The organism is Streptomyces sp. NPDC107765 (assembly GCF_055657085.1).
The window spans coordinates 57,672-114,529 of record NZ_JBVKBL010000022.1 but is presented as its reverse complement, the minus strand read 5'-3'; the positions used below and the strand labels follow the sequence as shown (position 1 = coordinate 114,529).

The 56,858-nt window shown below is 72.4% G+C and carries 49 protein-coding genes and 1 pseudogene (2 of these 50 cut by a window edge); 33 read left to right on the top strand and 17 right to left on the bottom strand.

Annotation, left to right across the window (positions count from 1 at the left end; translation table 11 throughout):
- The 3 genes from ACZ7MX_RS36330 to ACZ7MX_RS36320 all read left to right on the top strand — a co-directional run.
- On the top strand, positions 1 to 658 hold the 3' portion of the coding sequence (locus ACZ7MX_RS36330) for an AraC family transcriptional regulator (RefSeq protein WP_472138538.1). It extends 227 nt beyond the left edge of the window; the window shows 658 of its 885 coding nt (coding positions 228-885); its start codon lies beyond the left edge, outside the window; the stop codon is at positions 656 to 658.
- Between the two features lie 72 nt (positions 659 to 730).
- On the top strand, positions 731 to 1,537 hold the full coding sequence (locus tag ACZ7MX_RS36325; RefSeq protein ID WP_472138536.1) for an AzlC family ABC transporter permease: 807 nt from the start codon (positions 731 to 733) through the stop codon (positions 1,535 to 1,537).
- Positions 1,534 to 1,842, top strand: coding sequence for an AzlD domain-containing protein (locus ACZ7MX_RS36320; protein ID WP_201809792.1), 309 nt, complete (start codon positions 1,534 to 1,536; stop codon positions 1,840 to 1,842). Before ACZ7MX_RS36325 ends, ACZ7MX_RS36320 begins: the two co-directional genes overlap by 4 nt.
- 190 nt (positions 1,843 to 2,032) lie before the next feature.
- Here the strand turns inward: ACZ7MX_RS36320 and ACZ7MX_RS36315 are convergent, their stop codons facing one another.
- Positions 2,033 to 2,956 (bottom strand): hypothetical protein, encoded by a 924-nt coding sequence (locus ACZ7MX_RS36315; protein WP_472138534.1) that lies wholly within the window; start codon positions 2,954 to 2,956, stop codon positions 2,033 to 2,035.
- 78 nt (positions 2,957 to 3,034) lie between these two features.
- Between ACZ7MX_RS36315 and ACZ7MX_RS36310 the strand changes: the two genes are divergently transcribed.
- The 4 genes from ACZ7MX_RS36310 (at position 3,035) to recX (ending at position 6,579) form a co-directional block, all read left to right on the top strand.
- The gene (locus ACZ7MX_RS36310) at positions 3,035 to 3,229 is read left to right on the top strand and encodes a DUF3046 domain-containing protein (protein WP_472138532.1); all 195 of its coding nucleotides are present in this window, start codon (positions 3,035 to 3,037) and stop codon (positions 3,227 to 3,229) included.
- Positions 3,230 to 3,304: 75 nt separating this feature from the next.
- Positions 3,305 to 4,570, top strand: a complete 1,266-nt coding sequence (locus ACZ7MX_RS36305; RefSeq protein WP_472138574.1) for an AI-2E family transporter — start codon at positions 3,305 to 3,307, stop codon at positions 4,568 to 4,570.
- Between the two features lie 200 nt (positions 4,571 to 4,770).
- Positions 4,771 to 5,892, top strand: a complete 1,122-nt coding sequence (gene recA, locus ACZ7MX_RS36300; RefSeq protein ID WP_030809425.1) for a recombinase RecA — start codon at positions 4,771 to 4,773, stop codon at positions 5,890 to 5,892.
- Positions 5,893 to 5,898: 6 nt separating this feature from the next.
- The gene (gene recX / locus ACZ7MX_RS36295) at positions 5,899 to 6,579 is read left to right on the top strand and encodes a recombination regulator RecX (protein ID WP_472138530.1); all 681 of its coding nucleotides are present in this window, start codon (positions 5,899 to 5,901) and stop codon (positions 6,577 to 6,579) included.
- 658 nt (positions 6,580 to 7,237) lie between these two features.
- On the opposite strand, the gene ACZ7MX_RS36290 is transcribed toward recX, so the two are convergent.
- From ACZ7MX_RS36290 to ACZ7MX_RS36255, 8 genes and pseudogenes are all read right to left on the bottom strand, one after another.
- On the bottom strand, positions 7,238 to 7,630 hold the full coding sequence (locus tag ACZ7MX_RS36290) for a rhodanese-like domain-containing protein (protein ID WP_472138528.1): 393 nt from the start codon (positions 7,628 to 7,630) through the stop codon (positions 7,238 to 7,240).
- A complete protein-coding gene (locus tag ACZ7MX_RS36285) occupies positions 7,627 to 8,199 on the bottom strand; it encodes a cupin domain-containing protein (RefSeq protein WP_472138526.1) in 573 nt (190 codons plus the stop codon). Before ACZ7MX_RS36285 ends, ACZ7MX_RS36290 begins: the two co-directional genes overlap by 4 nt.
- A 78-nt stretch (positions 8,200 to 8,277) precedes the next feature.
- A complete protein-coding gene (locus ACZ7MX_RS36280; protein ID WP_311044721.1) occupies positions 8,278 to 8,364 on the bottom strand; it encodes a putative leader peptide in 87 nt (28 codons plus the stop codon).
- A gap of 794 nt (positions 8,365 to 9,158) precedes the next feature.
- Positions 9,159 to 10,898 (bottom strand): annotated as a pseudogene (locus tag ACZ7MX_RS36275) (FAD-dependent monooxygenase); the annotation flags it as partial.
- Between the two features lie 182 nt (positions 10,899 to 11,080).
- Positions 11,081 to 12,013, bottom strand: coding sequence for an amino acid ABC transporter permease (locus ACZ7MX_RS36270; protein WP_472138524.1), 933 nt, complete (start codon positions 12,011 to 12,013; stop codon positions 11,081 to 11,083).
- A 100-nt stretch (positions 12,014 to 12,113) separates the two neighbouring features.
- Positions 12,114 to 12,761, bottom strand: a complete 648-nt coding sequence (locus ACZ7MX_RS36265; protein ID WP_030416928.1) for an amino acid ABC transporter permease — start codon at positions 12,759 to 12,761, stop codon at positions 12,114 to 12,116.
- A gap of 130 nt (positions 12,762 to 12,891) precedes the next feature.
- Positions 12,892 to 13,803 carry a glutamate ABC transporter substrate-binding protein gene (locus ACZ7MX_RS36260; RefSeq protein WP_472138522.1) on the bottom strand — a complete coding sequence of 304 codons (912 nt, stop codon included), beginning with the start codon at positions 13,801 to 13,803 and terminating at the stop codon, positions 12,892 to 12,894.
- 56 nt (positions 13,804 to 13,859) lie between these two features.
- A complete protein-coding gene (locus tag ACZ7MX_RS36255; protein ID WP_030416926.1) occupies positions 13,860 to 14,645 on the bottom strand; it encodes an amino acid ABC transporter ATP-binding protein in 786 nt (261 codons plus the stop codon).
- Between the two features lie 310 nt (positions 14,646 to 14,955).
- On the opposite strand from ACZ7MX_RS36255, the gene ACZ7MX_RS36250 reads away from it, so the two are divergent.
- The 3 genes from ACZ7MX_RS36250 to ACZ7MX_RS36240 all read left to right on the top strand — a co-directional run bounded on the left by ACZ7MX_RS36250 (position 14,956) and on the right by ACZ7MX_RS36240 (position 17,529).
- A complete protein-coding gene (locus ACZ7MX_RS36250) occupies positions 14,956 to 15,687 on the top strand; it encodes a response regulator transcription factor (protein ID WP_472138520.1) in 732 nt (243 codons plus the stop codon).
- 16 nt (positions 15,688 to 15,703) lie between these two features.
- On the top strand, positions 15,704 to 17,119 hold the full coding sequence (locus tag ACZ7MX_RS36245; RefSeq protein ID WP_472138519.1) for a sensor histidine kinase: 1,416 nt from the start codon (positions 15,704 to 15,706) through the stop codon (positions 17,117 to 17,119).
- Positions 17,120 to 17,325: 206 nt separating this feature from the next.
- Positions 17,326 to 17,529 (top strand): cold-shock protein, encoded by a 204-nt coding sequence (locus ACZ7MX_RS36240; RefSeq protein ID WP_472138517.1) that lies wholly within the window; start codon positions 17,326 to 17,328, stop codon positions 17,527 to 17,529.
- Positions 17,530 to 17,629: 100 nt separating this feature from the next.
- Here the strand turns inward: ACZ7MX_RS36240 and ACZ7MX_RS36235 are convergent, their stop codons facing one another.
- Entirely contained in the window at positions 17,630 to 18,625 is a 996-nt protein-coding gene (locus ACZ7MX_RS36235) for a TAXI family TRAP transporter solute-binding subunit (RefSeq protein WP_472138515.1), read from the bottom strand.
- A gap of 139 nt (positions 18,626 to 18,764) precedes the next feature.
- Here ACZ7MX_RS36235 and miaB point away from each other — a divergent pair, with 139 nt between their 5' ends.
- Complete coding sequence (miaB, locus tag ACZ7MX_RS36230) at positions 18,765 to 20,282, top strand: tRNA (N6-isopentenyl adenosine(37)-C2)-methylthiotransferase MiaB (RefSeq protein WP_472138513.1); 1,518 nt, start codon at positions 18,765 to 18,767, stop codon at positions 20,280 to 20,282.
- A 39-nt stretch (positions 20,283 to 20,321) separates the two neighbouring features.
- Positions 20,322 to 21,032 carry a class III extradiol dioxygenase subunit B-like domain-containing protein gene (locus tag ACZ7MX_RS36225; protein WP_472138511.1) on the top strand — a complete coding sequence of 237 codons (711 nt, stop codon included), beginning with the start codon at positions 20,322 to 20,324 and terminating at the stop codon, positions 21,030 to 21,032.
- A gap of 98 nt (positions 21,033 to 21,130) precedes the next feature.
- On the opposite strand, the gene ACZ7MX_RS36220 is transcribed toward ACZ7MX_RS36225, so the two are convergent.
- Positions 21,131 to 21,619, bottom strand: coding sequence for a hypothetical protein (locus ACZ7MX_RS36220; protein WP_472138509.1), 489 nt, complete (start codon positions 21,617 to 21,619; stop codon positions 21,131 to 21,133).
- A 182-nt stretch (positions 21,620 to 21,801) separates the two neighbouring features.
- Here ACZ7MX_RS36220 and miaA point away from each other — a divergent pair, with 182 nt between their 5' ends.
- From miaA to hflX, 6 genes are all read left to right on the top strand, one after another.
- Positions 21,802 to 22,740 (top strand): tRNA (adenosine(37)-N6)-dimethylallyltransferase MiaA, encoded by a 939-nt coding sequence (gene miaA / locus ACZ7MX_RS36215; protein ID WP_472138507.1) that lies wholly within the window; start codon positions 21,802 to 21,804, stop codon positions 22,738 to 22,740.
- Between the two features lie 474 nt (positions 22,741 to 23,214).
- On the top strand, positions 23,215 to 23,640 hold the full coding sequence (locus ACZ7MX_RS36210; RefSeq protein ID WP_472138572.1) for a hypothetical protein: 426 nt from the start codon (positions 23,215 to 23,217) through the stop codon (positions 23,638 to 23,640).
- A gap of 322 nt (positions 23,641 to 23,962) precedes the next feature.
- The gene (gene dapF, locus ACZ7MX_RS36205; protein WP_472138505.1) at positions 23,963 to 24,838 is read left to right on the top strand and encodes a diaminopimelate epimerase; all 876 of its coding nucleotides are present in this window, start codon (positions 23,963 to 23,965) and stop codon (positions 24,836 to 24,838) included.
- A gap of 209 nt (positions 24,839 to 25,047) precedes the next feature.
- Positions 25,048 to 27,252, top strand: coding sequence for a RelA/SpoT family protein (locus tag ACZ7MX_RS36200; RefSeq protein ID WP_472138503.1), 2,205 nt, complete (start codon positions 25,048 to 25,050; stop codon positions 27,250 to 27,252).
- Between the two features lie 152 nt (positions 27,253 to 27,404).
- A complete protein-coding gene (locus ACZ7MX_RS36195; RefSeq protein ID WP_472138501.1) occupies positions 27,405 to 29,042 on the top strand; it encodes a M1 family metallopeptidase in 1,638 nt (545 codons plus the stop codon).
- A 147-nt stretch (positions 29,043 to 29,189) separates the two neighbouring features.
- On the top strand, positions 29,190 to 30,677 hold the full coding sequence (gene hflX / locus ACZ7MX_RS36190; protein WP_472138499.1) for a GTPase HflX: 1,488 nt from the start codon (positions 29,190 to 29,192) through the stop codon (positions 30,675 to 30,677).
- 130 nt (positions 30,678 to 30,807) lie between these two features.
- On the opposite strand, the gene ACZ7MX_RS36185 is transcribed toward hflX, so the two are convergent.
- Positions 30,808 to 32,046 (bottom strand): trypsin-like serine peptidase, encoded by a 1,239-nt coding sequence (locus ACZ7MX_RS36185; RefSeq protein ID WP_472138497.1) that lies wholly within the window; start codon positions 32,044 to 32,046, stop codon positions 30,808 to 30,810.
- A gap of 273 nt (positions 32,047 to 32,319) precedes the next feature.
- Between ACZ7MX_RS36185 and ACZ7MX_RS36180 the strand changes: the two genes are divergently transcribed.
- From ACZ7MX_RS36180 to ACZ7MX_RS36160, 5 genes are all read left to right on the top strand, one after another.
- Positions 32,320 to 33,699, top strand: coding sequence for a diaminobutyrate--2-oxoglutarate transaminase family protein (locus tag ACZ7MX_RS36180; protein ID WP_472138570.1), 1,380 nt, complete (start codon positions 32,320 to 32,322; stop codon positions 33,697 to 33,699).
- A gap of 11 nt (positions 33,700 to 33,710) precedes the next feature.
- Positions 33,711 to 35,735, top strand: coding sequence for an IucA/IucC family protein (locus ACZ7MX_RS36175; protein ID WP_472138496.1), 2,025 nt, complete (start codon positions 33,711 to 33,713; stop codon positions 35,733 to 35,735).
- A 105-nt stretch (positions 35,736 to 35,840) separates the two neighbouring features.
- Positions 35,841 to 36,530, top strand: a complete 690-nt coding sequence (locus ACZ7MX_RS36170) for a GNAT family N-acetyltransferase (protein WP_472138495.1) — start codon at positions 35,841 to 35,843, stop codon at positions 36,528 to 36,530.
- Between the two features lie 105 nt (positions 36,531 to 36,635).
- Entirely contained in the window at positions 36,636 to 38,402 is a 1,767-nt protein-coding gene (locus ACZ7MX_RS36165; protein ID WP_472138493.1) for an IucA/IucC family protein, read from the top strand.
- Between the two features lie 41 nt (positions 38,403 to 38,443).
- Positions 38,444 to 40,426, top strand: a complete 1,983-nt coding sequence (locus ACZ7MX_RS36160; RefSeq protein WP_472138491.1) for an ATP-dependent DNA helicase — start codon at positions 38,444 to 38,446, stop codon at positions 40,424 to 40,426.
- Positions 40,427 to 40,574: 148 nt separating this feature from the next.
- Here the strand turns inward: ACZ7MX_RS36160 and lexA are convergent, their stop codons facing one another.
- The gene (gene lexA / locus ACZ7MX_RS36155; RefSeq protein ID WP_265360798.1) at positions 40,575 to 41,378 is read right to left on the bottom strand and encodes a transcriptional repressor LexA; all 804 of its coding nucleotides are present in this window, start codon (positions 41,376 to 41,378) and stop codon (positions 40,575 to 40,577) included.
- 479 nt (positions 41,379 to 41,857) lie between these two features.
- On the opposite strand from lexA, the gene nrdR reads away from it, so the two are divergent.
- Together nrdR and ACZ7MX_RS36145 are read left to right on the top strand one after the other, a co-directional pair.
- Complete coding sequence (gene nrdR / locus ACZ7MX_RS36150) at positions 41,858 to 42,385, top strand: transcriptional regulator NrdR (protein WP_472138489.1); 528 nt, start codon at positions 41,858 to 41,860, stop codon at positions 42,383 to 42,385.
- A 123-nt stretch (positions 42,386 to 42,508) separates the two neighbouring features.
- Positions 42,509 to 45,388: a vitamin B12-dependent ribonucleotide reductase gene (locus ACZ7MX_RS36145; RefSeq protein ID WP_472138487.1), complete on the top strand. Its 2,880-nt coding sequence runs from the start codon at positions 42,509 to 42,511 to the stop codon at positions 45,386 to 45,388.
- Between the two features lie 70 nt (positions 45,389 to 45,458).
- On the opposite strand, the gene ACZ7MX_RS36140 is transcribed toward ACZ7MX_RS36145, so the two are convergent.
- On the bottom strand, positions 45,459 to 46,727 hold the full coding sequence (locus ACZ7MX_RS36140) for an MFS transporter (RefSeq protein ID WP_472138486.1): 1,269 nt from the start codon (positions 46,725 to 46,727) through the stop codon (positions 45,459 to 45,461).
- A 115-nt stretch (positions 46,728 to 46,842) separates the two neighbouring features.
- Here ACZ7MX_RS36140 and ACZ7MX_RS36135 point away from each other — a divergent pair, with 115 nt between their 5' ends.
- Positions 46,843 to 47,430 (top strand): CGNR zinc finger domain-containing protein, encoded by a 588-nt coding sequence (locus ACZ7MX_RS36135; protein ID WP_472138484.1) that lies wholly within the window; start codon positions 46,843 to 46,845, stop codon positions 47,428 to 47,430.
- Between the two features lie 66 nt (positions 47,431 to 47,496).
- Here ACZ7MX_RS36135 and ACZ7MX_RS36130 read toward each other — a convergent pair whose 3' ends face one another.
- Positions 47,497 to 48,105, bottom strand: coding sequence for a TerD family protein (locus ACZ7MX_RS36130; protein ID WP_472138482.1), 609 nt, complete (start codon positions 48,103 to 48,105; stop codon positions 47,497 to 47,499).
- A gap of 119 nt (positions 48,106 to 48,224) precedes the next feature.
- On the bottom strand, positions 48,225 to 48,812 hold the full coding sequence (locus ACZ7MX_RS36125; protein ID WP_472138480.1) for a TetR/AcrR family transcriptional regulator: 588 nt from the start codon (positions 48,810 to 48,812) through the stop codon (positions 48,225 to 48,227).
- Positions 48,813 to 48,953: 141 nt separating this feature from the next.
- Between ACZ7MX_RS36125 and ACZ7MX_RS36120 the strand changes: the two genes are divergently transcribed.
- Both ACZ7MX_RS36120 and ACZ7MX_RS36115 read left to right on the top strand, forming a co-directional pair.
- The gene (locus ACZ7MX_RS36120; protein ID WP_472138479.1) at positions 48,954 to 50,366 is read left to right on the top strand and encodes an amidase; all 1,413 of its coding nucleotides are present in this window, start codon (positions 48,954 to 48,956) and stop codon (positions 50,364 to 50,366) included.
- 60 nt (positions 50,367 to 50,426) lie between these two features.
- On the top strand, positions 50,427 to 51,032 hold the full coding sequence (locus ACZ7MX_RS36115) for a YdbC family protein (RefSeq protein WP_472138478.1): 606 nt from the start codon (positions 50,427 to 50,429) through the stop codon (positions 51,030 to 51,032).
- 28 nt (positions 51,033 to 51,060) lie between these two features.
- On the opposite strand, the gene ACZ7MX_RS36110 is transcribed toward ACZ7MX_RS36115, so the two are convergent.
- Positions 51,061 to 51,741, bottom strand: a complete 681-nt coding sequence (locus ACZ7MX_RS36110; protein ID WP_472138476.1) for a TetR-like C-terminal domain-containing protein — start codon at positions 51,739 to 51,741, stop codon at positions 51,061 to 51,063.
- Positions 51,742 to 51,825: 84 nt separating this feature from the next.
- On the opposite strand from ACZ7MX_RS36110, the gene ACZ7MX_RS36105 reads away from it, so the two are divergent.
- The 5 genes from ACZ7MX_RS36105 to ACZ7MX_RS36085 form a co-directional block, all read left to right on the top strand.
- Positions 51,826 to 53,445, top strand: a complete 1,620-nt coding sequence (locus ACZ7MX_RS36105; RefSeq protein ID WP_472138475.1) for an ABC-F family ATP-binding cassette domain-containing protein — start codon at positions 51,826 to 51,828, stop codon at positions 53,443 to 53,445.
- 243 nt (positions 53,446 to 53,688) lie between these two features.
- Positions 53,689 to 54,348: a histidine phosphatase family protein gene (locus tag ACZ7MX_RS36100; protein ID WP_472138473.1), complete on the top strand. Its 660-nt coding sequence runs from the start codon at positions 53,689 to 53,691 to the stop codon at positions 54,346 to 54,348.
- 11 nt (positions 54,349 to 54,359) lie between these two features.
- Positions 54,360 to 55,268: an ADP-ribosylglycohydrolase family protein gene (locus ACZ7MX_RS36095; RefSeq protein ID WP_472138471.1), complete on the top strand. Its 909-nt coding sequence runs from the start codon at positions 54,360 to 54,362 to the stop codon at positions 55,266 to 55,268.
- A 319-nt stretch (positions 55,269 to 55,587) separates the two neighbouring features.
- Entirely contained in the window at positions 55,588 to 56,289 is a 702-nt protein-coding gene (locus ACZ7MX_RS36090) for a ribonuclease HII (RefSeq protein ID WP_030412890.1), read from the top strand.
- A gap of 66 nt (positions 56,290 to 56,355) precedes the next feature.
- Positions 56,356 to 56,858, top strand: the 5' portion of a protein-coding gene (locus ACZ7MX_RS36085) for a hypothetical protein (RefSeq protein ID WP_472138470.1). The gene runs 145 nt beyond the window's last position; 503 of the gene's 648 nt are visible here — the first part of the coding sequence; its start codon is at positions 56,356 to 56,358; its stop codon lies beyond the right edge, outside the window.

Here is a 56,858-nt window from a genome sequence, read left to right as displayed (position 1 = left end):
CACCGTCCGGGCCGGCCACGGCGGCATCATCATGATCAACCCCGAGGTCGCCCACACCGCGCGGGCCGGCGCCCCCGAAGGCTGGACCTACGCCACCCTCTACCCGTCGTCCGGCATCGTCGCCGAGATAGCCGACGAGACCGCGGCCCTGCGCGGCACCGCCGGCTTCACCGAAACCGTCGCCGAGGACCCCCGGCTCGCCCGCATGATCACCGACGTCCACCGGGCCGCCGAGGCGGGCAACGCGCTCGCCGCCGACAGCCTGCTGCGCCTCACCGTCGCCCGGCTGCTGCGCCGCTACGGAGGCCCCCTCCCGGCACGCACCCCACGCAGCGCGGGCGCGCGCAACGCGGCCCGCGCCCGTGCCGTACTGGAGGACCGGATCGCCGACCCGCCCTCCCTGGAACAGCTGGCACACGACCTCGGCACCAGCCCGTTCGCCCTGCTGCGGGCCTTCAAGGCCGCCTACGGGATGCCCCCGCACGCCTGGCTCACCGACGCCCGGGTCCGCCGGGCCCGCGCCCTCCTGGAGGCCGGCCACCCGCCCGCCGCCACCGCCGTCGCGGTCGGCTTCACCGACCAGCCGCACCTGAACCGCCACTTCACCCGGATCGTCGGGGTACCGCCCGGCGCGTACCGCAAGGAACGCGCCCTGTGAGCGGCCCGCGCCCGGCAGGAGGCGCAAGAACGTACAAGACCACCGGGAGCGCCCCCGCCTAAGGTCCCGGACGTGGCAGAACAGACAGACATACGCCCCACCGGAAAGGCCGCGCTGCCGGAACCGGCACGGCCCGCCAAACCCGACTCCGCCGTCGTCCGGGACGCCCTCGGCGTCGGCATCGCCGTCGGCCTCTCCGGCTTCGCCTTCGGCGTGACCTCGGCCGGCGCCGGCCTCACCCTGCTCCAGACCTGTGCGCTGAGCCTGCTCGTGTTCACCGGCGCCTCACAGTTCGCCCTGGTCGGCGCGCTCGCCGCGGGCGGCAACCCGCTCACCGCCGCAGCCGGGGCCTTCTTCCTCGGCGTGCGCAACGCCTTCTACGGACTGCGGCTCTCCGCCGTCCTCGGCCACCGGGCGGCGGTCCGCCCCTTCGCCGCCCACTGGGTCATCGACGAAACCACCGCCGTCACCCTGGCCCAGCCCGACCGACGCAGCGCCCGGCTCGGCTTCACCGTCACCGGCCTGAGCCTCTACGTCCTGTGGAACCTCACCACCCTCATCGGCGCCCTCGGGGCCGAGGCGCTCGGCGACACCGACGCCTGGGGCCTGGACGCGGCCAGCCCCGCGGTCTTCCTGGCGCTGCTCGCACCGATGCTGCGGAGCACCGTCGAGCGGGTGGCGGCCGGCCTCGCCGTCGTCCTGGTCATGACCACGCTGCCGCTGCTGCCCACCGGGGTACCGGTCCTGCTCTCGGCGCTCGCCGCCCCCGCCGTCCTCGTCGTACAGGGCCGCCGCGCACGGGCGAAGGGCGCCGGGAGCGACACGACCCCCACGGGCGACGCGCAGGGCCGCCCCGCCACCGAGGAGAAGCGGGCATGAACGTCTGGATCGCCATCGCCGCCACCGCCGTCGGCTGCTACCTGGTCAAGTACCTCGGCCTGTCGGCGCCCGCCGGGGTCCTGGAACGCCCGCTCGTCAAGCGGCTGGCCGCGCTGCTCCCGGTGGCCCTGCTGGCCGCGCTCACCGCACAGCAGACCTTCAGCGACGGCCACCACCTGATGCTCGACGCCAAGGCCGCAGGCGTGGCCGCCGCGGCCGTCGCGCTCGTCCTGCGCGCGCCGTTCCTGCTGGTCGTCGGCGTCGCCGTGGCCGTCACGGCAGGCGTACGGGCGCTGGGCGGCTGATGCCCCGCGGCGCCGCGGCCGCGGCCGTACCGCACTTCACCGCGGCCGGCGCGCGGGCGGCCGGCGGACGCGCCCTCCCCCCCCGGGAGGCGGGCGAACGCAGCAGCGGGCGGCCCCCGGGGGAGGGGCCACCCGCATGCTCACCCAAGAGGTCCGGGCCCGGCGGGGACGACCGGCCCGGACCGGTCGCTCAGTCCAGCTGCCGCCCGTACGCCCGCAAGGTCCGCAGCGCCTTCAGCGTCACCATCGGGCGGCTCTCCAGCGCCGTCCCCGGCGCCCAGATCCGCCAGTTCACCGGCCAGCCGCCGTCCTCCTCCTGGAGCGCCAGAAGGTGGTCCAGGGCCCGGTCCATCTCCTCGTCGGAGAACCAGCCGCGGGCCAGGGAACCGGGTGACGGCGCATAGTCGTACGCGAAGTGATGCTCCCCGGGGGCGTACCCCGGCGCCACCGGGACATCGGCCGCCCGCCCCGGATCCAGCAGCACCAGGCCCTCTTCCCTGACCAGCCGCCCCAGCCGCTCGGCCGCCGCGGCGGCCCGCGGCCGGTCCGGCGCACCGTCCAGGAATGCCAGCGCCGCCTCCACCTCGTACGGATGGGTCCCCTTCAGCGACTCCACCGCCGCCCAGCAGTAGTCCGTGGCCCGGAAGAGCCAGGCGTGCCACACCTCGTTGCGGTGCAGCGTGCCCACCACCGGGCCGGTGGCCAGGAGCGCGCTCGGCGGATCGTCGACCACCGGGATCCACGGGGCGGCCGGGTAACCGCGCTGGGAGGGGTGCAGCGCGGGCAGCGCTCCCTCGGGAGTCGAGATCTTCGTCAGATAGCGGCAGATCCGCTCCACCTGACGGCCGTCACAGCGCCCGATCAGATCCAGGACCTTCAGGGCGTGCGCGGTGTGCAGCGGCTGGCTCACGGGTCCGCGCAGATCGGGCTCCAGGGCGTGGCCGAAGCCGTCGTCGTCGTTGCGGTACGCGGCGAGCGCGGTCTCCACCGGGTCCGCCCCGCCGCCGAGGAAGTCGTACTCGAAGAGCCGCTGTTCGAGCACCCGGGCGGTCAGCCAGATGAATCGCTCCGCACGCGCCAGAGGGGTCGGAGGAGGGCTTGCGTTTTCGGCCATGGCGCGACCGTAGGGCCGAAATCCTCCGGCGGCACCGGCTCGGGCACCCCTGCCAGCCCAGGGCGGGATACTGGAGGCATGCGGTTGACGGTCTTCTGGCAGCGGATGGCGGATCATTTCGGCGCGTCGTACGCCGACTCCTTCGCGCGCGATCACGTGATGTCCGGCCTCGGCGGCCGGACCGTCCACGAAGCACTGGACGCCGGGTGGAGCGCCAAAGAGGTGTGGCGGGTGGTCTGCGCCGCCATGGACGTGCCGCCCGAGAAGCGCTGAAGCGGCTGAACCCGAACCCGGCCGGAGCAGTCGGCGCGGTGCGCGACACTTGGCTTCGTGCCTGTGTCTGATGAGATCACCAGCAACGACCTCACCCGCCCCGAGGACCGGCCGGACGCCCGGTCCGACGCCCGGATGCCGCGCTGGCTGCCGCGCGCCATGGTGCTCGCGCTCGCCCTCGTGGCCTGCTTCCAGCTCGCCACCTGGGGATTCCACCAGCTCATCTCGCTGCTGCTGAACGTGCTGATCGCGTTCTTCCTGGCGCTCGCCGTCGAACCGGCCGTCTCCTGGATGGCGGCCCGCGGCATGCGGCGCGGCCTGGCGACCGGCCTGGTCTTCCTCAGCATCCTCGTCGCCGCGGCCGGCTTCTTCGCGCTGCTGGGCTCGATGCTCGCCGGCCAGATAGCCACCATGGTCGAGGAATTCCCGCAGTACCTCGACTCCGTCATCAGCTGGATCAACAACACCCTGCACACCCACCTCTCCCGGGTCCAGGTGCAGAACAACCTGCTCCGGTCCGACTGGCTGCAGAAGTACGTCCAGGACAGCGCCAACAACGTCCTCGCCGTCTCCGCGACCGTGCTGGGCAGCCTGTTCAACCTCCTGACCGTCGCCCTCTTCTCGTTCTACTTCGCCGCCGACGGCCCCCGGCTGCGCCGCGCGCTGTGCTCCGTCCTCCCGCCCCGCCGCCAGGAGGAGGTGCTGCGCGCCTGGGAGATCGCCGTCGCCAAGACCGGCGGATACCTCTACTCGCGGGGCCTGATGGCCCTCATCTCCGGCCTTGCGCACTACGTCCTGCTGGAGCTGATGGGCGTGCCGTACGCCCCGGCGCTGGGCATGTGGGTGGGCCTGGTCTCCCAGTTCATCCCGACCATCGGCACGTACCTCGCTGGCGCGCTGCCGATCCTGATCGCCTTCACCGTCGACCCCTGGCACGCCCTGTGGGTCTTCGGCTTCGTGGTGATCTACCAGCAGTTCGAGAACTACCTCCTCCAGCCGCGGATCACCGCCAAGACGGTGGACATCCATCCCGCCGTCGCCTTCGGGTCGGTCGTCGCCGGGACGGCCCTCATGGGCGCGGTGGGCGCGCTGATCGCCATCCCGGCCACGGCCACCCTGCAGGCGTTCCTCGGCGCGTACGTCAAGCGCTACGCCGTGCCCGACGACCTTCGGGTCCACGGCAAGGCCCGCCGCCGGCGCGCCGCCGACCTCCTGGCCCGCGTGCGCCACGCGGCCGAGCGCAACGAGGACCGGCCCGACGGGAAGGAGCCGGCGGACCAGGACAAGGACCCGGCCGGCCGGGACGCCGCCGCACAGCAGGGCACGCCCGACGCGGGCTGAACCGCGGACCGCGGGCACACGGCGCGGTGCGGTGCTTGACACAAAAATCGAACAGCTATTCTCATGAGAGATCCGGCCCGTGATTCCGGGATATCCGCGAAGTTATCCACAGGCCGGAGCCGGGTCCGGGCGCATTGTCAGTGGCAGGCGTTAGCGTCATGGACGTGAAGCGATCGACTCAAGCAAATCGGGTGGAACCCATGGCAGGCACTGACCGCGAGAAGGCGCTGGACGCCGCGCTCGCACAGATTGAACGGCAATTCGGCAAGGGCGCAGTGATGCGCATGGGGGAGCGGTCGAAGGAGCCCATCGAGGTCATCCCCACCGGATCCACCGCCCTCGACGTCGCCCTGGGCGTCGGCGGCCTCCCCCGAGGCCGCGTCATCGAGGTCTACGGCCCGGAATCCTCCGGTAAGACGACCCTGACCCTGCACGCGGTCGCGAACGCCCAGCGGGCCGGCGGCTCCGTCGCGTTCATCGACGCCGAGCACGCCCTCGACCCCGAGTACGCCAAGAAGCTCGGTGTGGACACCGACGCCCTGATCCTGTCCCAGCCGGACAACGGCGAGCAGGCCCTGGAAATCGTGGACATGCTGGTCCGCTCCGGTGCGCTCGACCTCATCGTGATCGACTCCGTTGCCGCCCTGGTGCCGCGGGCCGAGATCGAGGGCGAGATGGGCGACTCCCACGTCGGCCTCCAGGCCCGGCTGATGAGCCAGGCCCTGCGCAAGATCACCAGCGCGCTCAACCAGTCCAAGACCACGGCGATCTTCATCAACCAGCTCCGCGAGAAGATCGGCGTGATGTTCGGCTCGCCGGAGACCACGACCGGTGGCCGGGCCCTGAAGTTCTACGCCTCGGTCCGCCTGGACATCCGCCGCATCGAAACCCTCAAGGACGGCACCGAAGCCGTGGGCAACCGCACCCGCGTCAAGGTCGTCAAGAACAAGGTCTCGCCGCCCTTCAAGCAGGCCGAGTTCGACATCCTCTACGGCCAGGGCATCAGCCGCGAAGGCGGCCTGATCGACATGGGCGTGGAGCACGGCTTCATCCGCAAGTCCGGCGCCTGGTACACGTACGAGGGCGACCAGCTCGGACAGGGCAAGGAGAACGCCCGCAACTTCCTCAAGGACAACCCTGATCTCGCCAACGAGATCGAGAAGAAGATCAAGGAGAAGCTCGGCATCGGCGTCAAGCCGCAGGACCCGGCGGCGGAGCCCGGCGCGGACGCCGCGGGCGCGGCGACCGACGCGGCCCCGGCGGCTCCGGCCGCGGCGACGAAGAGCGCCAAGGGTTCCAAGGCCGCCGCGGCCAAGAGCTAGCCCGCCATGACACGGCGAACGGAATGGCCGGACAGCGCGGACGGGATCCACAGCGCTGCCGGTGACGCCGAGACCCGTAGCGGCCGCAGGGGCGGCCGCGGCCGTGAGAACGGCGGTGGTTCCGCTCTCGCCTTCGGCGAGGGCGAACCCGCCTCGTCGAGGGCCGAGGCGGGACCACCGCGTACGCCCGAGGAGCAGGCGCGGGCCATCTGCCTGCGCCTGCTCACCGGGAGTCCGCGTACCCGGAAACAGCTCGAGGATGCCTTGCGCCGGCGCGGCATCCCCGATGAGGCCGCGCAGGACGTGCTGTCCCGCTTCGAGGACGTCGGACTGATCAACGACGCGGCCTTCGCCGACGCCTGGGTGGAGTCCCGCCACCACGGGCGCGGCCTGGCCCGGCGGGCGCTGGCCCGGGAGCTGCGTACGAAGGGCGTGGACTCCGCAGTGATCGATGAGGCGGTCGGCCGCCTCGATTCCGAGCAGGAGGAGTCCACCGCCCGCGAACTGGTCGACCGCAAGCTGCGCACGACCAGGGGCCTGGACCGCGAGAAACGCCTGCGCCGCCTGGCGGGAATGCTGGCCCGCAAGGGCTACCCGGAGGGCTTGGCTCTCCGCGTGGTCAGACAGGCCCTGGAGGAAGAGGGCGAGGACCCGGACCTCCTGGAAGAGCATCTGCGGGAGGACTGAATCCGGAGCGGAGCGGATCGGTGTGGGGCGGGCCGGAGCGGAGCGGCGCGGGCCGGAGCGGGCCGGGGCGGAGCGGGCCGGAGCGGGCTGGGGCGGAGCGGGCCGGAGCGGGCTGGGGCGGGTCAAGTCGGGTCGGAGTGCGGCTTACTCCTGGCCTGGTCTGGCCTGGCGTCTCCTGTCCTGACCTGGAGTGTTGTGGCCTTGAGGCGAGGTGGGGGTTCGGGACGGTGGGGCTCTGGATGTGGCAGCGCTAGGGGATGGTCGCGGGATCCGGATGTGATCGGCGCTGAGGGATGGCGTGGGATCCGGTAGCGGCTATGGCCGGTCTTCCGGGACGGGCGGCCGCCGGCAGCGCCAGCGTGCCGCGTCGGTCAGGGCTGCGCGGAAGTGGGCAGGGGAGCGGGGTGGGGGTGGGTGGGGGCGGGGCGGGGGCCCGGGGAGAGGAGAAGGCCCGCACCAGTGGAGGGCGGCCCGCAGGCCCAGGCTCTGAGCCCCGCGTGCCCGCCACACCCGCAGGCCCCAGGTCCCAGGTGTCCGCCCCCTCCCTGACTGCGCAGCTGCCCACCCCGTCCGGAGTTCCGCCCACACCCCTACCGAAGCCCCCGCCCCCTCTCAGCTACCCCGCATCACGGCTTGCGGGGCCCTCTGCCGGCCCCCATCACCTCGAGCCCTCACGCTCGACCGGCAAGCCGGCTGCGCGCCAGGCTTGGAAGCCGCCGGTGAGGTCGGTGGCTCGGTGGAGGCCGATGTGGCGGAGGGAGAGGGCGGCGAGGCTGGAGGCGTAGCCCTCGTTGCAGATCACCACGACGGGCAGATCATGGTGGGTCGCTTCCGGCGCGCGGTGTGCGCTGGTGGGGTCCAGGCGCCACTCCAGTTCGTTGCGTTCCACGATCAGGGCACCGGGGATGGTGCCGTCGCGGTCGCGTAGTTCCGCATATCGGATGTCGACGAGCAGGCCGCCCGCCTGCTGGACGGCGGCCGCCTCCTCCGGGTCGATACGTCGGCCCAGTTGGCGGCGGGCGTCGGCGAGAAGGGCGTCGATGGCGCTCACGTCCACTCCTCCGGGCGCTCGACCTCTTCCAGGCGGAGTACCTGGCCGGTGCGGCTGTAGCGACGCATCAGCGGCAGTGGTGGGTAGTAGGCGTGCACGGAGACCGCGTGGGTGTCGGGCGAGGTGTTGAGGACCTGGTGGACGTGGTGCGGGCCGAAGGCCCGGCCGCGGCCGCCGCCGAGGGTGCGTTCCCGGTCGACGCCGTCGGCGAGTTCCAGGGTTTTCCAGCCTTCGGTGGGGAGCTGGGCGGCGAGCGACTGCTCGGTCAGCTCGCCCGTCGCCGTGGCGAACGCACCGTGTGAGCCGCCGTGGTCGTGCCAGCCGGTGCCGGTGCCGGGCGGCCAGCCGATCAGCCAGGCCTCGCTGCCGCCCGGCCCGTCCAGCCGGATCCACGTCCGGCCTTCCGGGTCGAGCGGCAGTGAGGCGACGAGCGCCGGGTCCGCGGCGGTACGGCGGACGAAGTCTAGGAGTGCGGAGGCGCTGGGCCCGCCGCCCTTGCCGGCGGTGTCGTGGGCGGGGGTGTCATTGCCGGGGGCGTGCGGGCGCGCGGGGGTACGTACGTCGGGCACGGAAACCGTCCTGAGTGATCGCGAAGAGGCGCGGCTGCCGGACAGGGGCAGGCGGCCGCGCGGGGAAGGAAATGCGGATCAACAGGACGGACGACACATGCAGCCCGCATAGCGGACCAGGTCCAGATGGACCCTCCGCCAGAATCGCGAGCTGTGGTCAGTCACTCTCGGAGTGAAACACGCTGGTTCGGAACGGGTCAACTGCACGGGTCAACTGCACGAGTCGACTGCACGAGTCGATCGTGCGAGTCACACGGCCGAGTCGGCTGGCCGGACCCACTGGCCGGACCCACTGGCCGGACCCACTGGACGGGGCAGCTGGTCTGGTCAGTTGGTCCGGTCGACTGGCGGGGCAACCGGGAGATCGGGGTGAGGCTCCGCCGGTGCCCGGTGCCCGGTGCCCGGTGCCCGGTGCCCGGCCCGCGGCTCCCTCGGGCGCCCGCTCAGGCGTCCACCCCGTGACTCGCTCCCGGGTCCCCTCCCGCGCTCGTTCCCGCGTCGGTTCCGGAGTCGGTTCCCGGATCGCTTCCGGGGTCGGTTCCGGCGCCGGCGCCGGAACCGACCCCGGGACCCGGCTCGCCCCAGCTCCCGTCCGCCCCCGTCCCTCCGTCCCCGTCCCAGTACCCCTCCGCGGCCCGAGCACCGTCGCCAGCGCCGGAACCCTCCCGAGCACCGTCGCCAGCCCCGGCATCCTCCCCAGCCTGGGAACCTCCCCGGCCACCATCCCCAGCGCCGGCAACCTCCCGAGCCCCGGAACCGCCTCCGATACCGCCTCGGGTACCGCCTCCGATACCGCCCCCGGAACCGCCCCCCGCATCGGCACCACGAACCACCCCCTCAACATCCCCCACCCTCTGCACACCCACCGAATCCACCGAATCCCCCAACCCCACCGAGTCCCCCAACCCCACCGAGTCCCCCAACCCCACCGAATCCACCAACCCCACCGCACCCACAGAACCCACAGAGCCCGCCGACCCCACCCGCCCATACGCCCCCGCAACCCCCGGCGCGTCGTCAGGTGTGCCGCCCCGGACCGCCTCCGCGCAGGCGTGGAGTTCGGGCGGGCGGATGCCGGGGGCGAGGGCGGTGGCCAGGTGGCCGTCGGGGCGTACGAGGAGGACGGTGTGGGCGGCGGCGCCCGGGTAGGACTCGGTGACCAGGACTTCGGCGGGCATCGGGAGCGCCGCCGCGGCGCTGCTCAGCCGGGGCATGAGGCCCGCCGACTGCCAGTGCCGGCGGTCCCAGACGGTGGTGCCGGGCGCCACCAGTACCACCAGCAGCCCGCGCCCGAGGCGGGTGCGCAGCCGGACCACCGAACCGTCCGGCGCGGTCACCGGTACGTCCGTCACCGGTGCTCCCGGCGGCGTCTCGACGAGCGGGCCGCCGGTGGGCGCGGCGGGCGGGGCCAGCGGCGTGCGGGCGTACACCGGTGGGGCGCCCAGTGGGCCGCGGCCCAGGTGGCCGTCGGTCAGCAGGGTGCTGCGGCCGCGCGCGGCGCCGGGCAGGACGGTGCGCCAGCGGGCCGAGCGGCCGTCCCGCAGCAGCGGCAGCGCCTGGTCGGCGGTGCGCAGCCGGGCCGCGACCGCGCCCCGCCGCTCGGCCTGGTAGCTGTCGAGCAGGGTCTCGGTGGCGCCGTGGTGCCAGGCCAGCCCCAGCTTCCAGGCGAGGTTCTCGGCGTCCCGCAGCCCCTCGTCCAGCCCCTGGGTGCCGAGCGCGCCCAGCAGGTGTGCGGCGTCCCCGGCGAGGAAGGCGCGGCCCTGCCGCCAGCAGCGGGCCAGCCGGTGGTGGACGGTGTGCACGCCGGTGTCGAGGAGTTCGTACGGGGGGACCGGCCGGCCGTGGCCGGAACCCCGGGCGCCGCCGCCGTCCGCGCCGGATCCCGCGACGGCGATGTCGGTCTCGACCGGGTACTCGGTGGTCCAGCCGGCCAGCGAGTCGCGGATCCGGGCGACCAGGGCGTCCGGGGTGACCAGTTCGCGGCCCGGGGGCAGCAGCCAGTCCAGCCGCCAGACGCCGTCGGCCAGCGGGCGGGCGGAGACCTCGCTGCCCGGTGTGCCGCCCTGCCGGGGCGGTGAGCGGTGCAGCAGGGCCTCGCCGGGCCAGGGGAGTTCGCAGCGCAGTGCGGCCACCGCATGCCGCTCGACGGCCGTACGGCCGGGGAAGCGGATGTCCAGCAGCTTGCGCACGGTCGACCGGGGGCCGTCGCAGCCGATGAGGTAACTCCCGCGCCACCACGTCCCGTTGGGGCCGCGGGTGTGGGCGCTGATGCCGTGCTCGTCCTGTTCGAGGTCGGTCAGCCGGCTGCCGGTGACGACCTCGGCGAGCTTCTCGCGTTCCAGCGCGGCGCGCAGCGCGCGGGTGAGGGCGTGCTGGGGGAGGTGCACCGGGGAGGTGGCGGCGGGGCCGGCCGCGTCGTCGGTGGTGTGCGGGGCGAAGGCGACGCGTTCCACCAGGCGCCGGCGGCGCATGATCCGCCAGGCCGTCCAGCGGGTGCCGGCGGACTCCAGGGTGGCGGCGCAGCCGAGCCGGCCGACGAACGCCGCGGTGTCCTCGCGGAGGACGGCGGTGCGGGCGGGCCGGGTGTCCTCCTGGCCGGAGGTCTCGTCGAGGACGAGGGAGGGGACGCCGAGCCGGGCGAGGGCGAGCGCGAGGGAGAGGCCGACCGGGCCGCCCCCGGCGACGATCACCGGGTCCACGGCGCTGCTCCGCGGGGGCGCTGGTACGTACGGGACATGCGGGAACTGGCAGTTGGAGCCCGGTGCGTGATCACACAGCGTATGCAACCCACTGCGGCCGCTCGCGTCAAGTGACGGAGGCGGTGGCGCCGTTGCCACCGCCTCCGGACGGTTCCGTACCGGCCGCGCGGGCCGTCGTACCGTCAGTCCTTCGCGTCCGCCGGGGCGCCGGCCGGAGCCGCGGTCTCCAGGGCGTCGGTGGCGGTCACCGGCTCGCCGGCCGCCGCCACGCCGATCCCGGTCTTCGCCCGCCGGCCGCGCCGCTCGATCCAGTTGGCGAGGGCGGACAGCGCCAGGCACATCGCGACGTAGAGGGAGCCGGTGACGATGATGAACGGGACGTAGGTGTCCTCGCCGTTGACGAGGATGTTGGTGCTCATCAGGCGGGCGGTGTAGAGCAGTTCCTCGAACGTGATGATGTAGCCGAGGGAGGTGTCCTTCAGCGTCACCACGAGCTGGCTGATGATCGTCGGCAGCATCGCGCGGACGGCCTGCGGGATCAGCACGGTCGTCATGACCTGGGTCTTGCTCATGCCCAGGGCGTAGGCGGCCTCACCCTGGCCCTTGGGCACGGAGTTGATGCCGGCCCGCAGCACCTCGGCCTGGACCGAGCCGTTGTAGACCGTCAGTCCGATGACCAGGGCCCAGAACTGCGGCTGGTCGCCGGAGAGGCCGAGCGCATCACGGTTGGTGAGCAGCAGGACCCAGATCACGTAGATGGTGATCAGCAGCGGGACGGCGCGGAAGAGTTCGATGAACCCGGTCGCCAGCCAGCGCACGGGCTTGTGGTCCGACAGCCGCGCGACCGCCAGCAGGACGCCGAGGAGCAGGGAGAGCACCGCGGCGACCGCGAAGACCTCAAGGGTCGTCAGCAGGCCGTTGCGGATGTTGGTGCGCACCCCCGCGTTGTTGAAGATGTCCCACCGCTCGGGCTCGAACTGGCCCGTCGCGTTGAGCCGCATCACGACGAACCCGATCAGGGCGAGTACCACGAGCCCACCGAGGACGGTGTAGACGCGGTTGCGCACCTTCGCCTTCGGCCCGGGGACGTCGTAGAGAACGCTGGCCCCACTCATGCCGTTACCTCACTTCGTTCCGCCCCGCCTGCGCGTGGCCCCCACGTGCTGTCGTTCCTTCCCCGGCCCTCGGCCGGGGGGACCCCCATGTCGCGTCCGTTCACCGGGCGACCCCCATCCGGCGCTCCAGCAGCCGGAAGGCACCGCTGATGGCGAAGGTGATGACGAGGTAGGCGAGAGCGACCCACAGGAAGATCCAGGCGATCGCGTACCCCTGGTCGCTGAGCAGCTTGGCGAAGCCGAACAGCTCGGTGACGCTGAACGCACCCGCGATGGCGGAGTTCTTCGTGAGTGCGATGAAGATGCTGCTCAGCGGCGGCAGCACGGTGCGGGTGGCCTGCGGCAGGACGATCAGGCGCAGGGTCTGCGAGAACGTCATCCCGAGGCTGCGCGCGGCCTCCGCCTGCCCCAGGGGCACGGTGTTGATGCCGGAGCGCACCGCTTCGCACACGAACGAGGAGGTGTAGAAGCCCAGCGCCAGCATGGCCAGCACGAAGGGGCTCAGGCCCTTGAAGAGCACCTGGGGCACGACGAACATCGCGACCAGGAAGAGCAGTGTCAGCGGGGTGTTGCGCAGCAGCGTGACCCAGGCCGTTCCGAACGCGCGCAGCGGCGGGATCGGAGAGACCCGGAATCCGGCTATGAGGACGCCGAGCACCAGGGCGATCACCGCGCTCGCCGCGGTGATCGCCAGGGTTCCGAGGAACCCGTCCCGGAACTCGGGCAGATGATCGAGGAGTACGTTCATGGGGTCTCCGCGGTAGCGGTCATCGGGTCGACGGCGGGAAAGGGAGAGACGGGGTGAAGACAGCGCGCCCCGCACACCCGGCCACGGCGGGCGTACGGGGCGGCGCGGTCAGGAGGAGCGGTCCGGCGCCTCAGTACCGCGGCAGCGGCGTCTGCGGGGCGACGTAGGCCGACCCGGACTTGCCGAGGGTGCCCTCGTAAGCCTTCTTGTAGTCGCCGTTCTTGATGTGGTTCTCCAGCGCCTTGGTGATCGCGTCGCGCAGGGCCTTGTCGTTCTTGTCCATGCCGACGCCGTAGGGCTCCTTGGTGAACGGCTTGTTCACCACGCGGAGCTTCGTCGGGCGCTGGGCCGCGTAGCCCTTGAGGATCGCGTCGTCGGTGGTGACCGCGTCGACGTCGCCGTCGATCAGCTTCTTCACGCAGTCCGAGTACTTGCCCAGCTCGATGGTCTTGGCGCCGTACTTGACCTTCTTGATCTCCTGGAGCGGCGTGGACCCGGTGATCGAGCAGACCGTCTTGCCGCGGAGCGTGTCCGGGCCGGTGATGCCCTTCTCGTCCTTGCGCACCAGGAGGTCCGCGCCCGCGGTGTAGTACGGGCCCGCGAAGCCGACCTGCTTCTTGCGCTCGTCGTTGATCGTGTAGGTGCCGACGTAGTAGTCGACGTCGTGCCCGGAGATCTTGGTCTCACGGACGTTGGAGTCGACCGTGCTGAACTTGATCTGCTTCTCCGAGAAGCCCAGGTCGGCCGCGACCATCTTGGCGATCTCGATGTCGAAGCCGGAGTACTTGCCCGACGAGGGGTCCTGGTAGCCCAGGAACGGCTGGTCGGCCTTGACGCCGATGACGATCTGGCCCTTCTGCTGGGCCTTCTTCAGCACCGCCGAGTTGACCTTGACGTCCTTGGCGACCTTGTACGTGCCGCTGTAGACCTCGCCGCCGGCCGGCTTGTCACCGGCCGTACCCGACTCGCCGCCGCAGGCCGTCGCCGTGGCCGCCAGCGCGAGCACCACCGCACCGGCCGCAGCCGTCTTGAGCATCCTCATGGTGAACATCCTTTGGTTCAGCAAGTGTTGGCAATAATGGTGGCCCAACTGCGGCCTCAGTGGTGGAGGATCTTCGACAGGAAGTCCTTGGCGCGGTCGCTGCGCGGGTTGTTGAAGAACTGGTTCGGCTCGGCCTCTTCGATGATGCGGCCGTCCGCCATGAAGACCACCCGGTTCGCCGCGGAGCGCGCGAAGCCCATCTCATGGGTGACCACGACCATCGTCATGCCGTCCCGGGCGAGCTGCTGCATCACGTCCAGCACCTCGTTGATCATCTCCGGGTCCAGCGCGGAGGTCGGCTCGTCGAACAGCATCACCTTCGGGTCCATGGCCAGCGCACGGGCGATCGCCACCCGCTGCTGCTGCCCGCCGGAGAGCTGTGCGGGGTACTTGTCCGCCTGGGTGCCGACACCGACCCGGTCCAGCAGGGCGCGGGCCTTCTGCTCGGCCGCCGCCTTGTCCGTTTTGCGGACCTTGGTCTGGCCCAGCATCACGTTCTCCAGCACCGTCTTGTGTGCGAAGAGGTTGAACGACTGGAAGACCATGCCCACGTCCGCGCGGAGCCGGGCCAGTTCGCGGCCCTCCTGCGGCAGCGGCTTGCCGTCGATGGTGATGCTGCCGGAGTCGATGGTCTCCAGGCGGTTGATCGTGCGGCAGAGCGTCGACTTGCCGGAGCCCGAGGGCCCGATCACGACGACGACCTCGCCCCGGTTGATCGTCAGGTCGATGTCCTGGAGCACGTGCAGCGCGCCGAAGTGCTTGTTCACGTTGTCCAGCACGACCAGCTGGTCACCCGCCGGCGGGGAACCCTCGGCGTTCTTGGTCACCGATACTTCACTCATCGGCGTACAGCTCCGTCCTCCTCGGTTGGGAGGACCCTAGTGACGCCCCGCGACCAGCGTCATTACATCTGAGGGGAACTTGAGCATAACGATCCGGTCGCAGCGGGCTCGCGGCGCGCCACTCAGGGTGAGGTGGGTGGGTGGAGGGGGAGAAGGGGGGCGAGGAGGGCGGGAGCCGGGACGTCAGGGGTGCCGGCGTACCGGCTGGGTAACGGATGGCGGCCGGGAGGTGGCCTCCTCTTGACGCGCGCACCCGCCATCGCCGTAGATGCCCTGTGGCCTGTCCGTACGCACCCGGGAAGGAGGCCCGATGAGACTGCTCCTGGTCGAGGACGACGACCACGTCGCCGCGGCGCTGGCCGCCGTGCTCGCCAAGCACGGCCTGTCCGTCGTCCACGCGCGCAGCGGTGAGGAGGCGCTCAAGGCCCTGCTGCCCGATGCCGCCGAGCCGTTCGCGGTGGTGCTGCTCGACCTCGGGCTGCCCGACCAGGACGGCTTCGAGGTGTGCGGCCGGATCCGCAAGATCAGCACCACCCCGGTCATCATGGTCACCGCGCGCTCCGACGTGCGCTCGCGCATACACGGCCTCAACCTGGGCGCGGACGACTACGTCGTCAAGCCGTACGACACCGGTGAGCTGCTGGCCCGTATCCACGCGGTCAGCCGGCGCAACGCGGTGCCGCCGGCCGGCGGCACGGAGCAGCCGGCCGAGGAGGGCGCGCCCGAGGCGCCGCTGCGGCTCGGCGCGGTCACCGTCGAACTCTCCACCCGCCAGGTGTGCGTGGACGGCGCGGCGGTGCCGCTGACCCGCAAGGAGTTCGATCTGCTGGCACTGCTCGCCCAGCGGCCCGGGGTGGTCTTCCGCCGGGAGCAGATCATCAGCGAGGTGTGGCGGACGAGTTGGGAGGGCACCGGCCGGACCCTGGAGGTGCACATCGCCTCACTCCGCGCCAAACTGCGCATGCCCGCCCTGATCGAGACCGTACGCGGCGTCGGCTACCGCCTGGTCGTGCCGGCCTCACCGGCCGCCCAGGCTCCCTGAAGGCCGCCGCGGGCACGTGCGCACCCGACTCCTTCCGCTCCTCATCGTCCTGATGGCCGGTGTGCTGCTCGCGCTCGGCCTCCCGCTCGGTGTCATCACCGCCGGCGTGGAGCAGCAGAAGGTGGTCGTCGACCGGATCGACGACGCCGCCCGGTTCGCCTCGCTCGCCCAGTTCGTCACCGCCCGCCCCGCTGCCGACCCCAAGGACAAGACGCCCGAGGAGGACGAGCGGCGCGCCACCCTCCGCTCGGAGCTGGCGCGCTACTACGGCCTGTACGGGATCCGGGCCGGCGTCTTCTACCGCGACCGCTCCCCGATGGCCGCCGCCCCGCGGGACATGCCGGTGCCCCGCGACGGGGAGGGCGCCCAGGCGTTCAGCGAGGCGCTGGCCGGCCGCCGCAGCCACGACCCGCGCCAGATCTGGCCGTGGGACGACGACGGCCGCATCCCGGTCGCCTCGCCGGTGATCCGCGACGGCGACGTGGTAGCGGTGGTCATGACCGATTCGCCCACCGGGCAGATGCGCGCCCGGATCCTGCACGGCTGGCTGCTGATCGCGGCCGGCGAGTGCGCGGCGATGCTCGTCGCGGTCGGCGCGGCCTTCCGGCTCACCGGCTGGGTGCTGCGGCCCGTACGGGTCCTGGACGCGGCCAGTCACGACATCGCCACCGGCCGGCTGAAGTCCCGGGTCGCCGGCACCGCCGGACCACCCGAACTGCGCCGGCTGGCCCGCTCCTTCAACGAGATGGCCGACCACGTCGAGGAGGTGCTGGAACAGCAGCGCGCCTTCGTCGCCGACGCCTCCCACCAATTGCGCAACCCGCTGGCCGCGCTGCTGCTGCGGATCGAGCTGCTGGCCCTCGAACTCCCCGAAGGCAACGAGGAGATCGCCTCGGTGCGCACCGAGGGCAAGCGGCTGGCCCAGGTCCTGGACGGTCTGCTGGGCCTCGCGCTCGCCGAGCACACCGCGGCCGACCTCCAGCTCACCGACGTGGCCGCGCTGGCCGCCGAGCGCGTCGACTCCTGGCGCCCGATGGCCGACGACAAGGGCGTCCGGCTGACCTACGAGGGCCAGCCCGCGGTCACCGGCTGGGCCGACCCGGTCGCCCTCTCCAGCGCGCTGGACGCGGTCGTCGACAACGCCCTCAAGTTCACCCCGGCCGGCCGACCCGTGACCGTACGGGTGGTGCCGGACGGCGCGCAGGTGCGGATCACCGTCGCCGACCGCGGTCCCGGGCTGACCGAGGACGAACTCGCGCGGATCGGTGACCGCTTCTGGCGCAGCAGCCGCCACCAGAACGTCTCCGGCTCCGGGCTCGGCCTGTCGATCACCCGCGCCCTGCTCGCCGCGGGCGGCGCCACCATCGCCTACGCCCCGCACCCGCCGCACGGGCTGGAGGTCACCGTCACCCTGCCGCGCAGTGCGCCCTGAGCCGGCCGGCCCGTCGGCGCCGTGTGCTACCGTCGAAGGACGTTGCAGTTGTGGTACCCATGAACGTTGTGTGCGCCCGGAGGCTGGTAGCCCCGGGCGTTCCTGTTTTCCGGAGCTTTCCGGGCCGTTTCCGGTGTGGGGCGATGATCGCGGCGAAGGGGACCGCACGGTGTGGTCCCCGGTTTGCCCCATGAATGGAGAAAAACATGGCTTCCGGCACCGTCAAGTGGTTCAACGCGGAAAAGGGCTTCGGCTTCATCGAGCAGGACGGCGGCGGCCCCGACGTCTTCGCCCACTACTCGAACATCCAGGCTCAGGGCTTCCGTGAGCTGCTGGAGGGCCAGAAGGTCTCGTTCGACGTGACCCAGGGCCCGAAGGGCCCGCAGGCGGAGAACATCATCCCCGCCTGACGCTCCGCGCGTCTGCCCTGGCCTGCGACGGCACCGTCCGTCGCAGGCCAGGGCGCTTTCTTGGGTGCCAGGGGCCACGCACGGCCGCGGTCCGATGCCCTCAGGGCTTCACGGACACGTAATAGCGCCGGGCCCCGTCGTGCAGCTGCAGCGGATCGGTGAACACCGCCGTCCGCAGGTCCACCTTCTGCGCGGCATGCACCTGACGCCCGATCCAGTCCCGGCTGTCGATCACCGTCCGGGTGATGCCCTGGGTCAGCGCCGCATCCTCCCGGTCCGTCGTGACCAGCAGGTTCGCCACGGCGATCGTCTTCACCGCCTGCCCGTCCTGGGCCCGCGGATAGGCGTCGGCGGGCATCACCGCCGCCCGGTAGTAGCGGGTGCGCTCGCCCTGCCGGTGCAGCCCCTCGGTGAGGTCCCCGAGCTGCACCAGCCGTACGGGGAACCGCTCCGCGAGCCGCTGGACCGCCGTCGTCGGCAGCCCGCCCGACCAGAAGAAGGCGTCCAGCTTCCCCCGCTCCAGCAGCTGCGGCATCCGGTCGATGCCCACCCGCACGGGCCTGATGTCCCGGTCGAAGTCCAGTCCGGCCGCCTCCAGCAGCCGCCGGGTGATCAGCTGCACACCCGAACCGTCGGCCCCGACGCCCACCCGGAGCCGCCGCAGGTCCTTGGTCGAGCGCACCGCCGACCGCTTGGGCACCACCAGCTGCATGTAGTCGTCGTACAGCCGCGCACAGGCCCGCAGCCGGTCCGCGCCCGGCTCGCCCCGGAACTGGTAGGTGGCGACCGCGTCAGCCGTCGCGATGCTGAACTCCGCACGCCCGGAGACCAGTTGCCGCAGATTGTCGATCGACCCCTCGCTACGGGTCAGCCGCAGCCGGACGTCCGGCATGTCGTGCGCCAGGTCCTGCTGCAGCAGCTCGCCGTAGCGCGCGTACACCCCCGTCGGCACGCCCGTGGCCATCGTCACCTGCCCGCCCGGCGCGGGCGTGCTCCCCATGGACAGCAGCCACCACAGCGCCAGCCCGAGCACGACCAGCGCCGCGACGCCTGCCTGATACACCCGGCGGCCGGGGCGGGGGAGTGCGGTGACCATGCGCGGGATCCTGCCAGGTGCGGGGCTCCGGCGGGAGGGGGGAGGGGCCCTGTGGTCCACCACGCTCCGCCCGGCCCGTGATACCGGCCTTACGGGCCGCGGGGAGAAGGCTTCTCCGGCGGGCCCTTACCCTTGAGGGATGACCAGCAGCACCGACCGCAGCCACGTCGTGGGCGTGCCGAAGACCTATGAGATCCGCACCTACGGGTGCCAGATGAACGTCCACGACTCCGAGCGGCTGTCCGGCCTGCTGGAGGAGGCCGGGTACGTCCGTGCGCCCAAGGGGGGCGAGGAGGCCGACGTCGTCGTCTTCAACACCTGCGCGGTGCGGGAGAACGCCGACAACCGCCTCTACGGCAACCTCGGGCAGCTCGCCCCCAAGAAGGCGGCCCATCCCGGGATGCAGATCGCCGTGGGCGGCTGCCTCGCGCAGAAGGACCGCGACACCATCGTCAAGAAGGCCCCCTGGGTCGACGTGGTCTTCGGGACGCACAACATCGGCAAGCTGCCGGTGCTGCTGGAGCGGGCCCGCGTCCAGGAGGAGGCGCAGGTCGAGATCGCCGAGGCGCTGGAGGCGTTCCCCTCCACGCTCCCGACCCGCCGCGAGAGCGCGTACGCGGCCTGGGTGTCGATCTCCGTCGGCTGCAACAACACCTGCACCTTCTGCATCGTCCCGGCGCTGCGCGGCAAGGAGAAGGACCGCCGGCCCGGCGACATCCTCGCCGAGGTCGAGGCGCTGGTCGCCGACGGCGTCAGCGAGATCACCCTGCTCGGGCAGAACGTCAACGCCTACGGCTCCGACATCGGCGACCGCGAGGCCTTCAGCAAGCTGCTGCGCGCCTGCGGGAACATCGAGGGCCTGGAGCGGGTGCGCTTCACCTCCCCGCACCCGCGCGACTTCACCGACGACGTGATCGCCGCCATGGCCGAGACGCCCAACGTGATGCCGCAGCTGCACATGCCGCTGCAGTCCGGCTCGGACCGGGTCCTGAAGGCCATGCGCCGCTCGTACCGCCAGGAGCGGTTCCTCGGCATCATCGAGAAGGTGCGCGCCGCCATGCCGGACGCCGCGATCTCGACGGACATCATCGTCGGCTTCCCGGGGGAGACCGAGGAGGACTTCGAGCAGACCCTGCACACCGTCCGCGAGTCCCGCTTCGCCCAGGCGTTCACGTTCCAGTACTCCAAGCGCCCCGGCACCCCCGCGGCCGAGATGGACGGCCAGATCCCCAAGGCCGTCGTCCAGGAGCGCTACGAGCGGCTGGTCGCCCTCCAGGAGGAGATCTCCTGGGAGGAGAACAAGAAGCAGGTCGGCCGCACCCTCGACGTCATGGTCGCCGAGGGTGAGGGCCGCAAGGACGACGCGACCCACCGGCTGTCCGGCCGGGCGCCGGACAACCGCCTGGTGCACTTCACCCGGCCCGAGGAGCCGGTCCGTCCCGGCGACGTGGTGACCGTCGAGGTGACCTACGCCGCTCCGCACCACCTCCTCGCGGAGGGCCCCGCCAAGGGGGTCCGCCGTACCCGCGCCGGTGACGCCTGGGAGAAGCGCACCGCCGCCCCGGCCGACAAGCCCAAGGGCGTCCTGCTGGGCCTGCCCACCATCGGTGTCCCGGCCCCGAGCCCGGTGCCCACCGCGGGCTGCGGCTGCGACTGACCGCAAGGACGGCGAGCAGGGGGCGTTACGCTGCGTGGCATGCTCGTAGCCGCCGCCCTCTGCCCCTGCCCGCCCCTGCTCGTCCCGGAGGTCGCCGCCGGCGCGGCGCCCGAGCTGGAACCGCTGCGCGCCGCCTGCCTCGACGCGATCGGCCTGCTCGCCGCGGCCCGCCCGGACCGGCTGGTGGTCGTGGGCCCCGCCGACGAGGCCGCCCGCGGCCCGCACCCCGAGGGTGCCGCCGGCTCGTTCCGCGGCTTCGGGGTGCCGCTCGATGTGACGCTGGGCGCCGCCGAGGCCGCCACCGAGCGGCCGCTCCCGCCGTCCCTCTCCGTCGGCGCCTGGCTGCTGGCCCGCGCGGACTGGGCCGACGCCCCCGTGGAGGGCCTGGGCCTGGACCCGGCGCTGCCCGCCGAACGGGCCCTGGCGGCCGGCCGGGAGATCGCCACCCGTGCGCCCCGGGTGGCCCTGCTGGTGATGGGCGACGGCAGCGCCTGCCGGACGGTCAAGGCCCCCGGCTACCTCGACGACCGGGCCGAGCCCTTCGACGCCGCCGTGTCCCGCGCGCTGGGTGCCGCCGACGTCGCCGCGCTGAGTGCCCTGGACGCCCAGCTCGCCGCGGCCCTGCAGGCGTCCGGACGGGCCGGCTGGCAGCTCCTGGCGGGCGCCGCCGAGGGCGCGGGCCTGGCCGGCCGGCTGCTGCGCGAGGAGGCCCCGTACGGAGTGGGGTACTTCGTCGCCACCTGGTCGTAGCCCGCGCCGTGATACGACGCGACGGCCGCGAGGTGGTGAGCCACCTCGCGGCCGTCGTGCGCTGCCCGTCTTTCCGACGTGCGTGAACTACCCGTGCCTCATTTCCGTGCGCCCTCGCCGGACTCGCTGTCCGCAGTGGCCCGGACCGACTGCTGCCGGGGAATCCCGGAGCTCTCGGCGGTCTGCTCCGCCGCGCCGTGCGGCTCCCCTTCGGCGGCCTGCTCGGCGGCCGGTTCGGGAGACGTCTCCGCGGCCCGTTCGGCGGCCGCCTCGGCGGTCTCCGCACGCTGTCCGTCACGCGTCCCGTCACCGGACACCTCCGGGGCCGCCGCTTCCGCCACGTCGTCCGCCACACCTTCGTCCACCGCGTCCGCCACGGACCCGTCGCCGGCCGCGGCCTCCCCGGCCTCCCCGGCGTCCGCCGACTCCTCGGCCTCCGCGGCCCCCCGGGCTTCCTCGGCGCCCTCGGCCTCCGCCGACGCGGCCGACTTCGCCGGCTCCTCCGCCTCGGCCGTCACCGACGTTGCGGCGCTCTCCTCCGTCAACGCTTCGGACTTACGGCGGCGAAACCGCGAAAACACGCCCATAACTGCTCCTACGCTCTTCATGTGGGCGAAATCCCCTGCCGCCCGGAGCGGACCGTTGCGCCGCCCACGGGCGCCGGTGCTGCACCGGCTCTCTCGGGACCTCGCAACAGGCAACGACGTCATCGGTGGCCCGTCACGTCGCTCGTTCGAGATGGGCCACCGATGTTTGGGAGACTGACGGGGTGAACACCGCTGTCCCCGCTCCGCGGGTCATCGCCGTCGTCGGCCCCACCGCGGCCGGAAAGTCCGATCTGGGCGTTGCGCTCGCCCAGCACCTGCGGGGCGAGGTCATCAACGCCGACTCCATGCAGCTCTACCGCGGCATGGACATCGGGACCGCCAAGCTCACGCCCGAGGAGCAGCAGGGCGTACCGCACCGCCTCCTGGACGTCTGGGACGTCACCCGCGCCGCCAGCGTCGCCGAGTACCAGCGGCTGGCCCGCGCCGAGATCGACCGGCTGCTCGCCGAGGGCCGCACCCCGGTCCTCGTCGGCGGCTCCGGCCTGTACGTACGCGGTGCCATCGACGCCCTGGAGTTCCCCGGCACCGACCCGGAGGTGCGCGCCCGTCTGGAGGCCGAGCTGGCCGATCTGGGCAGCGGAGCCCTGCACGCCCAGCTCGCCGCCGCCGACCCGGAGGCCGCCCGCGCCATCCTGCCCGGGAACGGCCGCCGCATCGTGCGTGCCCTGGAGGTCATCGAGATCACCGGCCGCCCCTTCACCGCGAACCTCCCCGGTCACGAGGCCGTCTACGACACCGTGCAGATCGGGGTCGACGTCGCGCGCCCCGAACTCGACGAGCGGATCGCCCGCCGGGTCGACCGCATGTGGGAGGCGGGCCTCGTCGACGAGGTGCGCCGCCTGGAGGCCGAAGGACTGCGGGAGGGCCTCACCGCCTCCCGGGCGCTCGGCTATCAGCAGGTGCTCGCGCAGCTGGCGGGGGAGTGCACGGAACAGCAGGCGCGGGACGAGACGGTGCGCGCCACCAAGCGCTTCGCGCGCCGTCAGGACTCGTGGTTCCGCCGGGACCCGCGCGTCCACTGGCTCAGCGGTGCGGCCGAGCACCGGGCGGAACTCCCTGAGCAGGCGCTGGCCTTGCTCGAACGACCGGTCACAGCCTGATCACGTCATGGCATCGGGACGCTCCGGCCGTCATCAGGGCCCCTGAGGGCGTGTCATCATCGACCTTCGATCGAGGCATGCATGCGGCAGTGGGGAGGGCGCGTGGCAATGGAGGCCGGCCCTCGCAACCGAGCCCAGCAGCCGGACAACGGCGCTGACACGGACACCGACACGGATAACGGCGCGGACGTCGGCGCGGCACCGCTGACCGCCGACGGCCCCGACGTCCCCACCGCCCCGCTTCGGGACACCCCCCTCGGGAACGACCCCTCCAGGGGCGACGCGGACCGGGATGACGTGGCCCACGGCGGCCGGTCGCACCACGGTCTCTCCCAGGGCGGTCGGTCGCACGGCGACCTGTCCCACGACGGCCTCGCCGAGGACGGTCCGTCCGGCGGCGACGCCCTCGGCAGCGGCCCGCTCGCCCCGTCCGGCACCCTCGCCCCGTCCGATCCCCTGGACGCCTCCGACCCCATGGGCCACTCCGATGCCCTGGACACCACCGGGGCGCTGGACGACTCCGACGGGCCGGACGCCGCCGGCGGGACCGGTGAGGGCGGCGAGTCCTTCCGCGAGCTGCGTCCGCCGCGCCGGCTGCGGCTGTGGCAGCTCGCACCGATCGTCGGGCTGGCGGCCCTCGGCTCGCTGATGTTCGCCTTCCCGCTGGCCTTCGAGTTCGGCGGCGACGGTGGCGCGGTGATCGCCATGCTCGGCCTGCTGCTGTGCTGCTGCGCGGCCGGCTGGGGCATGATGGCCGCCCGCCGCGTCGGCCACACCTGGCCCGGCCTGCCCGCCCGCGGCTCCGGCCGCCGCGCCAGCTGGCGGGTGGTCCTCCTGTACGCCCTGGTGGTGGCCGTCCCCGCGGCCCTGGCCATCTGGCGCGTGGCCCGCCTGCGCTGACGCGCTCCCGCCGGGGTCTGCAGCGACGTTCTCCCGCAGGGCTGCATCGACGCTCTCCCGCCTGGGCCGCGCTGACGCGCTCCTCTCCCGGCGTACGGAACGACGCGCTCCTGTTTTTCCCCGCCGCCCACCCCCCTTCGGGGGGTGGGCGGGTCAGGAGACCACCCCCCGCGTCGCCGGAGCCCCGACCCCTACGCCGCGGCGCGCGCCCCCGGCCCCCCGCGTCGCCGGAGGGGCCGGGCGGCCCCCCACCAGCCGCGTCCCCACCTCCCCCCACCCGCCCCCGACCGCCCCTGTCACCCCCGCCCCGTACGATGCAAGGGTGACCAGTACGCAGCGGGTGCCCTTCCTCAAGGGGCACGGCACCGAGAACGACTTCGTGATCGTCCCCGACCCGGACGGTCTGCTCGACCTTCCCGCGGCCGCGGTCGCCCGGATCTGCGACCGGCGGGCCGGCCTCGGCGGTGACGGCGTGCTGCGCGTCGTACGGTCCGCCGCGCACCCGGAGGCGCGCGATCAGGCCGACGAGGCCGAGTGGTTCATGGACTACCGCAACGGCGACGGCTCGATCGCCGAGATGTGCGGCAACGGCACCCGGGTCTTCGCGCGCTACCTGCTGCACGCCGGTCTGGTCGAGGCCGGCGACCTCGCCATCGCCACCCGCGCCGGCGTGCGCCGCGTCCACCTCGCCAAGACCGGCGACGTCACGGTCTCCATGGGCCGCGCCGTGCTGCCCGAGGACGGCGTCGTGGTCACGCTCGGCGGCCGCAGCTGGCCGGCCCGCAACGTCAACATGGGCAATCCGCACGCGGTCGCGTTCGTCGAGGACCTGGCCCACGCCGGGGACCTGCTGGCCGTACCGCCGTTCAGCCCCGCGGCGGTTTATCCCGATGGCGTCAACATCGAGTTCGTGGTCGACCGCGGACCTGGGCACGTGGCGATGCGGGTCCACGAGCGCGGCTCGGGCGAGACCCGGTCCTGTGGCACCGGTGCCTGCGCGGTGGCCGTCGCGGCCGCCCGGAGGGACGGTCTGGACCCGGCGGCGACCGGAACCCCCGTCACCTACAGGGTCGATGTGCTCGGCGGCAGCCTGAAGATCACCGAGCTGCCCGACGGCACGGTCGAGATGACCGGACCGGCCGAGATCGTCGCCGAGGGCACCTTCGACCCCTCCTGGCTGACCGCCGCGCTCGCCTGACCGGCCCACGACGGGGAGGCCGGGCGGGGACACTGCCCGGTCGCCCCGCAGAATCGGTTCAGGCCAAAAGATTCGCTCGAACGGGTGATCCGTATCACTCTGAGCGAGAGGTGGACAGCGCTGCGTGATGGGCTCGATAGCATCAAGCACCGGCCCGGGACACCGGAACTGACGCGCCCCACCGCCGGTCGACGCTGCCGGAGGTGCCCATGAGCGCAGAGGCCACGAACCCTGGTAACCCTGGAGCAGCGGGCCGCGGGCGCGGCCGCCGCCGGCTGGAGCTCAGAGGGCTGCGCCGCATCGGCCGCGCCGCACTGCTCGGCCCGGCCCCCCGCGACGGCCTCCCGCACGCCCTGGAGCACGTCGCCAAGGTGCACCGCCGCCACCACCCCGACGCCGCCCTGGACACCCTCGCCCGGGCCTATCTGCTCGCCGAGTCCTCGCACCGCGGCCAGCTGCGCAAAAGCGGCGAGCCGTACATCACCCACCCGTTGGCCGTGACCCTCATCCTCGCCGAACTCGGCGCCGAAACCACGACGTTGACCGCCTCGCTGCTCCACGACACCGTGGAGGACACCGACCTGACGCTGGATCAGGTACGCGAGCGGTTCGGCGCCGAGGTCGGCTATCTCGTCGACGGCGTGACCAAGTTGGAGAAGGTCGACTACGGCGCCGCCGCCGAGCCGGAGACCTTCCGCAAGATGCTGGTGGCGACCGGCAACGACGTCCGGGTGATGTCCATCAAGCTCGCCGACCGGCTGCACAACATGCGCACCCTCGGCGTGATGCGGCCCGAGAAGCAGGCCCGGATCGCCAAGGTGACCCGCGACGTGCTGATCCCGCTGGCCGAACGCCTCGGCGTCCAGGCGCTGAAGGCCGAGCTGGAGGACCTGGTCTTCGCGATCCTGCACCCCGAGGAGTACGCCACCACCCAGGCCCTCGTCCTGGAGTACGCCGGCCGGCCCGACCCGCTCGCCGACATCGCGGAGCGGATGCGCACGGTCCTGGCCGAGGCCGGCATCGACGCCGAAGTCCTCGTCCGCCCCCGGCACTTGGTCTCCGTGCACCGCGTACGGCTGGCCCGCCGCGAGCTGACCGGCGCCGACCTGGGGCGGCTGCTGGTGCTGGTGGCCGAGGACGCCGACTGCTACGCCGTCCTCGGTGAGCTGCACACCTGCTTCACGCCGGTGGTCTCCGAGTTCAAGGACTTCATCGCGACACCGAAGTTCAACCTCTACCAGTCGCTGCACACCGCCGTCACCGGCCCCTCCGGGGAGATCGCCGAGACCCTGATCCGCACCCACCAGATGCACCGGGTCGCCGAGGCCGGGGTGATCGCGCTGGGCAATCCGTACGCACCCACGGACGGGCCCGACGCCCCCGAGGGCGAGCGGGCCGACCCGACCCGCCCCGGGTGGCTCTCCCGTCTGCTGGAGTGGCAGCGCACCACCCCCGACCCGGACACCTTCTGGACCTCGCTGCGCGACGATCTCGCCCAGGACCGCGAGATCACGGTCTTCTGCGCGGACGCGCCCTCGGACGGGTCGGACGCCACGGACGGGGCGGCCGGCGAGGCCATCGGCCTGCCCGCCGGCGCCAGTTGTGTGGACGCGGCGTACGAGCGGCACGGTGAGCGGGCGCACTGTTGTATCGGCGCGCGCGTCAACGGCCGGCTCGCCACCCTCGCCACCGTCCTGCACGACGGCGACAGCCTGCAGCTCCTGATGGCCCCGGACTCCGCCGCCGGCCCCTCGCCGGAATGGCTCGACCACGCCCGTACGCCCGCCGCCCGGCTCGCCATCGCCCGCTGGCTGTCCGGGTCCCAGGAGCCCGCCGTCGGCCCGCAGGGCCCTGCCGAGCCGCCTGCCGGACCCTCGCCCGCCGGCCGGCCCGCCCCGGACGGCGAGCCCCCCGCGGCGGCCCGCGCCACGCCCGGTTCGGTCCTCGCGGTCGCGGACCTGCCCGGCGCCGCGGTCCGGCTGGCCGGCTGCTGCACACCGGTACCGCCGGACACCGTCACCGGCTTCGCCGTACGGGGCGGCGCGGTCACCGTGCACCGCGCCCTGTGCCCCGTCGTGGCCCGTATGGCGGCCACCGGACGGCAGCCGGTCGGGGTGCGCTGGCGGGGCGCGGGCCAGGGCGCCCACGGCTGCCGGGTCACCCTCATGGCCGAGGCCTTCAGCCGGCCGCACCTCTTGGCCGACCTCACCGAGGTGATCGCCGCCCAGGGCGCCGCCGTGGTGTCCGCCGCCGTCGAACCCCCGCACGAACAGCGCGTGCGCCACACCTACACGCTGCACCTGCCGAACGCCGCCGGGCTGCCCTCCCTGATGCGCGCCATGCGGCAAGTGCCCGGCGTCTTCGACGTGTTGCGCGCCGGGCGGGTCCGGCAGGCCGCGGCGATGCGCCCCTGAGGCCGGACCGGCCACGGGTGGTGACGGCCCGTCGGACGGCTGCGGGCCGTCCGGAGGACGCCTTCCGGGACAGACGCACGGAGCACCGCCCGTTCGGGTGCCGTTTGACGGCTCGCCCACCGCGGAGGCGGCCGCGTTGGTAGCCGTAGTTCATGTCCCTTCGCTCACGCCGACCGTCCCGCGACCCCGACCGCACCGTCCCCGCGCCACGCGGTGCCCGAACCGGCCGGCTCCGGCGCTCCGGCCGCCGGGCCGCCGCACTCGGGCTGGCCGCCGTCGCCACCCTCGGCGTGGCCGAGCCGCAGCCCCTGGAGGCCCAGGGCCTGGGCGACCGGCTCTTCCCCCTGCTCGGCAACACCGGCTACGACGTCACGTCCTACGACGTCTCCCTGGACTACTCCGGCCACAACGACCGGCCGATGAACGCCACCACGGAGATCACCGCGCACGCCACCACCGAGCTCGACCGGCTCAACCTCGACTTCGCCCGCGGCACGGTGCGCTCCGTGAAGGTCGGCGGCCTGCCCGCCCGGTACGAGCAGCACGGCGAGGACCTGGTGGTCGTCCCCCCGTCCCACATCTCCCGGGGACAGCAGGTCAAGATCTCCGTCCAGCACACCAGCGACCCCCGCGGCAAGACCGACGGCGGCTGGATCCGCACCACCGACGGGCTGGTCATGGCCAATCAGGCCGACGCCGCCCACCGCGTCTTCCCCTGCAACGACCACCCCTCCGACAAGGCGTTCTTCACCTTCCGCATCACCGCCCCCCAGGAGCTGACCGCGGTCGCCAACGGCCTGCCCCTGGGGGCGGCCGGCACCCGCGCGGCACGTCGTACCTGGACCTACCGCACCGCCCACCCCATGGCCACCGAACTCGCTCAGGTCTCCATCGGGAAGTCCAGCGTGCTGTTCAAACACGGACCGCACGACCTGCCGATCCGCGACGTGGTCCCGACCGCGCACCGCGCGGTGCTCGGCAAATGGCTGGCCAAGACGCCGGCGCAGGTCGCCTGGATGGAGCGCAAGGTCGGCCCCTACCCCTTCGAGGCGTACGGGGTGCTGATCGCCAACGCCCGCACCGGCTTCGAGCTGGAGACCCAGACCCTCTCGCTCTTCGAGAAGGACCTGTTCACGACCGAGCACCTGCCCGCCTGGTACGTGGAGTCCGTGATGGTGCACGAACTGGCGCACCAGTGGTTCGGCGACAGCGTCAGTCCGCGCCGCTGGTCCGACGTCTGGCTCAACGAGGCGCACGCCACCTGGTACGAGGCGCTCTACGCCCAGGAGAAGGGCGACCGCCGGGCCAACCTGGAGACCCGGATGCACCGGGCGTACGAGCAGTCCGACGGGTGGCGGACCGAGGGCGGGCCGCCCGCCGCGCCCAAGGTCCCCAGCCCCGGCCAGAAGATCGGCATCTTCCGCCCCATCATCTACGACGGCGGCGCCCTGGTCCTCTACGCCCTGCGGCAGAAGATCGGCCCGGCGGCCTTCGACCGGCTCGAACGCGAATGGGTGGCCCACCACAAGGACGGCGTGGCCGACTCGGCCGACTTCACCGCGCTGGCCTCCAAGATCTCCGGGCAGGACCTCACCGGCTTCTTCCAGGAGTGGCTCTACGGCGCGCACACCCCGCCGATGCCCGGCCACCCACAGTGGCGGCCCGGTGCGGCCGGCGACCTGGGCAAGCCGGCGCAGCCCGGGCAGCCCGCGAAGGGCGGGCAGCCCGGCAGGACCGGACAGCCGGTGAAGCTCGCCGCAAAACCCACTCCCCCCGGAAAACCCACGTGACCGCCCTCCCGGGCCGTGGGACCATCATCAGGTCGGCGCCGGCAGCCCGGGAATCTCCGGGGCGTGTCGTACGTTGACACCTACGACAGTCCCGGTGGGGCCGTTCATCGGTCCCCATGAGGGCTTCCCAACGACGCAAAGGATCAAATGACCTCCTCTTCTTCCCTTCCGCAGGACCGGCAGCGCCTCCCGGAGAGCCTTCGGGCCGACGCCCTGATGGAAGAGGACGTCGCCTGGAGCCACGAGATCGACGGGGAGCGCGACGGCGACCAGTACGACCGGTCGGACCGCGCGGCGCTGCGCCGTGTGGCGGGTCTTTCCACCGAGCTCGAAGACATCACCGAGGTCGAGTACCGCCAGCTCCGACTGGAGCGCGTGGTGCTCGTCGGGGTCTGGACCTCAGGCACGATGCAGGACGCGGAGAACTCCCTCGCCGAGCTCGCGGCGCTGGCCGAGACGGCCGGTGCGCTGGTGCTCGACGGCGTCATCCAGCGCCGCGACAAGCCCGACCCGGCCACGTACATCGGCTCGGGCAAGGCCCTGGAGCTGCGCGACATCGTGCTCGAATCCGGGGCCGACACCGTGGTGTGTGACGGTGAGCTCTCCCCGGGCCAGCTGATCCACCTGGAGGACGTCGTCAAGGTCAAGGTGGTCGACCGGACCGCCCTGATCCTCGACATCTTCGCCCAGCACGCCAAGTCCCGGGAGGGCAAGGCGCAGGTCTCGCTGGCCCAGATGCAGTACATGCTCCCCAGGCTGCGCGGCTGGGGTCAGTCGCTGTCCCGGCAGATGGGTGGCGGTGGCTCCGGTTCCACCGGCGGCGGTATGGCCACCCGTGGCCCCGGTGAGACCAAGATCGAAACGGACCGGCGGCGGATCCGCGAGCGGATGGCGAAGCTGCGCCGGGAGATCGCGGAGATGAAGACCGGCCGGGACACCAAGCGCCAGGAACGCCGGCGCCACCAGGTCCCCTCGGTCGCCATCGCCGGCTACACCAACGCCGGCAAGTCCTCCCTGCTCAACCGCCTCACCGGCGCCGGCGTGCTGGTGGAGAACGCCCTGTTCGCCACCCTGGACCCGACCGTCCGGCGGGCCGAGACGCCCAGCGGGCGGCTCTACACCCTCGCCGACACCGTCGGCTTCGTCCGGCACCTGCCGCACCACCTCGTCGAGGCGTTCCGCTCCACGATGGAGGAGGTCGGCGACTCCGACCTGATCCTCCATGTGGTCGACGGCTCGCACCCGGTACCCGAGGAGCAGCTGGCCGCCGTCCGCGAGGTGATCCGGGACGTCGGCGCCACCGACGTGCCCGAGATCGTGGTCGTCAACAAGGCCGACGCGGCCGATCCGCTGGTCCTCCAGCGGCTGCTGCGCCAGGAGAAGCACGCGATCGCGGTCTCGGCCCGTACCGGCCAGGGCATCGCTGAGCTGCTGACCCTGCTGGACGAGGAGCTGCCCCGGCCGCGGGTCGAGATCGAGGTCCTGGTGCCCTACACCCAGGGCGCCCTGGTCTCGCGGGCGCACGCCGAGGGTGAGGTCCTCTCCGAGGAGCACACCGCCGAGGGCACGGTCCTCAAGGCGCGGGTCCACGAAGCGCTGGCCGCCGAGTTCCGCCCGTTCGTGCCGGCGGCGTAAGGCCCCGCACATACGGTCCGCAGATAGGGCCCGCAGGTACACGGAAGGCCCGCTCCGGGAGACCGGAGCGGGCCTTCGCCGTGGTGGCGGCCCGGTGGGACGGTGCCGGGCACCGCCCCACCTCAGCGGACTACTGCTTGCTCGCCCACTTCTTGCTCATGTTGTCGAAGATCGCCTTGGCCTCCGGGCCCAGGTGCGGGCCGGCCGACCAGCGGGCCGGGCGCGGACCCATCGACATGTTGGACACCAGCACCGGCTTGCCGTCGGCGCCCTTGATGAACCAGGGGCCACCGGAGGAGCCACCGGTCATCGTGCAGCCGATCCGGTACATGGTCGGCTTGTTGGCGTCCATCGACAGCCGGGTCGGCTTGTCGGTGCAGCTCTGCTGCGCGGCACCGTCGAACGGCGCCTCGGCCGGGTAGCCCTGCGCGGTCAGGCTGGGGATCTTGGCCATCGCCGGGGCGTTGAAGTCGACCTGGTACGCGCCGCCGGCCATCTCCTCCAGCGACTTGCCGCCGGTGCTCTCCTCCGGCTTCACGTGCATCAGCGCGAAGTCGTACGGGGCCATCGGCACGCCCGGCACGGCGCCGCCGTCCTTGATCCACTCGCTGGACGTCGCCATGTCGTCCGCCCACCACTTGCCCGAGGGGACGCGCTCCTCGAAGGGCTTGTTCTTCAACTGACCGGCGGTGCCACCGGTCTTGTTGAAGTTCGGCACGAACATCATGTTGCGGTACCAGCCGCCGTTCTTGCCGGCGTGCACGCAGTGCGCCGCGGTCCACACCAGGTTGGACTTACCGGGGTGCGCCGGGTCCTTGACGACCGTGGCGGAGCAGCGCGACTCGCCCTCGGGCGTGCTGAACAGCAGCAGACCCACGCCGGGAGCGGTGGCGGTGTACGGGGTCTTGACGGCCTGGGCGGGGACGGCGGCCGGCTCAGGATCCGTCTTGCCCTGGTCCTCCGAGATGTCCTCGGGCTTGCTGGGGTCCTTGGGCGGCTTGACCTTCTCGATCTTGTCCGGGTTCCAGAAGTTCTTGATGATCGGGTTGATGAACTCCCCGGCCTCCCGGAGCCACTTGTCCCGGTCCCAGTTCTTCCACTCGCCGTTCTTCCACTTGTCCAGGTCGATGCCGTGTTCCTTGAGCTTGTCCTGGATGTCCTTGGGGATCTTGATCGCACCCCCACCCGTGGTGTCCGCCGCGGACTGGCTGGGCTTGGCGTCCGCGTTGTCGCTGTCCGGCCCGCAGCCGGTGGCGGTGAGCGCCACTACGGCGGTGAGGGCGGCGGCGGCCAGGACATTGGATCTGTGAGCGCGGAGCGCTCTCCTCCCGGGGCGGCGGCGGGCGGCGGGCGGGAGTATGTGTCGCATGGGTGGGATCCCCCTGAGTTGAACGGTGTGGCTTGAGCGGAGTCGCGCCGGTTCGGAAGTTGTCATGAACCTCAAGATCCGAGCGCAAGACCCCACTATGCCGGTGACGATGGGGACGGCGGTACTCGGGTCCCCGGTTCCAGCCCGTCAAGGATCTTGTTCCGGGCCGTGATCCGGCGTCGCCGCCGTCGTTGGTACGTACGGGGGACGGCCGGGCTGCCCGCCGGCCCGCTCGGTATGCAGCAGCTCACCAAGCAGGAGGACACAACTGCCGTGGCGTTGACCGAAACCGTGCCGGCGGCCGCGCCGCCGGCCCACGAGGGGATCCTGCGCCGCCAGTCCCTGCGTGAGTCCGCAGCCCGTACGTACGCGCGCTCACTGCCCATCGTCCCGGTGCGCGCCCGCGGGCTGACCATCGAGGGCGCCGACGGCCGGCGCTACCTCGACTGCCTCTCCGGCGCCGGCACCCTTGCCCTCGGCCACAACCACCCCGTCGTGCTGGAGGCGATCCGCACGGTCCTCGACTCGGGCGCTCCGCTGCACGTCCTCGACCTGGCCACCCCCGTCAAGGACGACTTCACCACCGAGCTGTTCGCCACGCTGCCAAGGGAGTTGGCCGAAAAGGGGCGGATCCAGTTCTGCGGCCCGGCCGGTACGGACGCCGTCGAGGCGGCCTTCAAACTCGTCCGCACCGCGACCGGCCGGGACGGCCTGATGGCCTTCTCCGGTGCCTACCACGGCATGACCGCCGAGGCGCTCGCCGCCTCCGGGGGCGCCCAGCACACCAGCGTGGCCCGGCTGCCCTACCCCTACGACTACCGCTGCCCCTTCGGCACCGGCGGTGAGCGCGGCGCCGAACTCGCCGCCCGCTGGACCCAGAACCTCCTCGACGACCACAAGAGCGGGGTGCCCCGGCCGGCCGGGATGATCCTGGAACCCGTGCAGGGCGAAGGCGGGGTGATCCCCGCCCCGGACGGCTGGCTGCGGCGGATGCGCGAGCTCACCGCGGCGAGGCAGATCCCGCTGATCGTGGACGAGGTCCAGACCGGCGTCGGCCGCACCGGCACCTTCTGGGCGATCGAGCACAGCGGCATCGTCCCCGACGTGCTCGTCCTGTCCAAGGCGATCGGCGGCAGCCTGCCGCTGGCCGTGATCGTCTACCGCGAGGAACTCGACGCCTGGCAGCCCGGCGCGCACGCCGGCACCTTCCGCGGCAACCAGCTCGCCATGGCCGCGGGCCGCGCCACCCTCGCCCACGTCCGCGCCAACGGCCTCGCCGAACGCGCCGGGACACTCGGCGCCCGGATGCTCGACCAGCTCCGCGCCCTGGCCGGCACCCACGACTGCATCGGCGACGTCCGCGGCCGCGGCCTGATGCTCGGCGTCGAACTCGTCGACCCCGACGCCGACCTCGACCCCGGCGGCGCCCGCCCCGCCGCCCCGCACCTCGCCGCCGCCGTCCAGCGGGCCTGCCTGGACCGCGGCCTGATCGTCGAGCTGGGCGGCCGGCACTCCGCCGTCGTCCGGCTGCTGCCACCCCTGACCATCACCGACGAACAGGCGGACGCGATCCTCGACCGCCTCGCCGACGCCATCACGGCGGCGGTCCGCACCCACCCCGGGCCGACGGCCTCGTCCCCCACGACACTGTGAGGCACCACCCCATGAACGAACGCCCCGGCTCCGACGGCACCCCGCCCGCCGAGCGCCTCCCCGACCGCCACCACGGCGCGGGCACGATCGAGTCCGTCCCCCGCCAGCAGCGGCGCGCCCCGGAGGACGCCTGCCACCAGCCCACCCACGAGGGCCCGGACCGGGCAGCCGGCCCGCTCACCGCACCCGCCGCCTACGACCGCGTCCCCGGCGAGCACGACCCGCTCGACCATCCCGACCCGGCGGTCGCCGCGGACGCCGCGGGCATCGAGCACCTGCTGCGCTGCTGGCTGCGGGAGAACGGCGGCCCGCGACCGGCCGGCGGCCGGCTCCGCCTCCCGCTGCCGGCCAGCGCCGCCGCACTCCACATCCCCGTCCGCTACTGGTCGCCCACCGGCTGGCACCGCCTGGGCGCGCCCAGCCTCGAAGGCGCCCCGGCCGGCGCCGCCCCGCTGGACGCCGTCACCCTCGCCGCACTGCTGCGCCGCGAGGCCGCGCACGGCGGGGACCGGCGGGCCTCCGACGGCGGCGAGCACCGCGTCGCCGACGGCGGGGAACGGACGGCACCGGAGAGCGAGCCGACACCGGACGGCGACGGCGCCGAACTCCTCGGCAGGGTCGCCAACTCCGTCCGGAACGTGGCCACCTTCCTCGCCGACCGGCGCGCCCGGCCCGCCGACGACCACGGCGCGCTCTTCCTCGAAGCCGAGCAGTCCCTGCTGCTCGGCCATCCGCTGCACCCCACCCCCAAGAGCCGGGAAGGGCTCAGTGACGCCGAGACCCGGGCCTATTCGCCCGAACTGCGCGGCGCCTTCCCGCTGCACTGGATCGCCGTGCACCACTCCGCCGTCGCCACCGACTCCGCCTGGACCGAACGCGGCAAGCCCGTCCCGGCGGAACGGCTCACCGCCCGCCTCGCCGGCGAGGGCCTCCAACTCCCGGCCGACACCGTGCCGTTGCCGCTGCACCCCTGGCAGGCTCGCGAGCTGGCCGGGCGCCCCGACCTCACCGCCCTCCGCGACGCCGGACTGCTGCACGACCTGGGCCCGCACGGTCCGCTCTGGCATCCCACCTCCTCGGTCCGCACCGTCCACCGCCCCGACGCGGAGGCCATGCTCAAGCTCTCCCTCGGGCTGCGCATCACCAACTCCCGCCGGGAGAACCTCCGCAAGGAACTGATCCGAGGCGTCGAGGTGCACCGGCTGCTGCGCACCGGACTCGGCGAGCAGTGGCAGACCGCCCACCCCTGCTTCGACATCGTCCGTGACCCGGCCTACCTCGCCGTCGACGGCCCCGACGGGGAACCCGTCCAGGGCCTGGACGTCGTCATCCGCCACAACCCCTTCACCCGCACCGACGACGCCGTCTGCATCGCCGGTCTCACCTCGCCCCGCCCCTGGCCCGGCCACGCGGGCGTCCGATCCCGCCTCGAAGACCTCGTCGGCACCCTCGCCGCCCGCACCGGACGCCCCACCGGCGCGGTGGCGACGGAGTGGTTCCTGCGCTACCTCGAAGCGGTCGTCCGGCCCCTGCTGTGGCTCGACGGCACGGCCGGGATCGCCCTGGAGGCGCACCAGCAGAACACCCTGGTGCTGCTGGACCCCGACGGCTGGCCGACCGGCGGCCGCTACCGCGACAACCAGGGCTACTACTTCCGCACCTCCCGCCGCGCCGGTCTCGAACGGCGGCTGCCCGGCATCGGCGTCGCGAGTGACACCTTCGTCGCCGACGACGTCGTCGACGAACGCTTCGCCTACTACCTGGGCATCAACAACGTCCTCGGCCTCATCGGGGCCTTCGGGGCCCAGCGCCTGGTCCGCGAGGAGATCCTGCTCGCCGCCTTCCGCAGGTTCCTCGCCGACGCCGCCGCGGCTCCCGAAGGGCACCGCTCCCCGCTCCCCGAGCAGCTGCTGGCCGCCCGCACCCTGCGCTGCAAGGCCAACCTCGCGACCCGGCTGCACGGCCTGGACGAACTCGTCGGCCCCGTCGAAACCCAGTCCGTCTACGTCACCCTGCACAACCCCCTCGTTCCCTAGGAAGCCGATCCGCCCGACCCCCGACCTCCGCACCCCGTCCCCGGCGCCGACGCCCCGCGACCCACAAGGCCACGCGGCATCCGGCCACGAGAGGAGAGCGCCGCTGTGCCACCCACCGATTCCGGCATCGACTCCAGCGCCGACCAGGCCGCCCACCACCCGCTCACGGCAGCACGCACCACCCGGGACACCGGCGGCCCCGGCCGGCCGCCGTCCCCCGCCGGCCCGCTCCTCGACGACCTGGCGGCCTGGGGAGCGGCCCGCACGCCCGCCGGGCCGTTCCAGCTCGTCCCCGTCCACCCCGCCCGCGACCTGGAGCGGATCACCGCCTGGATGAACGATCCGGCCGTCTCGGCCTTCTGGGAGCTGGCCGGGCCGCCGGAGACCACCGCCGCCCACCTGCGCGGCCAGCTCGACGGGGACGGCCGGAGCGTGCCCTGCCTGGGGGTGCTCGACGGCGTCCCGATGAGCTACTGGGAGATCTACCGGGCCGATCTCGACCCGCTCGCGCGCTACTACCCGGCGCGCCCCCACGACACCGGGATCCACCTCCTCCTCGGTCGCGCCCACGACCGCGGCCGCGGCCTGGGCAGCGCCCTGCTGCGCGCCACCGCCGACCTCGTGCTCGACCGCCGCCCGGACTGCACCCGGGTCCTCGCCGAGCCCGACCTGCGCAACACCGCATCCGTCGCAGCCTTCCTGACCGCCGGCTTCCGCTACGCCGACGAGCTCGAACTCCCGGAAAAACACGCGGCGTTGATGGTCCGCGACCGTGCTTACCGCCACCTGCTCTGACCCCGGGGCCGTCCGTCGACGGCCCCGCTCCGGTCCGTCGTCCACCCCGCCGCTCCGGTTGTCCCCCGTACGAGCCGGGGCGGTCCCGCTTCGAGGAGTCCCGCCTTGCCTCCTGAGCCCCAGCCTTCCCAGCACGCCTGGCAGCACGCCGCCCGCCGGCTCTTCGCCAAGATCCTGGCGGAATTCGCCTACGAGGAAGTCCTCGCGCCCGAGCCCGACGGCACCGGCCCGGACGGCGTCCCCCGCTACCGCCTGCCGGTCTCCGACGGACTGACCTACCGCTTCCGGGCGCGCCGCGGTGCCTACGGCCACTGGCGCGTCGACCCCGCCTCGATCACCCCCGACGCCGACCCCTTCCACTTCCTCACCCACGCCCACGACACCGTCCTGGGCCTGTCCGGCGACACCACCGGCCACCTCATCCGGGAGCTGACCGCCACCCTGGCCGCCGACACCCGGCTCGACGCCACCGCCCTCAGCGCCGCCGACCTCGCCGACCTGGAATACGCCGCCCTCGAAGGCCACCAGACCGGCCACCCCTGGCTCGTCGCCAACAAAGGCCGGCTCGGCTTCTCGGCCACCGACGCGGCGACCTGGGCCCCCGAATCGCGCACCGCCCGGCGCCTGCCCTGGCTCGCCGCGCACCACGGCATCGCCCACTACCGCGGTATCCCCACGCTGGCCACCCCCGACCGTCTCTACGGCGAGGAACTCACCCCCGCCACTCGTCACACCTTCGCCCGCGCCATCACCGACGAGGGCCGCGACCCCGCCGACTACCTCTTCCTCCCCGTACACCCCTGGCAGTGGGACGAGACCATCGCCCCGCTCTTCGCCCCGCAACTCGCGGACAGATCCATCATCGCGCTGCCCACTGACAACGACCTCCGGCTGCCGCAGCAGTCGATCCGCACCTTCCTCAACATCAGCCGGCCCGAGGCCCGCACGGTCAAACTGCCGCTGTCCATCCTCAACACCCTGGTCTGGCGCGGACTGCCCACCGAGCGCACCCTCGCCGCCCCCGCGGTCACCCGCTGGGTCCACGGCCTGCGCGACGCCGACCCCTACCTCCGCGACGAGACCCGGGTGATCCTCCTCGGCGAAATCGCCTCGGTCACCGTCGAGCACCCCCTCTACGACCGGCTGCCCGGCGTCCCGTACCAGTTCAAGGAGCTGCTCGGCTGTATCTGGCGGGAGCCGCTGCAGGGCTGCCTCGACCCCGGCGAACGGGGCCGAACCCTGGCCTCGCTGCTGCAGACCGACCCGCAGGGCCGCGCACTGACCGCCGAGCTGGTGCACCGCTCCGGCCTGGCCCCGCGCGCCTGGCTGGCCCGCCTCTTCGCCGCGCTGCTCCCCCCGCTGCTGCACTTCCTCTACCAGTACGGCACGGTCTTCTCCCCGCACGGCGAGAACGCCATCGTGGTCTTCGACGAGCACGACGTCCCCACCCGCCTCGCGGTCAAGGACTTCGTCGACGACGTCAACACCAGCGCCCTGCCGCTGCCGGAGCACGACTCCATGCCGGAGGACGTGCGCACGGTCCTGCTCACCGAACCGCCCGCGTTCCTCACCCAGTTCATCCACTCCGGCCTGTTCGTCGGCGTCTTCCGCTACCTCGCCCCGTTGTGCGCCGACCAACTCGGTGTTCCCGAGCAGGAGTTCTGGTCACTCGTACGGGCGGAGATCCTCCGCCACCACGAGCGCTTCCCCGGGCTCAAGGAGCGGTACGAGACGTTCGACCTGCTCACCCCGCGGATCGAGCGGCTGTGCCTGAACCGCAACCGTCTGCATGTGGACGGCTACCGGGACCGCCGCGAGCGCCCGCACGCCGCGGTGCACGGCACCGTCCCCAACCCCCTCCACCATCCGTGACCCGGCACGGTGTCAGTGGTCCCGCGTAGGCTTGCAGCGCTATGACGAAGCCCTCCCTCCCCGATCTGCTCCACGCCGCCGTCACCGCCGTCGGCGGCACCGAGCGCCCCGGCCAGGTGGCGATGGCCGAGGCCGTCGCCGAGGCCGTGGACGACAGCGCCCACCTGCTGGTCCAGGCCGGTACCGGCACCGGAAAATCCCTCGGCTATCTGGTGCCGGCGCTCGCCCACGGCGAGAGAGTGGTCGTCGCCACGGCCACCCTCGCCCTCCAGCGCCAGCTGGTGGAGCGCGATCTTCCGCGGACCGTGGAAGCGCTGCACCCGCTGCTGCGCCGCCGCCCCGAGTTCGCCATGCTCAAGGGCCGCTCGAACTACCTGTGCCTGCACCGCCTCCACGAGGGCGTCCCGCAGGACGAGGAGGACGGCCTCTTCGACGTCTTCGAGCAGGCCACCCCCACCAGCAAGCTCGGCAAGGACCTGCTGCGCCTGCGGGACTGGGCGGACGAGACCGAGACCGGCGACCGCGACGCCCTCACCCCCGGGGTCTCGGACCGCGCCTGGGGCCAGGTCTCGGTCTCCTCCCGGGAGTGCCTGGGCGCCTCGAAGTGCGCGTACGGCGCGGAGTGCTTCGCCGAGGCCGCCCGGGAGCGCGCCAAGCTGGCCGACGTGGTCGTCACCAACCACGCGCTGCTGGCCATCGACGCGATCGAGGGCGCCCCGGTCCTGCCGCAGCACGAGGTCCTGATCATCGACGAGGCCCACGAGCTGGTCTCCCGGGTCACCGGCGTCGCCACCGGCGAGCTCACCCCCGGCCAGGTCAACCGCGCCGTGCGCCGGGCCGCCAAGCTCGTCAACGAAAAGGCCGCCGACCAGCTGCAGACCGCTTCGGAGACCTTCGAGCGCCTGATGGAGCTGGCCCTGCCGGGCCGCCTGGAGAAGATCCCCGAGGACCTGGGCTACTGCCTCATGGCGCTGCGCGACGCGGCCCGCACGGTCATCTCGGCGCTCGGCTCGACCCGCGACAAATCGGTGCAGGACGAGGACGCCGTCCGCAAGCAGGCGCTCGCCTCGTTGGAGAGCGTCCACGCCGTCGCCGAGCGCATCGCCAACGGCTCCGAATACGACGTGGTCTGGTACGAACGCCACGACCGCTTCGGCGCATCCCTGCGGGTGGCGCCGCTGTCCGTCTCGGGGCTGCTGCGCGAGAAGCTCTTCGAGGACCGTTCGGTGGTCCTCACCTCCGCCACGCTCAAGCTGGGCGGTGACTTCAACGGCGTCGCCGCCTCCCTGGGGCTCTCCCCGGAGGGCACCCAGCGGGAGGACGCACCCCCGTGGAAGGGCCTCGACGTCGGCTCGCCCTTCGACTACTCGAAGCAGGGCATCCTCTACGTCGCCAAGCACCTCGCCCAGCCCGGCCGGGAGGGCAGCCGCGGTGACATGCTCGACGAGCTCGCCGAGCTGATCGAGGCCGCCGGCGGGCGCACCCTCGGCCTGTTCTCGTCGATGCGCGCCGCCCAGGCCGCCGCCGAGGAGCTGCGCGGCCGGCTGGACGTGCCGATCCTGCTCCAGGGCGAGGAGACCCTCGGCGAGCTGATCCGGAACTTCGCCGCCGACGCCCGGACCTGCTTGTTCGGCACGCTCTCCCTCTGGCAGGGCGTCGACGTACCGGGGCCGAACTGCCAGCTGGTGGTGATGGACCGGGTGCCGTTCCCGCGGCCGGACGATCCGCTGATGAGCGCCCGGCAGAAGGCCGTCGAGGAGGCCGGCGGCAACGGCTTCATGGCCGTGGCGGCCACCCATGCCGCGCTGCTGATGGCCCAGGGCGCCGGCCGCCTGGTCCGTGCCACGGGCGACCGCGGAGTGGTGGCCGTCCTGGACCCGCGGGTCGAGCGGGCCCGCTACGGCTCGTTCCTGCGCGCCTCGATGCCCGACTTCTGGTACACCACCGACCGCAACCAGGTCCGCCGCTCCTTGGCGGCCATCGACGCGGCCGCCAAGGCGGTCGAGGAGAAGCCGGAGCAGTAGCACGAGCCAGGGGCCGCAGAGAGCGCAGAGGGCAGAGCCCTGCTGTGGGCACTGGCCTCCGTGCCTGGCCAGGCACTTTGGGCCCGATACGCACAGCAGGGCTCCGGGACCGGCGCAGTGGTCCCGGAGCCCGGTCGTGAGGGGTGGGTCAGACCCGCCGCAGTACGGCCACCACCTTGCCGAGGATGGTCGCCTCGTCACCAGGGATCGGCTGGTACGCGGAGTTGTGCGGCAGCAGCCACACATGGCCGTCCTCGCGCTTGAAGCGCTTCACGGTGGCCTCGCCGTCCAGCATGGCGGCGACGATGTCACCGTTCTCGGCGACCGGCTGACGGCGGACCGTGACCCAGTCGCCGTCGCAGATCGCGGCTTCGATCATGGAATCGCCGACGACCTTCAGGACGAACAGTTCACCGTCGCCGACGAGCTGGCGGGGGAGCGGGAAGACGTCCTCGACCGACTCCTCCGCGAGGATCGGGCCACCGGCGGCGATCCGGCCGACCAGCGGGACGTAGGACGCGGCCGGCTTGCCGGCGGTCTCCGTCGCGGCGCTGGTGGCGGTCTGGTCCGAGCCGCGGACCTCGTACGCCCGCGGGCGGTGCGGGTCGCGTCGAAGGAAACCCTTGCGCTCGAGGGCCATGAGCTGGTGGGCGACGGACGAGGTGCTGGACAGCCCGACGGCCTGGCCGATCTCCCGCATGGACGGTGGATAGCCGCGCCGCTGCACCGAATCCCGGATCACCTCGATCACCCTGCGCTGGCGGTCCGTGAGCCCCGAACTGTCCGCGCGGATTCCTGGTGGCCGACCGGGAAGCGATCGGGCGGGCTTCTGCTCTTCGGAGTCCAACGTGGCGTCTTCCATCGGCGGCCGCGGTGCCTTTTGCGGGTGTTCGAACCGGCTCTGGGAGTGGCTTTGTGCGGTGATGGTCGCGCTGTCTGCGGTGGTGGTCACGTCGGCCCCTCTCGAAATGTTCTCCCTAGTTAGCCAACGGTAGTTGCTTTCGAAAGGTTGCGCCAAACACACGTTCGAGTGAAATATTCGCTGATTGGCTGACCCGATCAAGTGGGTGGGTGTATGGCCGAGCGACGAATTTCCGCGCGCAACGGAGGGGCCGTGCGGTCGGCCTGATTGTGTCATCCCCGCCCTGCCGCACCCCCGGGCGGGTGGCGTCCCGTACCCTCATGGGCGGCCGTCCGGCCCGCCCCCCTCGCGACACGCGGTAGGCGAATGTAAGCGGGCCGACACCATATCTAGTGGTTAGATGCGTTCGGCCGCCCATAAGTTGTGGTGCCTGGTCCTTCGGGGCGTCGGCATCGCCTATGCTTGGGGCTGCTTCGGAGGGCCCCTGGCGGCCGGCCGGGGTTATTCGTCGTGCGCCGGGATCGTTGGCGTACGTACGTCCGTACAGCGAGGGTGAGGAGGGTCGAGACATGCACTGCCCCTTCTGCAGGCACCCCGACAGCCGGGTGGTCGACAGCCGGACGACGGACGACGGGACGGCGATCCGCCGGCGCCGTCAGTGCCCCGACTGCTCCCGCCGTTTCACGACCGTCGAGACGGCGTCCCTGATGGTGATCAAGCGCAGCGGGGTCACCGAGCCCTTCAGCCGCAACAAGGTCATCGCCGGGGTGCGGAAGGCGTGCCAGGGCCGCCCGGTCACCGAGGACGCACTCGCCAAGCTCGGCCAGCGGGTCGAGGAAGCGGTGCGCGCGACCGGCAGCGCCGAGCTGTCCACCCATGACGTCGGGCTCGCCATACTGGGCCCGCTGCAGGAACTCGACCTCGTCGCGTACCTGCGCTTCGCATCCGTTTACCGGGCCTTCGATTCGCTCGAGGACTTCGAGGCGGCCATTGCCGAGCTGCGGGAGCAGCGCGAGCAGGGCCCGCCCGGCCCGGACTGCGGGAGTGACGGGGAGGCCGACGCGGCCGTTCCCGCGCCCGCCACCGCCGCCGACTGAGCTCGGCGCGCATCCAGACCTGTATCGGGGCGAGAGCAGGGCGCCCCGGTAGCAGAAAGACAAACACCGTGCCACGGAATGCGTGCGCACATATGGGCGTTTGCCCGTATACAGGGAGGCGGAATGACAGAGACGACGAGCGGCCCGGCACGAGGCTCCCGCGCCAAGGGCAGCAAGGCGAGCAAGGGTCTGCGTATCGAGCGCATTCACACCACGCCCGGAGTGCATCCGTACGACGAGGTGGAATGGGCGAGCCGTGACGTCGTCATGACCAATTGGCGCGACGGCTCGGTCAATTTCGAGCAGCGTGGCGTCGAGTTCCCCGAGTTCTGGTCGGTGAACGCGGTCAACATCGTCACGAGCAAGTACTTCCGTGGCGCGGTGGGCTCTCCGAGCCGTGAGTCGAGCCTCAAGCAGCTGATCGACCGCGTGGTCAAGACCTACCGCAAGAGCGGTGAGGAGAACGGTTACTTCGCCTCCCCGGCGGACGCCGAGATCTTTGAGCACGAGCTGGCGTACGCGCTGCTGCACCAGGTCTTCAGCTTCAACTCCCCGGTGTGGTTCAACGTCGGCACCAAGCAGCCGCAGCAGGTCAGCGCCTGCTTCATCCTGTCCGTGGACGACTCCATGGAGTCGATCCTGGACTGGTACAAGGAAGAGGGGATGATCTTCAAGGGCGGCTCCGGTGCCGGTCTGAACCTCTCCCGCATCCGTTCCTCCAAGGAACTGCTCTCCTCCGGTGGCAACGCCTCCGGCCCGGTCTCCTTCATGCGCGGCGCCGATGCCTCCGCCGGAACGATCAAGTCCGGTGGGGCCACCCGCCGTGCGGCCAAGATGGTCGTGCTCGACGTCGACCACCCGGACGTCGAGGCCTTCATCGAGACCAAGGTGAAGGAGGAGGAGAAGATCCGCGCGCTGCGCGACGCGGGCTTCGACATGGACCTGGGCGGCGACGACATCACGTCCGTCCAGTACCAGAACGCCAACAACTCGGTCCGCGTGAACGACGAGTTCATGAAGGCCGTCGAGTCCGGCTCGAAGTTCGGCCTGCGCGGTCGCCTGACCGGTGAGGTCATCGAGGAGGTCGACGCCAAGGGCCTGTTCCGCAAGATGGCGGAGGCCGCCTGGGCGTGCGCCGACCCCGGCATCCAGTACGACGACACCATCAACCACTGGCACACCTCGCCGGAGACGGGGCGGATCACCGCCTCCAACCCGTGCAGCGAGTACATGCACCTGGACAACTCCTCGTGCAACCTCGCCTCGCTCAACCTCCTGAAGTTCCTGCGCGACGACGACCTGGGCAACCAGTCCTTCGACGCCGAGCGCTTCGCCAAGGTCGTCGAGCTGGTCATCACCGCGATGGACATCTCCATCTGCTTCGCCGACTTCCCCACCCAGAAGATCGGTGAGACCACCCGCGCCTACCGCCAGCTGGGCATCGGCTACGCCAACCTGGGCGCCCTGCTGATGGCCACCGGCCACGCCTACGACTCCGACGGCGGCCGCGCACTGGCTGGTGCCATCACCTCCCTGATGACCGGCACCTCCTACCGCCGCTCCGCGGAACTGGCCGCGGTCGTCGGCCCGTACGACGGCTACGCCCGGAACGCCGACGCCCACAAGCGCGTCATGAAGCAGCACTCGGACGCCAATGCCACCGCGGTGCGCATGGACGACCTGGACACCCCGGTCTGGGCCGCGGCCACCGAGGCCTGGCAGGACGTGCTGCGCCTCGGCGAGAAGAACGGCTTCCGCAACGCCCAGGCGTCCGTGCTGGCCCCGACCGGCACGATCGGCCTGATGATGGACTGCGACACCACGGGTGTCGAGCCGGACCTGGCGCTGGTCAAGTTCAAGAAGCTGGTCGGCGGCGGCTCCATGCAGATCGTGAACAACACGGTCCCCAAGGCGCTCAAGCGGCTCGGCTACCAGCCCGAGCAGGTCGAGGCGATCGTCGCGCACATCGCCGACCACGGCAATGTCGTCAATGCCCCGGGCCTCAAGCCGGAGCACTACGAGGTTTTCGACTGCGCCATGGGCGAGCGCTCCATCTCCCCGATGGGCCACGTCCGCATGATGGCCGCCGCCCAGCCGTTCCTCTCGGGCGCGATCTCCAAGACGGTCAACGTCCCGGAGACGGCCACCGTCGAGGAGATCGAGGACGTCTACTTCCAGGGCTGGAAGCTCGGCCTGAAGGCGCTGGCGATCTACCGCGACAACTGCAAGGTCGGCCAGCCGCTCTCCGCCAAGAAGAAGGAGGAGGAGAAGAAGGCGGTGGCCGAGCCGGTCGCCGAGAAGGTCGTCGAGTACCGCCCGGTCCGCAGGCGCCTCCCCAAGGGCCGTCCGGGGATCACCACCTCCTTCACGGTCGGCGGTGCCGAGGGCTACATGACCGCCAACTCCTACCCGGACGACGGTCTTGGTGAGGTCTTCCTGAAGATGTCCAAGCAGGGCTCGACCCTCGCGGGCATGATGGACGCCTTCTCCATCGCGGTGTCCGTCGGCCTCCAGTACGGCGTCCCGTTGGAGACCTACGTCTCGAAGTTCACCAACATGCGCTTCGAGCCGGCCGGTATGACCGACGACCCGGACGTGCGGATGGCGCAGTCGATCGTCGACTACATCTTCCGCCGCCTGGCGCTGGACTTCCTGCCGTTCGAGACCCGCTCGGCGCTCGGCATCCACTCCGTCGAGGAGCGCACGCGCCACCTGGAGACCGGTTCGTACGAGCCGTCCGACGACGAGGTCGACGTCGAGGGCCTGGCCCAGTCGGCGCCGCGCCAGATCGACCCGCCGAAGGAGTCCACCCCGGCGGTGAAGATCGTCGAGGAGGCCGCCGCCCCGGCTCCCAAGCAGGCGCACACCAACGCCGAACTGGTCGAGATGCAGCTGGGCATCAACGCCGACGCCCCGCTGTGCTTCTCCTGCGGCACGAAGATGCAGCGGGCCGGCAGCTGCTACCTGTGCGAGGGCTGCGGGTCGACCAGCGGCTGCAGCTGAGCCGGTGACGGGCCGCGCCGAAGAGGTCTTCGGGGCGGTCCGTACGGCCCGTGTGACGGGCTGAGAGGGCTCAAGGACGTACGGAGGGGACCGGTGGTGCGCCGGTCCCCTCCGGCGTGTGCGGGGCGCCGGTGCGGCCGCTCGTCCGGGGGCGGAGCAGGGTGTTCAGGGCCGCGGCGGCCAGCTGGACACCGGCGATGCCGGCCAGGAGGAGAGCCGGCGGCAGTGCGGCCGCCGCGCCGACGAGCGTCGCGCCCACGGCTGCGGCGGTGAACTTCAGTCCCGCCCCCAGGGTGAAGACCTGCGCCCGGGACCGCGGCGGCGCGTGCGCGGCGCGGATACGCAGCGTGGCGGTCAGCAACGGGCCGTCGCAGACGCCCGCGAGGGTGAAAAGGGCCAGGCCGGCCACCGGGGACGGGACCAGCGCGGCGGCGGCCAGCGCCAGGCCGGTCCCGCACAGCGCGACGGTGGCGAGGCGGTGGTCCGGGACGGGCGGCGGCCGGCGGGCCACCACCAGTGAGCCGACGAGCGCCCCGATGGCGAACGCGGTCATCAGGGCGCCACCTGCCCCCGGGTGTCCCCGGTGGGCGGCGAGCAGCACCGTAGTGGTCGTGAGACCTCCGAGGCCGCCGAAGGCCAGACAGGTCGCCGCCGTGATGGTGCGCAGCTCAGGGGTGCGCCATACGGCCGCGAGTCCGGCCACGAGGTCCGCACGCAGCGTGGTGGCCGGTGCGGCGCCGGACACCGGCTGTTCCGCGCGCCGGTACGGCAGTCCGCCGGACAGCGACGCCCCGAGGGCCGCCGCGCCTCCGAGGAGCAGCATGGCCGCACCCGGTGCGGCCAGTGCGGCCACCGCGCTGACCACGGCGGGCCCGGCGACCGAGGCGGCGTTGTAGACCGTCGCGTCCAGGGCGTAGGCCCGGTCGCGCCGTGCGCCCGCCGGCAGCAGAACGGCGATGAGGCTGGAGAGACCTCCGGAGACGACCGGGCCGCAAGCACCGCCGGCCAGGGCGACGCCCAGCGTCACCGGCAGCGGGGCCCGCCCGAGGAGCTGCGACAGTACGGCGATGGCCGCGGCACAACCGCCCAGCGCCCCGAGGTAGCACAACCGTAGGCGGGGCACCCGGGGAGCGAGGGCGCCCGCCAGAGGCGCAGCGATCACATGGGGCGCCATCCAGGCAGTGAGGACGAACGCGCCCTGCGCCGCGCTCCCGGTCCGGTGCACCGCCAGCAGGACGACCGCCACGGCCATCCCTTCATCGGCGAGGCGGGCGAAGAAGGCGGTGGCCAGATAGAGCGGTAATTCTGCGCGTTCCCCCGGGGCGGGCTGTCGCGGCATGCGCATCTCCAGGTGTCCGGTGAGCCGACCTCAGCCTCCAAAGAATGCGGCGTAACGGCTTATTGGCACAAGCCGTTACGCTGGTGGGGTGTGAACGGGACCATGGGTGTGCGCCATGAGCGCAGGGAGCGGGGAGTCCGTGACGGCTGAGGCGGCGGGGGTGCGGGGGTTCCGGCCCGCGGACCGGCTGAAGGATCTGGTGAATGCGGTACGCGCGGAACCCGGGATCTCGCGGGAGGCGCTGGCCGGGCTGCTCGCGCGCCACGGGGAACGCCCGGAGGACCTCACCGAGCAGGCGTTCACCAGAGAGGATGCCGAGGGGTTGCGGGCGGCCGCGGCCCGGCTCGGCGCCCTCCTCGCCGAGCCCGACATCGACCGGGCAGCCCACGCCATCAATGCGCTGCTGACCGAATGCGGCGCCCGTCCGCACCTCTCGCGGCACGACGGGCACCCCTGGCATCTGCACATCGACCGGGGGGACGACGCGAGCTGGGCCGAGTGGTTCACCGCCTCAAGTGCCCTGGCGCTGGCGCAGCTCCTCACCGAATACGGCCGGATGCCCTGGGGGGAATGTGCCGCTCCCGGGTGCTCCACGCTCTATCTGGGCACCGGCCCCGGGAGCGCGCGCCGCTACTGCTCGACCGCCTGCGCGTCACGGGCCCGGGTCGCGGCGCACCGCCGCCGCAAGAGGGAAGGCGGATAGCGGCGCGCTCCAGGGAGGCAGTCAGGCGGCGCGGTCCGCTCCGGCGGTGCCGCGGGAGCGCCTTGGTCAGTGCCCCATCAGCCGGGCGAAGTCGGCCGGTTCGGTGTCGAAGCCCCGGAGCGCGGAGTGGAAGCGCCAGTTGCCCGTCTCGTCCCGGATGAACTCGGCGACCGTCGTGGCGGTCGACTCCGCGACCTCGGCGAAGCCGTGGGAGGCCAGGTCGGTGTAGCCCTCGCGAATGCGTACGGCCGCGTTGGCGACGTCGCCGAAGGTGATGCGGTCCTCGCCCTGCTGGATGGCCACGCCGACGACCACCCGTACGTAGGTCTCGGACAGCCGGTCCAGTTCGAGCGTCATGATCTCGTCCCAGCCGAAACCCTGCCCCGTCCGGCTGTCGCGGTTCAGATTGATGGTTCCGTCGGGCGACCGGCTGTCGAAGTGCACCAGATAGGCCGGGTCGCCGTGTGGGGCGTCGGCCGAATAGGGCGCCGCGACGATGTCGAGGTCATGGTCCGGCGCGCCCATCGGGCTCGGATCCCATTTGAGCGCTACTTCGACCTTCTCGATCCCTTTGTTGAGCGTGCTCACCGGGCTTCCCTTCCCTCGTCCCCCGGGGGTGCGGTACCGCCGACGTGGTGGCGCGGACGGGCCCCGGGACTTGCCGTTGGCGACCATCGTGCCACGCTCCGTGCCCGAGGGAGCCGGGAAATTCCCCTGGTCAGAGGTGACTTGATCCCGATCCAGTTGGCCGGAAAATGCCCTTGGGCCTCGGGGAGAAGTGTTCCGTATGTGCCTCAGGATGCCTTCTGGTTCCAGAGATGGTGCAGATGGCCGTCGAGGACGTCCAGGGCGGCGGCGGGGGACAGGTGGCCGATCAGGACGTGGGCGGTGAGGCCGTCGGCGAGGGCGAGGAGCGTGCGTGCCGCCCGCTCCGGGGCTTCGATGTCGGAAGCCTCGGAGATCAATCGCGTGAACACCGCCTGAAGATTTGTGTAGTTGCTGCGCAGGATTTCGGCCAGTGGCCGGCTGACGGCGGCCTGCGCCACGAAGGCGAGCCAGACCCGGGCCTCGGCCCGGTGCTCGTCCCGGAGCAGTGAGACCTCGGTTGCGGCGTGGCCCAACGCCGTGCGTGCCGACTGTGCGGGCGAGGCGGTGAGCCGTGCCGCCACCCGTGCGCCGACCCGCTCGCCGATGTGGCCGAGCGCGAAGACCAGCATCTCCTCCTTGGTGCGGAAGCAGCGCTGGACGGCTCCCATGGACACGTCGGCGCGCGCCGCGACATCGCGGAGCGTCACGCCCTCCAGGCCGCTCTCGTCGGCGAGTTGGCACACCGCCTCGGCGATCTGCCGACGTCGGCCCTCGTGGTCCACCTGCTTGGGCATCCCGTGTGCTCCGGTTTATTCGATGCGGGCGTATCGCTGGCAAGGTTACGATGCCGAAGCGATGCAGGTGCATCGGAAAACGGGTGGCCCGGTCCCCGCGGCGGAACGTGCGACGTCCGGTCCGGGCCCGAAAGGGGAGAAATGCACAGCGCGTTGTGGAAGCTGACCGCCGCTGCCCAGGCGGCGGCGGTGCGCGACGGAGAGGTGTCGGCGGTGGAGCTGGTCGATGCGCACCTGGCGCGGATCGCCGAGGTCAACCCGGCCGTCAACGCCGTCACTCAGCTGCTCGCCGAACGTGCCCGGACCGAAGCGGCGGCGGTCGACCGCAAGCGCGCCGAGGGGGCGGAGCTGGGGCCGCTGGCCGGGGTGCCGTTCACGGTGAAGGAGAGCACCGCCATCGAGGGCGTACCGACGACCTTCGGCGCGGAGCGCTTCCGTGAACTCGTCGCACGCTCCGATGCTCCCCCGGTGGCAAGGCTGCGCGCGGCGGGCGGCATCCCTCTCGGGCACAGCAATATGCCGACGCTCATCCTGGCCGGTGTCCACACCCGGAGCGAGCTGTTCGGGGACACCGCGAACCCTTGGAGCGGGGCGGTCACCCCCGGTGGCACCAGTGGGGGCGACGGTGCGGCCGTGGCGAGCGGTATGGCTCCGCTCGGCCTCGGCAACGACTCCGGGGGGTCGGTGCGCATCCCGGCGTCCTTCTGTGGTGTGGCCGGACTCAAGCCCACCTACGGGCGGTTCGCCGCCGATCACCGCATCGGGCCCGACGACCCGTCCCTCGCGGCCCAGTTCCTCGTGGTGGACGGGCCGTTGGCCCGTACGGTCGGCGATCTCCGGCTCGCCTACGAGGTGCTGGCCGGAGCCGATCCCCGCGACCCGAGGGCGGTACCGGTGCCCCTGTATGGCGAGCCGCTGGAGCGGCCCGTCAAGGTGGCCATGGTGACCGACCCGGGTGGGCGCGGTGTGCACCCTTCCGTGCGCAAGGCGGTGGAGAGTGCCGCGGACGTGCTCCGTGACGCCGGGTACGAGGTGAGCGAGGTGGCCGATGTGCCGCGGCTGGACGAGGCCCTGGAGGTGTACGCCCGTATGACGCGCACCGAGTTCGCCACCACCTGGCCGGTGGTCAAGCCGCTGCTCGGCGAGGGCGGGCACCGCTACATCGAGCGGGGCATGGCGGAGGTCGCTCCGGTGGGGCTGACCGAGTACCTGCGGCTGACCGGCGTGCGGATGGGTATCCAACGGGACTGGGCGCAGTTCCTGGACGAGTATCCGCTGGTCCTGGGCCCGGTGTTCACCGAGCCGCCGTTCGCGCCGGGGGAGGAGGTACGGGACGACGAGGGCTATCGGCGGGTGCAGAACGCCATGCGGTTGTGTACGGCCACCAGCTTCGTGGGGGTCCCCGCGGTCGCCGTGCCCACCGGAGTGGTGGCGGGGCTCCCGTATGGCGTGCAGCTGATCGGCCGCTCCTACCGGGAGGACCTGTGTCTGGAGGCGGCCGAGGAGGTGGAGCGGCGGTTGGGCGTACTGACGCCCATCGATCCCCGCCCGTAAGGAAGTTCGGGGTGGTACGCACAGTGATCCGGATCGGCCCCCGGGCCGTACGATGGCGCGGTGCTGGTCAAGTGGATTCGCCTCACCGTAGTGGACCGTCGAGGTTTCGAGCGGGGGCAGCGGAAATGGGCGGGGCTGCTGGGTGAACCGGGGTTTCGTGGACAGGGCGGCGGATGGAGCCGGAGCCGGCCGGACGTGGCGCATCTGGTCGCCTTCTGGGAGAGCCGGGCGTTCTACGACTCCTTCATGGCCCGTTCGCACGACCGGCTCGCGGCCGCCCAGACCGGCACGTACAAGGACGCCCAAGTCCGCCTTTTCGAGCACGAATTCGATGTGAAGGTGGGATTCCGGCCGGCGTTCGGTGACGTGGACGTGCTGCGGCTGGCGCACTGCCAGGTGCGCCAGGACCGCGTGGACCACTTCATGCTGATGCAGGAGAAGGTCTGGAACCCGGCGATGGCGGGCTCGCCGGGGATGCTCCGGGGGATGCTGGGGCGGGCGCCCGGGGAGGAGTTCCTGGTCCTCTCGATGTGGCAGTCGGCGGCGGAACGCGGGAAGTACCGGCCCGAACGGGTGGAACGCCTGGCGCTGCGGGCCCAGATAGCCGCGGACGTCCGGGCGATCGCCGGGGACGTGGTGCGGCTCGAACCGTCCTGGACGGTGTGACCGGCCGGGTCCGTCCCGTCCCCCGGAGTCAGGAGGCGGCCGCATCCGGAGCCGCTCCCACGGTGTCGCCACCGGCGAACGCCCCTGCCCGTGCCGCGGCCAGCGTGGCCGCCACGGCCTGGTCGGCGACGGTGCGGTCGATCGGCTCCCGGGTGATGAACAGCCGGAAGAAGAGCGGCGCCGAGACGGACCGGACGAGCGCGCCGGCGTCCAGCGGGGCGGTCAACTCCTCGCGTGCGACCGCACGTTCCACGATCGCCTCGCAGCGCGTGAACCGCTCGGCGTAGTAGGCGCGCAGTGCCTCCGCGGCCCGTTCCGACTGGAAGGCGGCGGCGATCATCGCGGAGCCCGACGCGGCCACCGCGGGATCGGTGAAGGAGGCGACGACCTCATGGGCGAGCGCCCGCAGATCGCCTTCCAGTGACCCGGTGTCCGGCGGCGTCCAGCTGTCCTCGCCCGCCAGGTCGAGGGCGTCCGCCACCAGGCCCTCGACGTCCTTCCAGCGGCGGTACAGCGTCGTCTTGTGCACGCCGGAGTGCTCGGCGACATATTCGACCGTCAGGCCGGGGTAGCCGTACTCGGTCAGGCCGGCCAGCACGGCGTCACGGACCGCGGCGCGGGTGCGGGCGGTCCGGCCGCCGGGGCGGCGGGTGCCGGGGGCGGAGGGCTCGGTGCTGCCGGCCTTGTCGCGCGCGGGTTCTCCAGTCAACTGCAACTCCAGTTGCGTTAGTGAGGTCTACTGTGTCATCATCAGCGTAACGCAACGAGGGTTGCGTTTGTCGGGGGAGGTTGTATGCCCACTCAGATCTCAGTGCACGACATCACCACATCCCATGGTGAGCGCCGGCTGCTCGACGGCGTCTCACTGTCGGTGCGGCCCGGCGAACGCGTCGGGATCGTGGGGGAGAACGGCGCCGGGAAGTCGACGCTGCTGCGCCTGATCGCAGGCGTGGAGCAGCCGGACGAGGGCCATGTCGTGCTGACCGCCGACGGTGGCATCGGATATCTCGGACAGACCCCCGACCTCCCGCCGGACCGCACGGTCCAGGACGCGATCGACGCGGCACTGGCCGACCTCAGAGACCTGGAGCGCCGGCTCCGCACACTGGAGAGCGGACTCGGCGACGCTACGGCCGCCCGGCTCGACGAGTACGGCGATCTGCTCACGCTGTTCGAGCTGCGCGGCGGCTATGAGGCGGACGCCCGGGTCGAGGTGGCCCTGCACGCCCTCGGCCTGGAAGGGCTCGGCCACGACCGACTGCTGGGCACTCTCTCCGGCGGTGAGCAGGCCCGCCTGGGCCTCGCCTGCCTCATCGCCGCGGCCCCCGAGGTGATGCTCCTCGACGAACCGACCAACCACCTCGACGCCGCCGCTCTCGACTGGCTGGAGGGCGCCCTGCTCGCCCATCGGGGCACGGTCCTCGCCGTCTCGCACGACCGGCTCTTCCTCCAGCGGATCGCCACCGTGATCGTCGAGGTCGACGCCGACCGCCGGGCACTCGTCCGCTACGGCGACGGCTACGGCACCTTCGTGGCGGCCAAGGCCACCGCCCGCCGGCGCTGGGAGCAGGAGTACGCCGCGTGGTGCGAAGAGATCACACACCTCACCGACTTCGCGGCGGATACGGCGCACGGCGTCGCTCCGGGTCGGCCCATCAAGGACGGCAACAAGATGGCGTACGACCGGGCCAAGGGCCGGGTCCAGGCATCGGTGTCCAGCAGGGTGCGCAACGCCCAGGAGCGGCTGCGCAGACTGCGGGACCACCCCGTCCCCAAGCCCCCGGAACCGCTCCGCTTCCGGGCGGCACCGGGCCTCGGCGGGACGGAGGGCACCCTCGTCCAGCTCGACGGCGTACGGGTCGGGGACCGGCTCGCCGTGGACTCCCTCACTGTCACGGCGGGGGAGCGGTTGCTCATCCACGGCCCCAACGGCGCCGGCAAGACCACCCTGCTCAGGATCCTGGCCGGTCTCACGGCACCGGACCGTGGCACGGTGCTGCGCCGGGGACGGATCGGCTTCCTCGCCCAGGAGATACCGGTCTCCCGCCCGGCCGAGCCGCTGCTGGAGACCTTCCGCCGGGGCCTGTCCGGCCATTCGGAAGAGCTGGCCGAGCTGCTGCTGTCGTTCGGGCTGTTCCGCGAACGTGATCTCCAGGTGCCCGTCGGGGCGCTCTCGGCCGGTCAGCGGCGCCGCCTCGCCCTGGCCCGGCTGCTGGCTCGCCCGGCCGACCTGCTGCTGCTCGACGAACCCACCAACCACCTCGCGCTCGGCCTGGTCGAGGAGCTCGAAGCGGCCCTGGCGGCCTGGCCCGGCGCCCTGGTCATGGTCACTCACGACCGCCTGCTGCGCCGGCGCTTCGCCGGGCGCCCCTACGAGATACGCGACGGCCGCCCGGCCCTGGTCGCCGCCTGAGCCGGTTGCCTGCCGAGGTCACCGCCGCGACCGGTGCGGGGCCGAGCCGAAAAGCGTCGCTGTCCGCTTCCCGCGCGACCACGCTTCCCGTCGGTGCGCATGACGTGCACACGGGTCTTGGCGGGCGTCCACGCCGACCCGATCGACGGGACGAGCCGGACCGGTCCGTCGAGGGCCGGGCACACCACCGGCTTCCACGGCCCGCGTGCGGCATGTACAGGGCAGGCGTTTTAGGCTGGCCGCATGGCTCGCCCCCGACGCATCGTGCTCCTCCGTCATGGGGAGTCGGAGGGGAACATCGACGACTCCATCTACGAGCGGGAGCCGGACCACGCCCTCTCCCTCACCAAGACAGGGCGGCGGCAGGCGGAGGAGGCCGGTGGCCCGCTCCGCGAGATGTTCGGCGATGAGCGGATCTCCGCCTATGTCTCGCCCTACCGCCGCACCCACCAGACCTTCCGCGAGCTCGCCCTCGACCCGGGCAAGGTCCGGGTGCGCGAGGAGCCGCGGCTGCGCGAGCAGGACTGGGGGAACTGGCAGGACCGCGATGACGTACAGCTGCAGAAGGCGTACCGGGATGCGTACGGCCACTTCTTCTACCGGTTCGCCCAGGGCGAGTCCGGTGCGGACGTCTACGACCGGGTCGGGGCGTTCCTGGAGAGCCTGTGGCGCAGCTTCGAGGACCCGAGCCATCCGCCCAACGTCCTGATCGTCACGCACGGTCTCACCATGCGGTTGTTCTGCATGCGCTGGTTCCACTGGACCGTCGCCGAATTCGAGTCGCTGTCCAACCCGGGCAACGCCGAATGGCGCACCCTGCTGCTCGGGCCGGACGGCCGCTACACCCTCGACCGGCCCTTCGAGCGCTGGTGTGAACCCGAGCCTTATGGCGTCACCGGTTAAAGTGCACACCGATGACCCCCGATCACCGTGACGCAGACCGCTGTGCGCGGGCTCTGGCGAGCCTGCGCGGACTGTCCGTGGGTGATGCCCTCGGATCCCAGTTCTTCGTCCCCGCCCACTATCCCGCCCTCAAGCGCCGCGAGCTGCCGCCCACCCCGTGGCAGTGGACCGACGACACGGAGATGGCCTGCTCCGTCCTGGCCGTGCTCGTCACGCACGGCCGGATCGATCAGGACGCCCTGGCCGCCTCCTTCGCCGACCACCACGACTTCGACCGCGGCTACGGCCCGGCCGTCAACCGCCTGCTCCGGCTGATCCGCGAGGGCGGCGACTGGCGCGAGCTGTCGTCGGCGCTCTTCAACGGCCAGGGCTCCTGGGGCAACGGCGCCGCCATGCGCATCGCGCCCCTCGGCGCGTGGTACGCCGACGACCCCGAGCAGGCCACGCACCAGGCGGAGATCTCCGCGTACACCACCCACCAGCACCGCGAGGCCGTGGTCGGCGCCATGGCCGTGGCGGCGGCGGCCGCCCTGGTCGCCGACCCGAGCCGGCAGACCGGCCCCGGGGAGCTGCTCGACGGGGTACTGGAGCTGATCCCGCGCAGCGCCGTACAGGCCGGACTCCGCCGGGCCCGGGACATGCTCGACTACGCCGACTCCAGCACCGTCGCGGCCGTCCTGGGCTGCGGCCGGCGCACCAGCGCCCATGACACCGTGCCCTTCACCCTGTGGGCGGCGGCCCGCCATCTCGGCAACTACGAGAAGGCCTTCTGGGCCACTGTGCGGGCCGGCGGCGATGTCGACACCACCTGCGGCATCGTCGGCGGGATCGTGGCCGCCGACCCCGCCGGCGCGCCCCCCGCGGCATGGCTGGAGGGCACCGAGCCCCTCCCGTCCTGGGCCCCCACCCTCGAAGACTGACCAGACGCCCGGCCACACCTGCCCCACGACTCCGCGCCCCGGCCGGGAGCTGTTCCTTCACTCCGTGTTCGGCCGAGCCCCGCACGCGACCGTTGGCGCCAACGCGTGGCGCGGGCCCCTCACTTCGCGCTGCCCGCTCGCGTCCGAGAAGACGAACGGCAACGATCCGCAGGCCCGGGAAGGCGCCCACACTGGCGGCTCGCGTACCCGCCGGTAGGGTGACCCGCGTGGCCCGCCCGCTCCCGCACCGGCACCGTTTGCGGCCAGGTGTGGATCCGATGCGGAACGCTGGGCCGAATAGGCGTAATCTGGCTGCGCCATGCCGTACGAGCCCCCCACCCATACCGTCGAGCGATCATTGCGCGCCACGACGGGCGCCAAGATCGTTGCAGGGATCGACGAGGTCGGACGCGGAGCCTGGGCCGGACCGGTCAGCGTCTGCGCGGCCATCACCGGACTCCGCCGACCGCCCGACGGACTCACCGATTCCAAGCTGCTGACCCACAAGCGCCGCGCCGAACTGTGCGCAGTGCTCGGCCAGTGGGTCACCGCCTACGCCCTGGGGCATTCCTCGCCGCAGGAGATCGACGAGCTGGGCATGACCGCGGCACTGCGGCTCGCGGCCGTACGCGCCCTGGAGGCGCTGCCGGTCCGTCCGGACGCGGTCATCCTCGACGGTAAGCACAACTACCTGGGCACGCCGTGGCAGGTCCGCACGGTCATCAAGGGGGACCAGTCCTGCATCGCGGTTGCCGCCGCGTCCGTGCTCGCCAAGGTGCAGCGCGACGCGATGATGGCCGAAGTGGGCCTGGAATACGCCGACTTCGACTTCGCGGCCAACGCCGGCTACCCGTCGCCGACCCATCGCATCGCCCTGGAGGAGTACGGACCCACGCCGCACCACCGGGTGTCGTGGTCCTACATGGACGCGCTGCCCCGGTGGCGGCATCTGAAGAAGGTGCGCATCACCCCCGAAGCAGCCGCTCTGGAAGCCGGCGGCCAACTCGGCTTCGACTTCTGAGCGGTGCGGGCATCAATTCGGTACCCGATGACGTGTCCCGCACTTACGTTTGATAGACATCCCTTTATGCCTCTCATCCCCGAGGAGCCTCAGATTCACGAGAGTGTCCCGGGTCCCCGCGCAACTTCGGCCGCCGGCCGTACCGCGCCGACCCCCCGTCCTGTTCCTGGCCCCGGTCCCCGCCCCGCGCCGCCGCGCGGTGCTCCCGCGGCCAGTGCCCGTCCGGGTAAGCCCGGACCCGCTGCCCCGCCGCGTGGGCCTGTCGCCGCTCCGCCGGCGCAGCGCACCGGCTCCCCGCAGCCCCCGGCCGCCGAGACCGGCACGGCCGGAGCGCAGCTCCAGCTGATTCCGGCGCCCGCCGACGGTGCCATCGACGCCGCCGACGAAGCCGTTGATCTGCTGTTGGACTCGGGGCGCGCCCCGGGTGAAATCCTGGTGCTCACCACGGGCGAGACCCACCCGTGGGCCGCGCACGAGCTGTCCTTCGGTGAGGCGTCCTACTGGGCCCAACACGACGCCGCTGACGACGTGTTCTACGCGGATGCCGACGCCGAGCGTGCCACCGGCCG

Bases quoted from the DNA above. Each gene is read 5' to 3' on its own strand.
- ACZ7MX_RS36320 (WP_201809792.1), top strand. From the start codon at position 1,534: ATGAACGTCTGGATCGCCATCGCCGCCACCGCCGTCGGCTGCTACCTG.
- ACZ7MX_RS36315 (WP_472138534.1), bottom strand. From the start codon at position 2,956: ATGGCCGAAAACGCAAGCCCTCCTCCGACCCCTCTGGCGCGTGCGGAG.
- ACZ7MX_RS36310 (WP_472138532.1), top strand. From the start codon at position 3,035: ATGCGGTTGACGGTCTTCTGGCAGCGGATGGCGGATCATTTCGGCGCG.
- recA (WP_030809425.1), top strand. From the start codon at position 4,771: ATGGCAGGCACTGACCGCGAGAAGGCGCTGGACGCCGCGCTCGCACAG.
- recX (WP_472138530.1), top strand. From the start codon at position 5,899: ATGACACGGCGAACGGAATGGCCGGACAGCGCGGACGGGATCCACAGC.
- ACZ7MX_RS36270 (WP_472138524.1), bottom strand. From the start codon at position 12,013: ATGAGTGGGGCCAGCGTTCTCTACGACGTCCCCGGGCCGAAGGCGAAG.
- ACZ7MX_RS36265 (WP_030416928.1), bottom strand. From the start codon at position 12,761: ATGAACGTACTCCTCGATCATCTGCCCGAGTTCCGGGACGGGTTCCTC.
- ACZ7MX_RS36260 (WP_472138522.1), bottom strand. From the start codon at position 13,803: ATGAGGATGCTCAAGACGGCTGCGGCCGGTGCGGTGGTGCTCGCGCTG.
- ACZ7MX_RS36255 (WP_030416926.1), bottom strand. From the start codon at position 14,645: ATGAGTGAAGTATCGGTGACCAAGAACGCCGAGGGTTCCCCGCCGGCG.
- ACZ7MX_RS36250 (WP_472138520.1), top strand. From the start codon at position 14,956: ATGAGACTGCTCCTGGTCGAGGACGACGACCACGTCGCCGCGGCGCTG.
- ACZ7MX_RS36240 (WP_472138517.1), top strand. From the start codon at position 17,326: ATGGCTTCCGGCACCGTCAAGTGGTTCAACGCGGAAAAGGGCTTCGGC.
- ACZ7MX_RS36235 (WP_472138515.1), bottom strand. From the start codon at position 18,625: ATGGTCACCGCACTCCCCCGCCCCGGCCGCCGGGTGTATCAGGCAGGC.
- miaB (WP_472138513.1), top strand. From the start codon at position 18,765: ATGACCAGCAGCACCGACCGCAGCCACGTCGTGGGCGTGCCGAAGACC.
- ACZ7MX_RS36225 (WP_472138511.1), top strand. From the start codon at position 20,322: ATGCTCGTAGCCGCCGCCCTCTGCCCCTGCCCGCCCCTGCTCGTCCCG.
- ACZ7MX_RS36220 (WP_472138509.1), bottom strand. From the start codon at position 21,619: ATGGGCGTGTTTTCGCGGTTTCGCCGCCGTAAGTCCGAAGCGTTGACG.
- ACZ7MX_RS36210 (WP_472138572.1), top strand. From the start codon at position 23,215: ATGGGCCACTCCGATGCCCTGGACACCACCGGGGCGCTGGACGACTCC.
- ACZ7MX_RS36200 (WP_472138503.1), top strand. From the start codon at position 25,048: ATGAGCGCAGAGGCCACGAACCCTGGTAACCCTGGAGCAGCGGGCCGC.
- ACZ7MX_RS36195 (WP_472138501.1), top strand. From the start codon at position 27,405: ATGTCCCTTCGCTCACGCCGACCGTCCCGCGACCCCGACCGCACCGTC.
- hflX (WP_472138499.1), top strand. From the start codon at position 29,190: ATGACCTCCTCTTCTTCCCTTCCGCAGGACCGGCAGCGCCTCCCGGAG.
- ACZ7MX_RS36185 (WP_472138497.1), bottom strand. From the start codon at position 32,046: ATGCGACACATACTCCCGCCCGCCGCCCGCCGCCGCCCCGGGAGGAGA.
- ACZ7MX_RS36175 (WP_472138496.1), top strand. From the start codon at position 33,711: ATGAACGAACGCCCCGGCTCCGACGGCACCCCGCCCGCCGAGCGCCTC.
- ACZ7MX_RS36160 (WP_472138491.1), top strand. From the start codon at position 38,444: ATGACGAAGCCCTCCCTCCCCGATCTGCTCCACGCCGCCGTCACCGCC.
- nrdR (WP_472138489.1), top strand. From the start codon at position 41,858: ATGCACTGCCCCTTCTGCAGGCACCCCGACAGCCGGGTGGTCGACAGC.
- ACZ7MX_RS36145 (WP_472138487.1), top strand. From the start codon at position 42,509: ATGACAGAGACGACGAGCGGCCCGGCACGAGGCTCCCGCGCCAAGGGC.
- ACZ7MX_RS36140 (WP_472138486.1), bottom strand. From the start codon at position 46,727: ATGCCGCGACAGCCCGCCCCGGGGGAACGCGCAGAATTACCGCTCTAT.
- ACZ7MX_RS36135 (WP_472138484.1), top strand. From the start codon at position 46,843: ATGAGCGCAGGGAGCGGGGAGTCCGTGACGGCTGAGGCGGCGGGGGTG.
- ACZ7MX_RS36130 (WP_472138482.1), bottom strand. From the start codon at position 48,105: ATGGTCGCCAACGGCAAGTCCCGGGGCCCGTCCGCGCCACCACGTCGG.
- ACZ7MX_RS36125 (WP_472138480.1), bottom strand. From the start codon at position 48,812: ATGCCCAAGCAGGTGGACCACGAGGGCCGACGTCGGCAGATCGCCGAG.
- ACZ7MX_RS36120 (WP_472138479.1), top strand. From the start codon at position 48,954: ATGCACAGCGCGTTGTGGAAGCTGACCGCCGCTGCCCAGGCGGCGGCG.
- ACZ7MX_RS36105 (WP_472138475.1), top strand. From the start codon at position 51,826: ATGCCCACTCAGATCTCAGTGCACGACATCACCACATCCCATGGTGAG.
- ACZ7MX_RS36100 (WP_472138473.1), top strand. From the start codon at position 53,689: ATGGCTCGCCCCCGACGCATCGTGCTCCTCCGTCATGGGGAGTCGGAG.
- ACZ7MX_RS36095 (WP_472138471.1), top strand. From the start codon at position 54,360: ATGACCCCCGATCACCGTGACGCAGACCGCTGTGCGCGGGCTCTGGCG.
- ACZ7MX_RS36090 (WP_030412890.1), top strand. From the start codon at position 55,588: ATGCCGTACGAGCCCCCCACCCATACCGTCGAGCGATCATTGCGCGCC.